We start from the raw sequence: 56,103 nt of genomic DNA, 5'->3' as shown, positions 1-56,103 counted from the left end.
AGAGTACGGCCGCCACGGACATTCCAATTTCCTTCATCTACGCCGCCATGCCTGTGGGCTTTGTGCTCATGCTGGTACACCTGCTCCTGATTGCACGCCAGTACATTGTGGCCGGGGAGTATGTGCACTCGGAAGATATTGACAGCGAAGCTGCGGGCTCGCTGTAAGCAGCATCAGAGCAAGGAATCACAATGACTTTGACATTGATTATTGGCCTGGTGGTGCTGATGGTGCTGGGCTTTCCCATCGCGTTTGCGCTGGCGATCGCTTCGGCTATTGCGGTGTTTGTGGGGGGGCGCTATCCGCAGCTGGTCGTCTTCAAGGAAATGTTTACGGGCATCGACAGCTTTCCGCTGATGGCCGTGCCGTTCTTCATTTTTGCCGCTGAACTGATGTCTGGCGGTGCGCTCACGCAGGTGCTGCTGCGCTTTGCGGCGCAGTTTGTGGGCCATCTGCGCGGTGGTCTGGGCTATGCGAACGTGGGCTCGTCCGTGCTGTTTGCAGGTATCTCTGGCTCAGCCCTGGCCGATGCTGCAGGCCCCGGTGCCATGATGACCAAGATGATGGCCAAGGCTGGCTATGACCGTCCCTACGCGGCGGCGCTGTCGGCCAACTCGGCCATCATCGGCCCCATCATTCCACCTTCGATCACCATGATCATCTATGCGCTGCAAGATGAGAATGTCTCGGTGGGCGCGCTGTTTGTGGCGGGCTTTGTACCTGGCCTGCTGATTGCGGCAGCACTGTGTGTGGTCAACTGGTGGGTGTGCAAAAAACGCGGCTATCGCTCTACCGAGCCTCGTCCTTCGGGCAAGGAAATGCTGCTCAACACGCTCAAGGCCATTCCTGTGCTGCTGCTGGTGGCGCTGATCATCATCGGCATCCGCTTTGGCGTGTTCACACCGACAGAGGCTTCTGTGGTGGCCGTGGTCTATGCCTTTATCTGCGGCAAGTGGGTGTACCGCACACTGCGCTGGGATGCCATCCCTGGTATCACGGCGCGTTCGGCACTGCTGACGGCATCGGTGCTGCTGGTCATGGCGGCTTCTCAGCCTTTTGCCTGGATTCTGACCGTGGAGGGTGTGCCCCAATATCTGTCGGAGCTGATCATCAGCTGGGAACTGTCTCCCGTGTTGTTCCTGCTGGCAGTGAACGTGCTGCTGCTGATCTTTGGCATCTTCATGGAGCCCCTGCCTGGCATCATGATTCTGGTGCCCATCCTGGCGCCCATTGCCTATGCCCTAGGCATTGACCCCATTCAGTTCGCCATGGTCGTGGTGGTGAATCTGACGCTGGGCATGATCACTCCGCCTGTGGGGGGGCTGCTGTTTGTGACCTGTGTGGCAACCAAGACCACGCTGACGGAGCTGAACAAGGAGCTGCCGCCGTTCCTGATTGCGCAGCTGATCGTGCTGCTGCTGCTGACCTTTGTGCCGGCGCTGTCGGTGTGGTTGCCCCACTATGTAGGCTTCTAAGACTGGTTCGTACAGAAAAACAGGCATCGCAACGCGATGCCTGTTTTCGTATGGGCGCAGCAGAGGTTAGCCGCCCAGGTAGGCTTTGCGCACAGCATCGTTCTTGAGCAGGTTGGCGCCCGTGTCTTCGAGTACCAGCTTGCCGTTTTCCAGTACATAGCCGCGGTCTGCAATCTGCAGGGCGCGGTTGGCATTTTGCTCGACCAGAAACACGGTCACACCTTCGCTGCGTATGGTCTGGATGATGTCAAAAATCTGCGCAATGATGAGCGGCGCCAGCCCCAGCGTGGGTTCGTCCATCAGCAGCAGGCGCGGTTTGGACATCAGGGCGCGGCCAATCGCCAGCATCTGCTGCTCGCCGCCAGACATGGTGCCTGCGCGCTGGGTGGCGCGCTCCTTCAGGCGGGGAAACAGGTGAAACACGTGTTCCATGCCTGCGGCAATCTCGTCCTTGCTCAGGAAAAAGCCGCCCATCTGCAGGTTTTCAATCACTGTCAGATCCGGAAAGATGCGCCGCCCTTCCGGTGAGATGGCAATGCCACGCTGCATGATGTGGTGCGTGGGCAGGTTGGTGATGTCTTCGCCTTCAAAATGAATGGTGCCGCCCGTGGCGCGCGGATTGCCGCACACGGTCATGAGCAGCGAGGTTTTACCTGCACCGTTGGAGCCAATCAGGCTGACGATTTCGCCCTTGTTGACGTGCAGAGACACCTCATTGACGGCGCAGATGGAGCCATAGTGGGTGCTGATCTGTTCCAGCTCAAGCATGGGGGTAGGCTGCTGCGTCATCAGGACTCTCCCAGATAGGCCTTGATGACCCGTTCGTTGTTCTTGACTTCTTCCGGTGTGCCATGGGCAATGGGTTTGCCATATTCCATGACGGTGATGCGCTCAGACACCCCCATGACCAAACCCATATCGTGCTCGATCAGCAGGATGGCAACGCCATACTGGTCGCGCAGCTGGCGAATCAGCCCCTGCAGATCAATTTTTTCCTGAGGGTTCAGGCCTGCTGCGGGCTCATCGAGCATCAGCACCCTGGGCTCGGTGATCATGCAGCGTGCAATTTCCAGGCGCCGCTGGTGGCCATAGGCCAGATTGCCGGCTTCACGGTTGGCAAAGTCGCGCAGGCCCATGTAGTCCAGCCAGTGCATGCTGCGTTCAATGGCTTCGGCCTCCTGTCTGCGAAAGCTGGAGGTGTTGAACAATCCCGCGAGCACGGAGACCCGCGCTTTCTGGTGCTGGGCCACCATCAGGTTTTCCAGCACCGTCATGCGCTTGAACAGTCGCACGTTCTGGAAGGTACGTACCACCCCTTTGCACGCCACCTTGTGGCTGCCCAGACCGGCAATGCTCTCGCCCCGCAGCACAATGCTGCCGCCGGTAGGGGTGTAGAAACCGCTGATGCAGTTGAACACCGTGGTCTTGCCAGCACCGTTGGGGCCGATGATGCCGAGGATTTGTTTTTCATCGAGGTCAATACTGACGCCATCGACCGCGAGCAGGCCGCCAAAGCGCATGCTCAGGTCTTTGACGCTCAACAAATGGCTGCTATGCATGCTGTGATTTCTTTTTCAATAGGTGCATGGGACGGGCTCAGCTGCCTGCTTTTTGCGGCACTTCCACGTGGGGGCGTGTCACAGGGAATAGGCCCTGCGGACGCCAGACCATCATCAAAATCATGACCAGACCAAAGATCAGCATGCGGTATTCCGAAAACTCGCGCGCCAGCTCGGGCAGCACGGTAATCAGGATCGCAGCCACGATCACACCCAACTGAGAACCCATGCCGCCCAGCACCACGATGGCCAGAATCAGGGCCGACTCAATGAAGGTGAAGGACTCTGGGTTCACAATGCCCTGGCGTGCAGCAAAGAAGGCGCCGCCAAAGCCGGCAAACATGGCGCCCAGCGTGAAGGCTGAGAGCTTGATGCGCATGGGGCTCAGGCCCAGGGAACGGCAGGCGATTTCATCTTCGCGCAAGGCCTCCCAGGCACGGCCAATGGGCATGCGTATCAGGCGGTTGGACACCCACAGGGTGATGACCGCCAGCATCAGCGCCATCAGATACAGAAAGATGACCATGTGCACCGAGCTGAACTCCCAGCCCATGAGCTGGTGGAAAGTCGTGCCACCTTCTACCGTGGGATTGCGTGTCATCTCATAGCCAAAGACAGAGGGCTTGGGGATGCCGGAGATGCCATCTGGGCCGCCCGTCCAGTCGTTCAGGTTGATCAGCAGCAGACGAATGATTTCGCCAAAGCCCAGCGTCACAATGGCCAGATAGTCACCGCGCAGACGCAGTACGGGAAAGCCCAGCAAAAAGCCAAACAGCGCCGCAGCAGCCCCGGCCAGCGGCAGCGATTCCCAGAAGCTCCAGCCCGCCCAGTGAAAGAGCAGGGCGTAGGTGTAGGCACCTACGGCGTAAAAGCCCACAAAGCCCAGATCCAGCAGGCCTGCAAAGCCCACCACAATGTTCAGCCCCAGACCCAGCATGACGTAAATCATGGCCAGCGTGGCAATGTCGATGGCATTGCGACCTGCAAAAAAAGGCCAGCTGATGGCCAGCAGCAAGGCTGCAAAGATCAGTGCGTTATGCAGCTTGGCGGGCAGACTGGGGATGGAAGGCAGGCGTATGCCTTTGGCAGCACCTTTGAGTGCGGGCTTGCAGATTTGCACCACAAACACAATCAAGGTGGCCCAGAGCACGTAGTTCCAGTGCGGGTCCAGCCGCATTTGCCCGCCTACGCGCTGCAGCTGCAGACCAAAAATGGGGGTGACCAGCAAGGCGGTGACTACGGCGGCCATCAGGGCAGGGCCGAGGTTCAGGAGGAGCCGCTTCATCAGACTTTCTCCACTTCAGGTTTGCCCAGCAGACCTGTGGGGCGGAACAGCAGGATCAGCACCAGCAGGCTGAACGCCACAATGTCTTTGTACTCCGAGGAGATATAGGCAGCCGCCAGGGTTTCGGCAATGCCCAGGATGACGCCACCGAGCATGGCACCGGGAATGCTGCCAATGCCGCCGAGCACAGCCGCCGTGAAGGCCTTGATGCCCGCGATAAAGCCGATGAAGGGATTGAGCTTGCCTACGGCCAGCGCAATCAGCACACCGCCAACTGCGGCTAGCATGGCCCCCAGGATGAAGGTGAAAGAGATCACGCGGTTGGTGTTGATGCCCAGCAGGCTGGCCATGTGCATGTCCTGCGAGCAGGCGCGTGAGGCGCGGCCCATGCGTGAGTGCTTGATGTAGAGCGTCAGCAGCAGCATCAGCACCACCACCACGGCAATGATCAGTACGCGGGTGTAGGGCACAAAGACTTCAAAGCCTCCGGACATCTCTATCTGAAAAGCTCCTGGCAGCAGAGAGGGGACCGCCATGTCGCGAGCCCCCTGGCCCAGGGCGACCCAGTTCTGCAGGAAGATGGACATACCGATGGCGGAAATCAAAGCCACCAAGCGCGGGCTGTTGCGCACGGGCTTGTAGGCCACCTGTTCCACGGCAAAGCCATAGATGCCGGTGATGATCACAGCCACGATTAGCATCAGGCCAATGACCATCCAGATGGGAACCGTGCCCTGAATGCCGACGGCCGAGAGCGTGACCAGCCCGACATAGGCACCAATCATGTAGATGTCACCGTGCGCAAAATTGATCATGCCGATGATGCCGTAGACCATGGTGTAGCCAATGGCGATCAGGGCGTAAATGGCGCCCAGCGAGAGACCATTGAAGAGCTGCTGTATCAGCTGGGGAAGAAAATCGTTCATGTGCGCGAGGCCCTTGCAAGCGAAGCAGGCGTTGAACTGAAAAGCCCACAGGCCTGGCTGGAAGCTGCACACGCTGGTCTGGAGCCATGCGGCCAACCCCGCTGTTGCTACAGCCTGGGTTTCTGCCATATCTCTCAGAGTCCGGATAGGCACATGTGCAGTTTGGAAAAGCGCTGTGGGCTCAGACGGGCAATTACTTGGTCGCAGGGGTCTTGCTGCCGTCCTTGTGCCACTCGAAAACCTGGAAGTCGAAGGAGGTCAGGTCTCCTTGCTTATTCCATGAGACGGGGCCGATGACGGTGTCAATCTTGGCCTGGTGCAGGTAGTCAGCCACCTTCTTGGGGTCGTTGCCTACGGCCTTGATGCCATCAGCCAGTGCCTGCGCTGCGGCGTACGAGGTCAGCTGGAAAGCACCGGAGGGGTTGCGTTGCTTGTCCTGGAATGCCTTGACGATGGCTGCATTTTGCGGATTGCTGGAAAAGTCTGCGGGCAGCGTCACCAGCATGCCTTCCACCGCATTGCCTGCAATGGCGTTCACCTCGGGGTTGCCCACGCCTTCAGGGCCCATCATGCGCACTTTCAGGCCTTGTTCGGCAGCCTGGCGCAGCAGCAGCCCCATTTCAGGGTGGTAGCCACCGTAGTAGACAAAGTCCACGCCTGCGCTCTTGAGCTTGGTGATGATGGCCGAGTAGTCGCTGTCACCGGCATTGATACCTTCGAACAGCGCCACTTCTACATTGGCTTTTTTCAGCTCATCACGTACGGAAGAAGCGATGCCCTGGCCGTAGGACTGTTTGTCGTGCAGCACGGCCACCTTGCTGGGCTTGGCTGTTTCAATGATGAACTTGGCGGCCGATGGGCCTTGCTGGTCATCGCGGCCGATGGTGCGGAAGATGTAGTGGAAGTTCTTGCCTTCCGTCAGCGCCGGGGAGGTGGCAGAAGGGGTGATGACGACGACGCCTTCGTTGTCATAAATGGGGGCCGCAGCAATGGCCGCACCGGAGCACACGGGACCAATCATGTAGCCAATCTTGCTATTGACCACGCGGTTGGCCGCTACTGGACCCTGCTTGGGTTCGCAGGCATCATCAACAGTCACCACTTCAATGGTTTTGCCATTGATGCCGCCTGCGGCATTGATCTGCTCCACAGCAGTGAAAACGCCTTCCTTGACCATGTCACCATACTGGGTCAGTGGACCCGTAGCAGGGATGACCATGGCGAACTTGATGTTCTCTGCATGAGCCTGGATACCCGCAGTGGCCCCCAGCAGGCCCAAAGTGGCAACGACAGTTTTTAAACGGAGTGAAGCACGCATCATCGAATGTCCTCTCGTAAGTTGGAAACCAAGCATTTGCTGGAAAATGATCTGCAAATTGCATGCCTGTTACTGACGGGACAAGCTTATGAAGGCGCCCTCGAATGGTGCAATCGGGTTTCTATCTACCGGATGCTGCGTTGCAGAAAAAAATGAGCGGAAGCTGTGCATTCTCAAGCTGCATGCAGAAAAATTGTGTGCGCTCGCTCCTGCGCACAGGCTGTTCAAAATGGCGCAGGGCTTTCGATGTACAGCTTCTGCCCCGTAACGGGGTGTGGAAACTCCAGCACGGTGGCGTGCAGACACAGGCGATCGGACATCTGTGCAACAGGTGCTGGGGCATACAGTGCATCCCCCAGCATGGGGTGGCCGATGTGGCTCATGTGCACCCGCAGTTGATGGGAGCGGCCAGTGATGGGCTCCAGCCACAGCCTGGTACAGCCAGCAGGCACACCATCCTGACTGGGATGGCGCAGATAACGGGTCTGGCTGGGCTTGCCGATGCTGTGATCGACGATTTGCAGCGGACGGCGCTCCCAGTCACAGATCAGGGGCGCATCCACCATGCACCAATCCGGGGTGAGCACGGTGCCATGCACGATGGCGGTGTAGCGCTTATGGATGGTGCGTGCGGCAAAGGCATCGCCCAGCAGGCGCTGTACTTCCTTGTTGCGGGCAAAGATGAGCAGGCCAGAGGTGGCCATGTCCAGGCGGTGTACGACCAGCGCGTCCGGCCAGTGGAGCACAGCGCGGTGGATCAGGCAGTCTTGTTTGTCAGGGCCACGGCCGGGCACGGAGAGCAGACCTGCGGGTTTGTCCAGGACGAGCAAGTGCTCATCCTCATAGAGGCAAGAAGGGCGAATTGTCGTTAGCAAAGTTTTCAGGCACCAGGTCGGATGAGGCGGTCCACGGTTTCGCAAAGCTCGTCCACATCATTGGGCTTGTAGATCAGTGCGAGCGCACCGGCAGCAATGGCCTGCGCCTCAATTTCAGTTGTGATGTAGCCAGAAGCCAGTGCAACAGGCAGGTCGGAGCGAATGGTCTTGGTATCCCGCACCAGATCTACGCCGCAGTAGCCCGGCATGTTGTAGTCAGTGACGACCAGGTCGTACGCAAAAGGATCTTTGCGCAGGGCTTCTGTGGCTTCTCTGGGATCCAGAAAGCCAGTGACCTGATAGCCCCGGCGGCGCAGCAATCGCTGAACCAGCGACACGAGCGCCTGGTCATCATCCACATACATGACATGCTTGCGCAGGTCTGGCTCTGCGGCTGCCTGTATTGCTGGCACAGCGCATACCGACTGTTTGCTGGCATGCGCGCTGGTCGTGCGTTTGGATGTGCTGTCCTGGGCTGATACTGGAAAGTACAGCGTAAATGTGCTGCCCTGCCCCAGTCGGCTGTTGACATCAACGGCACCGCCATGGGTGCGCATGACACCGTGCACTACAGCAAGGCCCAGGCCCGTGCCCTGGCCCACGGGCTTGGTGGTGAAGAAGGGCTCAAAAATGCGCTGCAATGTTTCAGGTGCTATGCCCGGGCCGTTGTCTCGCACGGAGATGACGATGTAGTCGCCCAGTGGCAGACCAAGGCGGTCGCACAGGCGTTGCTCCGACAGGCTCAGGCTGGCTTGCAGCTGAATCAGTCCACGGTTTTCACCCAGTGCATGCACGGCATTGGTGGCCAGATTGAAGATGGCCTGTTCCACCTGGGTGGGGTCTGCCAGCATGCAAGGGAGGTCAGGTGTAGCGTCGACCTGCAGCTCAATCGCTGGAGGCAGGGTCACACGCAACAGCCGCTCTGTGTCTCGCATGACTTCGCTGGCATCTATAGGGTAGCGCTTGGGAGGTTCATTGCGGCTGAAGGTCAGGATCTGACGCACCAGATCACGGGCACGGCGGCCGGCCTTTTCAATTTCCAGCAGACTTTCCAGTGCCTGCGGGTTGTGGCCGCAATCGGCCTTGGCCAGCTCGACGTTACCGAGAATGGCACCAACGATGTTGTTGAAGTCGTGGGCAATGCCGCCAGCCATGGTGCCCAGCGCCTGCATCTTGTGGGATTCGCGCAGCTGCAGCTCTAGCTCGTTGCGCTGCGCCTCGGCACGCTTGTGGCTGGTCAGGTCGCGGGCAAAGACCGTGATGATCTCGCCATCAGGCAGACGGTCAAAGGACAGGCTCACTTCCACAGGCACACTGTTGCCTGTGGCAGTCAATGCAGACATTTCTCCGAGTGTGACCTGGGTGGTCAGCGGCGCCAGATCCAGCGCATGCATGGCCTCGGGAAGAAAGCGATCCAGTTTGCTGCCCAGGGCATCGGTAGCCGGGCAAAGGAACAAGGTGGCAGCTGACGGGTTGAACACCGTAATGCGGTGGTCCTGGTCTACACAGATGATGGCGTCCAGTGACGAGTTGATGACGGACTCAAGCCGGCGCTCACTGGCATGCAGCTGTTCATTGCGATGCAGCAGCTGCTGGCGCTCGGCCAGCAAAGGGCTCTGGTCCACCAGAGCGCACATGAACTGCACGATCGAAGGGCCATCGCGCTGCGGAATCTGGATGCAGGCGATGTGCAGATCGCCCTGAATCTGTTTGCCATTGCCTAAAGTGAAGATGACGGCATGCGCTTCACTGCTGCCCTCGAGCCGCGCTGCTTCAAAGGCCTGGGTGACGCGGCCTACATCTGTAGGGCAGACATAGGGCATGAAGGACACCAGCAGCCTGTCATGGCCCTCGGCCTGGAAGGCATTGTGTGCCATGGCATTGGCCTGGATGACCATGTCATGCTTATCGAGCACCAGCAGCGGCAAAGGTACGCTGGAGAACAGTGCTTCAAAACGCTCAGAGGCACTTTCTGCCACGGCCTGGCTGTAGTCCAGCACCTTGTTCTGGATTTCCAGCTCGTTCTGGTAATTGCGCAGCTCAGCAATCAGTGCAGCAACGGGATCGTCATCAGGCAGTCTGTCTGGGATGTCGAAGTCGGGCAGACCATCCAGTGACAGCCTCTCCAGGTCAGAGGTGTCGCCGGATTGCGAGGAGGGGTCTTCGCGATTGATGAGAAAGGAGAGGTCTGGGCGGCTCATAGGAAACAGCGCAAGGCCGGAGCAAGGGCGCAGTGTAAGCGCTTGACCTTCAAGGCCACAAAAGGGACTCGTAAGCTTGTGGGCTCAACTCAGGTAAGCATCGGGCATCGGGCAGGTACAAAGGAGGTTGCGGTCTCCATGCACATTGTCAATGCGTGCCACAGGGGGCCAGTATTTGTGGGCCAGCTGGCTTTGCGCAGCGGCCTCTGCGCGGCTGTAGGGGTGTAGCCAGTGCTCGCGCAGCAGCTGTGCGGCAGTGTGCGGGGCATTTTTCAGCGGATTGTCCTCACGCGGCCATGCACCGCTTTCAATGCGCCTGATTTCTTCACGGATGGCAATCATGGCGTCGATGAAACGGTCCAGCTCTTGCAGGGGTTCACTTTCTGTAGGCTCCACCATCAGGGTGCCCGGCACCGGGAAGGAGAGTGTGGGGGCATGGAAACCGTAGTCGATCAGGCGCTTGGCCACGTCTTCCGCTGTCACACCACTGCTGTCCTTGAGAGGGCGCAGGTCCAGAATGCATTCATGGGCGACCAGTCCATCGGGGCCGGTGTAGAGCGTGGGATAGTGTGCCTTCAGGCGGGTGCTGATGTAGTTGGCATTCAGAATGGCAGCCTCTGTGGCGTGGCGCAGGCCAGCTGCACCCATCATGCGGATGTACATCCAGCTGATGGGCAGCACGCTGGCATTGCCATAGGGGGCAGCCGATACCGCCCCCACCGCTGCGGGCCGTCCAGCCGTGGCATGGCCGGGCAGGAAGGGTGCCAGATCCTGCACCACGCAGACGGGGCCCACGCCCGGTCCGCCGCCGCCGTGTGGAATGCAAAACGTCTTGTGCAGATTGAGGTGGCTGACATCACCGCCAAAAGCGCCAGGGGCAGCAAGGCCGACCAGGGCGTTCATATTGGCACCATCTACATACACGCGACCACCGTGCTGGTGCACGACTTCGCACAGTGCACGAATGCTGTCTTCAAACACACCGTGCGTGCTTGGGTAGGTCACCATGATGCAGGCCAGTTCGTGGCTGTGCGCTTCGCACTTGGCCTGCAGGTCTGCCATGTCGATATTGCCATGGGCATCGCAGGCAACGACCACCACACGCATGCCGCACATCTGCGCGCTGGCAGGGTTGGTGCCATGGGCGCTGGCGGGTATCAGACAGACCGTACGCTGGCTGTCACCACGGGCTGCATGCCAGGCACGGATGGCGAGCAGGCCAGCATATTCGCCCTGTGAGCCCGCATTGGGCTGCAAACTCACGTCCGCATAGCCTGTGATGCTGCACAGCCACTGGCGCAATTGCTGGTCGAGCAGGGCATAGCCTTGCTGCTGGTCCGCAGGTGCAAAGGGGTGAATGTGCGCAAATTCCGGCCAGGTGATGGGAAGCATCTCGCTGGTGGCATTGAGCTTCATGGTGCAGGAGCCGAGCGGAATCATGCAGCGATCCAGCGCCAGGTCTTTGTCGGCCAGACTGCGGATGTAGCGCAGCATGGCTGTCTCGCTGCGGTAGCGGTGAAAGACCGGATGGTTCAGATAGGTGCTGCTGCGCTGCAAAGACGCAGGAATGCGCGCAGCGGTGTGGGTGTCAACAGCCGGTGCAGATGGGCTGCCGAAGAGGCGCAGCAGCAGCGCCACATCGGCGGCAGTGCTGGTCTCGTCCAGCGAAATGCCGAGTTCAGATTCAGAGACTTTTCGCAGGTTAACGCCCGTCAATACTGCGCGAGTAGCTATATTTAATGCATGACCGGGGACCGAAATGGTGATGGTGTCGAAGGCCGTGTCATGCACCAGGCGATGGCCCAGTGCCTCCAGCCCCAGTGCCAGAGCAGCGGTCAGACTGGCAATGCGCTGGGCCATGGCACGCAGGCCGTCCGGGCCATGGTAGACCGCGTACATGCTGGCGACCACGGCAGGCAGCACCTGGGCGGTGCAGATGTTGGAAGTGGCTTTTTCGCGGCGGATGTGCTGCTCACGGGTCTGCAGTGCCAGTCGCAAAGCAGGTGCACCTTCTGCATCCAGGCTGACGCCCACCAGCCGTCCGGGCAGTGAGCGCTTGTAGGTATCCTGACAGGCCATGAAGGCTGCATGCGGGCCTCCTGCGCCCATGGGCATGCCAAAGCGCTGGCTGCTGCCCACCACAATGTCTGCCCCCCATTCGCCGGGCGGTGTGAGCAGGGTCAGTGCCAGCAGATCGGCAGCCACTACCAGCAGGGCTTGCTGTGCATGGCACAAGCTGGCCGCTTCCTGCCAGTCATGGATGGCGCCTGTACTGCTGGGGTATTGCACCAGCGCCCCAAAGTGTGGCGTTTGCAGTGCGGTGAAAAATGCCTCATGGGTGTCTGGGACGCAGATCTGCCAGCCCATGGGGGCGGCGCGGGTGCGCAGCACTTCCAGCGTTTGAGGGTGAACGTCAGGATGCACCACGAACACGGTGCTCTGGCTGCGGGCGCTGCGCTGGGCCAGAGCCATGGCTTCGGCTGCGGCGGTGGCTTCGTCCAGCATGGACGCATTGGCAATGGGCATGGCAGTGAGGTCACACACCATGGTCTGAAAGTTCAGCAAGGCTTCCAGACGGCCTTGCGAAATTTCTGCCTGATACGGGGTGTAGGCCGTGTACCAGGCCGGATTCTCCAGAATGTTGCGCTGAATGACGCCTGGCGTGTGCGTGCCGTAATAGCCCTGGCCGATAAAGCTCTTGAGGATGCGGTTGCGACAGGCAATGGATTTGAGTTCCTGCAGCGCTTCGGCCTCAGTGGCAGCTGGCGGCAAGTCCATGGGGTGTTGCAGGGCGATGCTGGCGGGGACGACGGCCTGCATCAGCGCGTGGCGTGATGATTGGCCAATGACTTGAAGCATATGTGCTTCATCGGCTGCAGCTGGGCCGATGTGTCGTGCGGCAAAGTCGGTGTGCGTGTCCCATTGTGACAAGGGGGCTTGCAGTCGCTGATTCATCATCCAACCTCCATAAGCCAAATGCATTGGCAGCGCAGCAGGCAGTGCCGCAGGCTGCTATCCAAAACGCGAGAGAACCGGGGATGAAAAAACGCACCAGCCGGGGCAAGGTGCGTTTTGAAGGGTTTTAGCTGTTGGCTGCGAAGTCGCCGTAAGCAGTTTCGTCCATCAGACCATCCAGCTGGCTGGGGTCACTGAGTTTCACTTTGAAGAACCAACCGGTGTTCAGCGGGTCGGTATTGGCCAGTGCGGGGTCATTACGCAGTGCTTCGTTGACTTCCACAATCTCACCGGAAACAGGCATGTAGACGTCAGCAGCAGCCTTGACCGATTCGACCACACCTGCGACTTCGCCCTGGTTGAAGGTGGCGCCCACAGCGGGCAGATCCACAAAGACTACATCGCCCAGGGCATCCTGTGCATGCACGGTGATGCCAACCACTGCGGCCTCAGGATTGGCGGCGTTGATCCATTCGTGTTCTTTGGAAAATTTGATGCTCATGACGGCTCACTCCGGTATGCAATAACTATGAGTCCAGCACATGCACAGCGCATGTACGGAATGAATGACACTGTAGCGGTTTCTGCATGGGTCTACGGACGACGGGAAACATCTGCCATTGCGCAGGCCTAGCCTTTGCGGTAGCGCGGCGCTACAAAGGGCAGGGGAACCACTTCCATGGTTACGGGCTTGCCACGCACCATGGCATGGATGCGGGTGCCAAATGCGGTATAGGCCGGAGGCAGATAGCCCATGGCGACAGGGCGATCCAGGCTGGGTGCCATGGAGCCGCTGGTGACAACGCCAATTGCCTCACCATCAGGGATATGCAGGGCAGTACTGTCGCGCACAGGTACACGTTCCATGGCATGCAGGCCTACGCGGATCTTGTCGAGAGGGATGTCGCCTGCGAGTTGTGGCAGCACCACATCTGCGCCGATGAAGCCGCCTTCGCGCAATCCCCCCGTGCGGCGTGCTTTGGGAATGCTCCAGGCCAGACCTGCCTGCGAGGGTGTGGTGCTGCTGTCCATGTCTGCGCCATAGAGGCACAGCCCTGCTTCCAGCCGCAGCGTATTGCGCGCGCCCAGTCCGGCAGGCAGCACCTGTGGCTGTGCCAGCGCCCAGCGCGCAAAGGCTTCCATATGGAATGCCGGCAAAGCGATTTCAAACCCATCTTCGCCGGTATAGCCACTGCGCGTGAGGTAGCCCACAGCCCCCTGAAAGCGCAAGGGTGCGCCTTGCATGAAGCTGAGTGTGCTGGCGGCTGGATGGATGGCCTGCAGAACAGCAGCGGCCTGTGGTCCTTGCAGGGCCACCAGTGCCATGTCAGGCAGCATCTGAATATGGCAGGAATGGCCAATGTGCTTTTGCAGCCAGGCCAAGTCCTCATGCTTGCGGCTGGCGTTGACGATAAGCAGATAGTCATCACCACGGTTGATGAGCATCAGATCGTCCAGAATTCCGCCGTTTTCATTGAGCAGCAGGGCATAGCGCTGGCGATGGGGGGCAAGGCCGAGCACATCAATGGGCAGTACCTGCTCCAGCGCAGTGGCGGCTTGTGGGCCGCTGACGCTGATTTGCCCCATGTGCGAGACATCAAACAGACTGACCTGCTCGCGGGTATGGCGGTGCTCTGCTATCAGGCCCTGGGGATATTGCACAGGCATGTCGTAGCCTGCGAACTGCACCATGCGGGCTCCCAGCGCCAGGTGCAAAGCATGCAGGGGCGTGGTACGAACTTCGGCAGGGGAAGGGGAAACACTGCTCATAAGCTTGTCATCCTCTGTTCTGGTGTGTCGAGTCATTCTAGGCGGGCGATCGCTTCTCGCTGCTGAATGTTGTGTGAAAGCTATCCAGCCCCACGCTTGGCAGCCAAGGCCGCGCATCTATGATGCGTGTCTTTGTGTTCAGAGGCATGCGTGTGCATGCAGCTCTGGTTTGGATCCATTCACCATGCTCTCTCACTCATTGAAGTGGACGACCCTGATGGGCGTCCTAGGTGCAGCGTTGCTGACTTCTGGCTGCTCATATGTCAAAGGTTTCTATGGCGGTAAAGCGCAGACGCAGACCGCAACGACGGCGGCGACTGTGCTTTATGCGCCTGAACGTCACTATGCCGCAGACATCAGCGCCGCGCGTGCCTATGTGAGTGCGCAGCTGCCTGCTTCGCAGCGCATGGCTTTGCTGGATGTGCGCGATGCCACGGAATATCGCATGGGCCATCCGGAAGGGGCCTTCCATGTGCCTTATCCACGCATTTACCGTCAGTGCCAGCCTCACCCCAGTGGTGCAGAGCAAGCCCAGATCCGGTCGGACGATGGCAGCGAATGCCGCTATGGCGTGGTGCCGGGCAGTGAAGTGCGCATGAGTGCAGCGGATTTCTGGCAGGCCGTGGTGGATGTGCTGCCCTATAAGGATGCGCCTATTGCAGTGCTGTGCCGCAATGCCGCATGTGCCGCAGAGGCCGCCAACCTGCTGGCGCGGCCTGATCTGTCTGTAGACCCCAAGCTTGCAGGGCAGGGCTATCGGTCGGTCTATGTCATCAAGGAGGGCTTTGTGGGGGCGCCCATGGTGGCCACAGATGTGCAGACAGGACGTGTGCTGAGCACAGAGAAAAAAGCGCAGGCCTTCAAGCAGTCGAGCGGCAAAACCCAGTTGTATGCGCAGCCATCTGTGCCTGTAGACGCAGACAATGACGGAAAAATCACGCAGGCGGACTGGAGCGGCTGGCGCAATTTTCTGGGCTTGCCCTATGTCATGAGCCTGCAGCCCAGTTTGCTCAGTGAGGCTGCTCAGCCCTATTACGAAAAACCTTGAGGAAGCTGAACTGTGGCAAGTGTGTTGGTGAGCTGCAACAGATCACTTGCTTGCGCACCGTTCCTGCATCAACGCTACGTTCAGCAATGGATGCTGCAGGGCAGTGCCTTGTCAAAGCAGTGAGCAGGTGCTAACGAAATGTTGCTTTTGAGCAGCATTTCAGTCATTTCTGAAATGTCTGGGGTTGGCTTTTGACTTAGGGCAAACGGCGCTGTGCATCGCGGTGATGCAATGGCTGTACGGGGGCTGTCCCCGGGTTCACTAACTGAATACCCATTATGAAAAAGACTCTGCTGGCTGTAGCCGCTCTGTGTGCGTTGACTTCCGGTGCTGCAATGGCGCAGCAGCAAGATGGCAAGTGGCAAATCCGTGCACGTGCTGTGAATATCGATTTCCACAATGGTGGCGCTGCGCATGCTCAGGGTGTGAGCGTCAAGGACAAGACCATTCCTGAAGTCGATATCACTTACTTCTTCACACCTAATATCGCTGCAGAACTGATTCTGACCTACCCACAGAAGCTGGATGTGAAAGCGGGTGATGCCAAGATCGGTACGCTGAAGGCTTTGCCTCCTACGCTGACAGCCCAATATCACTTCACCAACTTTGGCGCTTTCAAGCCTTATGTGGGCGCTGGTATTAACTACACCCGTTTCTCTAGCCAAAAGGACACAGCAGGTATTGGCTGGAAAGTGAAAAACCACAGTTGGGGCGGTGCTCTGCAGGTTGGTTTCGACTATGCGCTGGATAAGAACTGGTCGCTCAACTTTGACGTGAAGAAGGTCTACATGGACACCAAGGTGACAGCTGGAAATGGTGCTGTTGACATGGGCAAACTCAAGCTGAACCCCGTACTGATCGGCGTTGGCGTTGGCTACCGCTTCTAAGCAGGCATCCTCCAAGGGCTTTCAAACCGCTGTGCTGTATGGCACAGCGGTTTTTTTGCCTGTGGAGAATAAAAAAACCGTCCACCAATGTGGACGGTTTTTGTGGATGCCGTGGCTGGTGATCAGACTTTATCCAGCGCCTGCTCCAGGTCAGCCAGCAAATCGTCGATGTGCTCAATGCCGATGGATAGGCGCACCATGCCTTCGGTGACGCCAGCCTTGGCCAGCTCTGCGGCGTCGAGCTGGCGGTGGGTGGTGGAGGCAGGGTGGGTGGCCAGCGATTTGGCATCGCCGATGTTGACCAGGCGTGTGAACAGCTGCAGTGCATCCAGGAAGCGGGCACCGGCAGCGCGCGCATCCTCGGCCTTGAGGCTGAAGGACAGAATGCCCGAAGCGCGGCCCTGAGACTGTTTTTGCACGATGGCATGGTCGGGATGGTCTTTCAGACCAGCGTAGCGCACCCATTCCACCTTGGGATGGCGTTGCAGGGTTTCAGCAATCTTCTGGGTGTTGTCGCAGATGCGGTCCATGCGCAGCGCCAGGGTTTCAATGCCTTGCAGAATCTGGAAGGCATTCTGGGGCGAGATGGCCGCACCCATATTGCGCAGCGGCACCACGCGGGCGCGGCCGATGTAGGCAGCTTCGCCCAGGGCTTCGGTATAGACCACGCCGTGGTAGCTGACGTCGGGTTCGTTCAGACGCTTGAAGCGCTCCTTGTGCGCTGCCCAGGGGAATTTGCCGCTGTCCACAATCGCGCCGCCGACGCTGGTGCCGTGGCCGCCCAGGTATTTGGTGAGCGAGTGCACGACGATGTCTGCACCAAATTCGATAGGGCGTAGCAGGTAGGGCGAGGGCACGGTGTTGTCCACAATCAGTGGCACACCGTGGGCGTGCGCCACATCGGCCAGCGCGCGGATGTCGGTCACATTGCCCAGCGGGTTGCCGATGGACTCAATAAACACCGCCTTGGTCTTGGCATCGATGAGCTTGCCAAAGCTGGCCGGATCGCGCGGATCGGCAAAGCGCACCTCAATGCCCTGCTGCGGGAACGTATGGGCAAACAGGTTGTAGGTGCCGCCGTAGAGCGTGCTGGCGGAGATGATGTTGTCGCCGGCCTCTGCAATGGTCTGGATGGCGTAGGTGGTGGCGGCCATGCCCGATGCCACGGCCAGCGCCGCAATACCGCCTTCCAGCGCTGCGACGCGCTTTTCCAGCACATCGGTCGTAGGGTTCATGATGCGGGTGTAGATATTGCCCTGCACTTTGAGGTCAAACAGATCCGCGCCGTGCTGGGCGCTGTCAAAGGCATAGGCCACCGTCTGGTAGATAGGAACGACGACGGCTTTGGTCGCGGGATCAGGGCTGTATCCAGCGTGCACGGCCAGTGTTTCGATGCGCATGTTTGTCTCCTGCTGTGGTTGATAGCGTCGCAATAATTGTGAAAAAGAAAGCGGACGCTGCCAACCAAGCAAAAGCTATGTGCTTATGCCTGCTTGATGTAGTGCAAAACTGATAGCTTTTTAGGCAGTATCAGTCTGTGCTGGAAACGTGTTGCATGCTTTGTTGCTTGGGCGATGGCTGCATGGCTGAAGTTGCCGCTGTGCCTGGAGCATGGCGGGGGCGTCTGGGGCGGCTTGGGGCAGGGGCAGCCTGTGTGCTTTCCCAGGCGGGCAAAGCGGCATAGACCATGGCGGGGGCATGCGCGTCATTGGCGGCGTAGCGAATCTGTGCCGGGCTGAGCTGGCGCAGCGCCCAGTTGCTGGTTGATTGCTTTTTCGACTTGTGAAAGCTCTGGCCCAGCACCAAGGCCACGGCTGCACGCACGCCGGTGGATGCACCATAGCCATAGCGCTTGAAGACACGGTCCAGGTCGAGCACATTCACCAAGGGAACGCTCAGCCGATGCGGCAGGGTGGATTTGTCATTGTCCAGGCCAAAGCCCACTTTGATGATGTCTGGATGCGCCATGACTGCTTGCGCCAGCGCCAGGGCTTCAGCGTGATGCAGCTGAAGAATCCATGCCGCCTCAGGCGTTGCCAGCTGCACGATGTGGGGGCCGGTGTCGACCTGCCCGGGCCGGAAAAGGGGCTTGCTTTCGGTATCAAACCCCAGTGCCTGCTGTGCCAGCAGTACGGCGCGGGCCTCGGCGAATGCCTGGGGTGTCTGTGGAATATGAATGGCGCTGTCGGGCAGTGCGTTGTAGGGAGGAAGCAGCTGGCTTTCTTCTTTGGAGGGGGGCTTGATGCGGGGCATGGTGCAGGAGTGTGCCTGAACTGTTGCCCTCAGGGCGGCGCAGCGCAAAGTACCAAGAGGGGCGCCGGTGGCAGGCATGACCATGCCCCAGACAGGGGCAGTGCGATCCTCTTTATAGTGCGCCAGCAATTTCGCCAACAGGGAGGGCCAGCTTGTCCATCATGGGTGACGCCTGACCCTCGCAACGATGTGGCGCCGTGTGGCGCGTGCTTAACACCATGGATTTCCGTAAAGCTTGGAAGCCTGCGGTCGCTCCGGCGACGCGCCAGGACGTGTGGCGTGTCGGTCTGGGCGGCATGCTGGGGCTGGCGCTGGCGTCGTTGCTGGTCTGGGGGTGCCAGCAGCTGGGGATACCAGCCGGGCTGAACCTGTTCGCACCGCTGGGTGCCAGTGCCGTGCTGCTGTTTGCCGTGCACACGAGCCCGCTGGCACAGCCCTGGTCCTGCGTGGTGGGCAACACTGTGGCCGGATTGTGGACCTGGCTGGTGGTCAGTTGTGTGCCGCTGGACTGGGCGCCGGCGCTGGCTGTGGGCGGCGCCATCATGGTGATGCAGCTCACCCGCTCGCTGCACCCGCCCGGAGGCGCCGTGGCGCTGCTGTGGGCACTCGATGCGCAGCACGGCACCGTCCATGGCTGGACCTATGCCCTCTGGCCGATTGGTGTGCTGACGCTGTGCCTGGTACTGGTGGCCATCGTGTACCACCGTGTCTGTGGCAAGCGCTATCCACTGCAGCCCGTGGCGATGTCCACGGCGGGCATGCAGCAGCTGCCGACCAAGGCGCTGTCCGAAGCTGACCTGCAGGCGCTGCTGTCGCGCTTTGACCAGAGCAACAACCTGACGGCGCAGGAGCTGCAGCAGCTGGTGCTGGCTGCGGAGGAGCAGGCCATCGCACGGCGCTTTGGCAGCGTGCATTGCGGGCAGCTGATGACCACGGCCATGTGGACGTGCTCGCCCCTGGAGTCGTTGGACAGCCTGGCGGCGAAGTTTCAGCAGCATCCCATCAAAAGCCTGCCCGTCGTGGGCGTGCAGGGCGAGCTGCTTGGCGTGGTGGCGCGCAGTGCGCTGCTCGACTGGCTGTGGCAGCAGCGCGGGAACGTGGCGCAACGCCGCCAGCAGCGTGTCTGGCGCCTGTGGGGCAAGAAACCCGCACAGCCCACGGCCTGTGCCGCGGATCTGATGGCCGATGCACCACTGTGCGTGCAGGACAGCACCCCCGTGTCGCAGCTGCTGGCCGTGCTGGCCGAGCATGCCGTGCCCTTTGTTGCGGTGCTGCGCCAAGGGAGGCTGGTGGGGCTGATCACGCGCACGGACATCATGCGGCTGTTGCTGCACTAGCGAGAGCACCTTCCCTTCCTACAATGGCGCCTGCTTGTGCGAGCCCAACCGGGCTCGCCTTCCGGGACACCTTGTATGCGCTTGCTCGTTTCGATTTCTGACTTCTTCCGTGACAACTACCCGTCCTCAGAACGACTGGGGATGCCGGTTGCGCGCTGGCGGCAGAGCATTTACCGCACGGTGTTTGAGACGAACACCGAGATGGGCAAGCGCTTTGAGCGCAGGTTGACGCTGGCTATCATCCTGAGCCTGTGCGTGGTGATTGCGCACAGCATTCCCTCGGTGGTCAGCCACCGTCCGCTGTACTACCTGCTGCGTGCGCTGGAGTGGGTGTTTACGCTGGGCTTTACGGCAGAGTATGTGCTGCGGCTGATTTCAGTGCGCCATCCCTTGCGCTATGCACTGAGCTTTTATGGGCTGGTAGACCTGCTGGCCATTGTGCCCACCTATCTGAGCATCTTTTTCCCCGACGCGCACCTGCTGGTGGCGGTGCGGGCGTTGCGGCTGGTGCGCACCTTTCACGTCTTCCCGATTTTTCGCAGCTTTCTCAACGAGTACCTGATGCTTGGACAGGCGCTGCGGGCCAGTGCGCGCAAGATTTTTGTGTTTCTGAGTGTGGTGGCGCTGATCGTCTATGTCATGGGCACGCTCATGTACTTGCTGGAAGGCCCGGAGCACGGCTTTACCAGCGTGCCCATCGGCATTTACTGGGCGATTTCGACCGTGACCACCGTGGGCTATGGGGACGTAACCCCTGCCACTCCGCTGGGGCGTATCTTCGGCTCCACCATGATGCTGCTGGGCTGGGGTGTGCTGGCTGTACCAACGGGTATTGTGGGGGCGGAACTGTCACGCAATGTGGGCACCAAGGCCGCGCTCAAAGGCGTGTCATGCGATACCTGCGGGCTGGAGCGCCATGAGGAAGATGCGCGCTACTGCCGCCGCTGTGGCACGCGGCTGGTCTTGCCGGGGACGCAGCGTGTCAAACCGCAGGCGCCTGCAGCAGAGCACAGCAGCCAGGTCCAGTGAGGGTGGCGCCCCTTGAGGGAACGAATGTGGCCTTGTGTTGCACGTAGCAAGTGGCGTTCATGGCAAGATCAGCGCTTTGTTGGATCCATCGGCGAGGTAAAACACATGAAGCAGCGGTTGTGGCAGGCAATGGGAGCAGTGGCAGCGGTGCTGGCACTGGCAGGGTGCGCCAGCGCAGACAAAAAAGGCGGCACGGAGGCCGTGGTACAGGTCAATGTGGATAACGCCCGGCGTGTGACAGACATTGGCTTTGCCCCGCAGGCAGTGGAGTGTGGCCTGGTGGCGCATTGCCCCACGCTGGGCGTGCAGTGGAGCAGTGAAACGCCCAATCGTGCCATCTTGCTGGTTGGTACACGCGGTGGCAAGGCCAAGGTGGAGTCGCTGGAGTTCAATGCCCGTCCCCATGCGCCGCTGCGCGTGCGCTCTCTGGCCAAGCAGGGCTCAGATCTGCCCGGTGTGACAGCCTTTGTGGTGCCCATGGACACCATCGAGCGCGTGGCCTTTGGCAAGGATGCATGGGTGCGCCTGTATACCGATGACGGCGTGATTGAGGAGCTGATGCACAACGGTGAGCGCAGCAGCCGCGCTTCTGATGCTTTCAAGCGTCTGGTCTACGAAGCCTACAAGGGCACAGACAAGGAAGCGCCACAAGGCCTGTTGCAGATGTTCGGTGGCGACAAGCCCTACACCCCGAACTACGATAAATAAGTAGCGCCTTGCGCTGATCTACAAAGGATTTGCAAGTGTTTTATCTTGCAAATCCTTGTTGTTTCAGCGCTAGCAGCTTTTCTTTTGAGAGCGGCAGCGTACGCTACCAGGAGGCTGCGGCATGGTTTAGCGCTGCTTTGCACGCGGCAAGGACTGAAATCAGGCATCATTGCGGGTTTACGCCTAGCTTGCCGACGTTATAACCAAAGCATCTTATTGCTTAAATATTGATTCTTTGGGGTTTGATATTTCGGCGCGTTACATTCCAACATCTTCTATATCTAGAGCACGTCGCCAGTTTTGCGCGCTACGTGCGGTAGCGAATCACATGATCGAGATTCGGGATCTGTCCCTGACTTACCAAGGCCCCAAGGGGCCGGTCGAAGCGCTCAAGCACATCAACCTGCGTGTTGAAAAGGGCGAAATCTTCGGCATTATTGGTCGCTCCGGTGCGGGCAAAAGCTCGCTGGTGCGCTGCATCAACTTGCTCAATCGCCCCACATCCGGCCAGATGATGGTGGATGGCAACGACCTGATGCAGCTCAGCGATGCACAGCTGCGCGCTGCCCGCCATCAAATTGGCATGGTGTTCCAGCACTTCAATCTGCTGTCTTCGCGCACCGTCTATGACAACGCCGCGCTGCCGCTGGAGCTGGCCGGCATGTCCAAGGCCGAAATCAAAAAGCGCATTGACCCGCTGCTGGAGCTGGTGGGCCTGTCGCATCTGGCCGATCGCTACCCCGCGCAGATCTCTGGCGGCCAGAAGCAGCGTGTGGGCATTGCCCGTGCACTGGCTTCCAACCCCAAGGTGCTGCTCAGTGACGAGGCCACTTCGGCGCTGGACCCTGAAACCACCCGTTCCATTCTGGATTTGCTGCGCAAGGTCAACCGCGAGCTGGGCGTGACCGTGGTCTTGATTACGCACCAGATGCAGGTGATCAAGCAGATTGCGGACCGTGTGGCCGTGATCGACGCTGGTGAAATTGCAGAAATGGGCCCGGTGATCGATGTGTTCACCAAGCCCCAGAAGGACATCACCAAGAGCCTGATCGACGAAATCGTGCCCCAGGAACTGCCCGAGAGCGTGGGCAACCGTGTGCGCGCACTGGCTGCCAAGCTGCCTGCGGGGCAGACGGGCAAGCTGCTGCGCCTGTCGTACGCGGGTGAAAGTGCCTATGAGCCTATCCTGTCGCACCTGATTCGTGAGCTGGGGCTGGATCTGTCCATCCTGCACGGTCAGATTGACGAGATTCAGGAGCAGACCTTTGGCTCACTGGCGGTCTATGCCAGCGGCGAAGCCGCCAAGATTGAAGCAGCTATCACGCACCTGCAGCAGGCTGGCGTGATCGTGCAAGTGGTGGAAGTAAAGGCTTAAGCGATGTTTGAGAATTTTTCTGAAATGATGATTCAGCTGTTCATCGACTCCTTCTGGGAGACGGTGATCATGGTGGGCGTCTCTGGCGTAATTGGTGCGCTGATCGGCATTCCCATGGGTGTGTTCCTGCGTCTGACGGACAAGGGCGGCGTGCTGGAAAACGCACCGCTGAACAATTCCGTGGGCTGGGTGGTCAATGCCGTGCGCTCCACGCCTTTCATCATCTTGCTGGTGGCCATTATTCCGCTCACGCGATTTATTACAGGCTCCTCCATCGGCACCTGGGCGGCTGTGGTGCCTCTGACCATTGCGGCTGCGCCCTTTATTGCGCGTCTGGTGGAAACCTCGCTGCGTGAAGTGGACAACGGCCTGATCGAAGCTGCCCAGTCCATGGGCGCGACGACCAGCCAGATCGTGTGGAAGGTGCTGCTGCCCGAAGCCATGCCCGGCATCATTGCTGGCCTGACCATCAGCCTGGTGAGCCTGACGGGTTACTCGGCCATGGCAGGTGCCATCGGTGGCGGTGGCCTGGGGGACCTGGGCATCCGCTACGGCTACCAGCGTTTCCTGCCCGACATCATGCTCGCCGTGGTGATCATTCTGATCTTCTTTGTGCAGGCTATTCAAAGTCTGGGTGACTGGGTCGTCCGCCGCATTAGCCACAAATAAATCCGAGGTGCTGCAGCGCAGGCATATCCCTGCCTGCAGGTACCGCGCAACTGAAAATGCCGTTCACTGCAATTGAGTGAGCGGCATTTTTTTATGCGTGCTATTTGTGCAGAGGCGAGGAGCATGCCACTGCGTGGAGCCGTGTCTGACGGGGTAGGTTGAACGCTGTGTTGTGCTGCGTTCTGTAGCGATTGCTGCTGTACGCGAGTGCACGTGGAGAGCAGCAGAGTGCGGAACCACCCAATCGCGCTGGCCGGAGGTTACTGCAACAAAAAACGCCTGTACACAAGTAGCGCGTACAGGCGTTGGCGATTCAAGCTGCTGTGTGCACGTACTGGCGTGCTACACAGCAGGGAAGACAAGCTCAGTCTTCGTCGTGTTCGTTGTGCTGGTATTGAGGCGCAGGCTTTTTGAAGCCCTTGGTCATCCATGCCAGATACACAATGCCAACGGCAGCCCAGGCAATGCCGGCCTTGAGCGATGTGTCTTCCACTTCCAGCCACAGCGCGCCAATGGAGATAAAGCCTAGCAGAGGAACGATGAAGTAGTTCAGGATGTCCTTGGCATTCTTCAGACGGCCATCACGGAAGCCGTAGCTGCAGATCACGGACAGGTTCACAAAGCTGAACGCAGTCAGTGCGCCGAAGGAAATCAGTGCCACCACGAACTCCAGGCTCAGGAAACCAGCGGTCAGACCGATCACGCCAGCCAGCCAGATGTTGTAGGCAGGGGTGAAGTTCTTGGGGCTGATATAGCCAAAGAACTTCTTGGGCAGCACGCCGTCACGGCCCATCACATACATCAGGCGCGAAACACCTGCGTGTGCAGAGATGCCCGAAGCCATCACGGTGATGATGGCAAAGCTCAGCACCACAGACTGGAAGAAGGCGCCGCCCACCAGCAGCAGAATTTCAGGCTGGGTTTCATCGACCAGCTCGAAGTACTGCTCGGGATTGCCCGGGAAGTACAGCTGCATGAAGTAGGTGGAGATGATGAAGATGATGCCGGAGATCAGTGCGGTCAGGAAAATCGCACGAGGCAGGGTCTTTTTCGTGTCCTTGGTCTCTTCAGCCAGCGAGCTCAGCGAGTCAAAGCCGGTGAACGAGAAGCACAAGATGGTGGCGCCTGTGATCAAGGCAGCGATTTCTGTATTAGCGCTCCAGAAGGGAGAGAGGCTCCACAGGCCATCGGCAGCACTTTGTTCGGCAATCTTGCCCAGTGCGTTTTCACCCGCCAGCAGCTTGCTGTAGATGATCCAGGTGAAGATGCCAATGATCAGTACCTGCAGCAGCACGATCAGGCTGTTGAAGTTCGCCACAAAGCGTACGCCACGCAGGTTGATGCCAACCATCAGCAGCGACAGCGCGACAATCCAGACCCAGTGGTTGACGTCAGGGAACAGCGCTGTGAGGTAGATGTTCGCCAGCAGGATGTTGACCATGGGGGACAACAGATAGTCCAGCAGCGAGGACCAGCCCACCATAAACCCGGCGTTGGGGTGGATGGACTTTTGCACATAGGTGTAAGCGGAGCCCGATGACGGGTGCTTGCGAATCATGTGGCCGTAGCTGATCGATGTCAGCAGCACGGCGATCAATGCAATCAGATAAGACGTAGGTACGTGCTGCACACTGTCTCTGGAGACCATGCCGAACGTATCTAACAGCGTCATGGGCTGGATATAGGCCAGGCCGATGATGATGACTTGCCAGAGGACAAGTGTCTTTTGGAGCTTTGCTACTCCGTGAGTGTCACGATGGGTGGTCAATTTCTCTACCTCTTGGGGGGTATCAGGGGATGAAGATTTCTGGTGGTTTGGCCTTGGGGCGATCGGGCAGCTGCGTCAGGTACAGCGCTTGATTGGTAAAAATGTGTTTACTGTCGTCAGGCATAAATCTGGCCTTCGAGGGCCTGTTTTCTGATGGAATGCAATTGCGTGCGAACACAAGGCTGCGCACGCGCACCAATTGCGTTCTACGACGTAAAAGACCCCGCTACACATGCATGTGCATAGCGGGGCCTGAAAGTCGTTGTCGCACGTGCCTGCAAGTCCCGGTGGAGAGCCCTTGCGCTGGCGCGCGCGATTGGGGCGGGATTCTACACACCTGCTCCCTGCCTTGCAGGACAAATGTGCAGGCAGCTGAAACTGGCTAGGGCTATGCCGGGAATCTGCAAAGTTTGCACACACTGATGCAGCATGTGGCAGCTTGACGGGCAGGCAACGCAGGCGTGCGAAAAAAAGCCCACGGTACTCACCGTGGGCATCAAGCCACATCTACGAACCGGATGAGGCAGTGCGGGATGCACTGCCTGTGCATGCACACGAAGTGATCAGTGGAACTGTTCTTCTTCGGTGGAGCCAGCGAGCGCCTTCACGGAGGAAGTGCCGCCCTGGATGACCGTGGTCACTTCGTCGAAGTAACCAGCGCCCACTTCCTGCTGGTGCGACACGAAGGTATAGCCTTGCTCGCGGGCAGCGAATTCGGGCTCCTGCACCATTTCCACGTAGTGCTTCATGCCTTCGCCGCGAGCATATGCATGGGCGAACTTGAAGGTGTTGAACCAGTTGACGTGAATGCCCGCCAGGGTGATGAACTGGAACTTGTAGCCCAGCGCGGACAGTTCTTCCTGGAACTTGGCAATGGTCTTGTCGTCCAGATTCTTCTTCCAGTTGAAGGAGGGCGAGCAGTTGTAGCTCAGCAGCTTGCCGGGGCAGGCAGCGTGCACGGCCTGGGCGAACTCACGGGCAAAGCCCAGGTCAGGTGTGCCGGTTTCGCACCACACCAGGTCAGCGTAGGGGGCGTAGGCTACGCCACGGCTGATGGCCTGCTCCAGACCGTTCTTGACTCGGTAGAAACCCTCCTGGGTACGCTCGCCAGTCAGGAATGGCTTGTCATTGGCATCGTGGTCCGAAGTGATCAGGTTGGCCGCTTCTGCATCGGTACGGGCCAGCACGATGGTGGACACACCCATCACGTCCGCTGCAAAGCGGGCCGCGATCAGCTTTTCGATGGCTTCCTGGGTAGGCACCAGCACCTTGCCGCCCATGTGGCCACACTTCTTCACGGCTGCCAGCTGGTCTTCAAAGTGCACGCCCGAAGCGCCTGCGGCGATCATGTTCTTCATCAGCTCGAAAGCATTGAGCACGCCGCCGAAACCGGCTTCTGCGTCAGCCACGATGGGCAGGAAGTAGTCGATGAACTCCGCATCACCAGGGTTGATGCCACGGCTCCACTGGATTTCATCAGCACGCTTGAAGGTGTTGTTGATGCGGCGCACCATGGTAGGCACCGAGTCGTAGGCGTACAGCGACTGGTCGGGGTACATGGTCTCGGAGGTGTTGCCATCTGCAGCGACTTGCCAGCCCGACAGGTACACGGCTTCCAGACCTGCCTTTGCCTGCTGCATGGCCTGGCCTGCAGTGATGGCACCGAAGGCGTTCACATAGCCCTTCTTGGCAGTGCCATTGATTTTTTCCCACAGCTTTTCAGCACCGCGCTTGGCCAGGGTGTACTCAGGCTGCAGGCTGCCACGCAGACGGACCACATCGGCGGCAAAGTAGCCGCGCTTTACGCCCTTCCAGCGAGGGTTCTGGGCCCAGTCTTTTTCCAGGGCGGCGATCTGCTGTTCACGGCTCAGTTGGTGGTTCAGGGATTCAGGCATTTCAGTCTCCAATCAAAGGCAAGCAAAAGTGAAAAACTTGTCTGCACGTTTTGTGTGCGGCTTGGAGATAAATTTAAGTCTTATAGAAGACTTGAGCAATATCTTATGTCTTATACAAGACTAAATATTTTTCATTTAAAAATCAATGCCTTACGAGTAAATTTCTCAATGTGAATTGAGATGCTTCAGTCTGAAATGAATTGTCAGGCGGTGGCGTGACGTGTTTTTCACTTGGTGAAAAGTGCTTTATATGCAATGAAAAATCCGTGTCTGCTCGTTCATAAACAGATGCGCTGACACGAAAAGCGCATAAAAAAGCCCCGGGCGGTAGCGCCATGGGGCTTGTCTGCAGGGACAAGATGGTCTTATGCCTGATGGATGGCGGTGCTTGAGAGCACGATGCCGTCTTCATCGGCGTAGAGCCAGTCGCCGGGTGCAACGCGCGCACCGGCAATGTCCAGCACCACGTTCTGCTGGCCTTGGCCGCGTTTTTCGGTGGGCATGGGCATCAGGCCCAGTGCTGCAATGCCAACCTTGGCTTCGCGCAGTTCGGCGGCATCGCGCACGCAGCCGTGCACCACAATGCCTGCCCAGCCATTGCGCTCGGCGGCAGCTGCCAGATTGCCGCCCACCAGCGCCCTGCGCATAGAGCCGCCGCCGTCCACCACCAGCACCCGGCCCTGGCCGGGGGTGTCCAGCAGCTGTTTGACCAGGCTGTTGTCTTCAAAGCATTTCACCGTCACGACACTGCCTGCAAATTGCGGCAGACCACCAAAGTGTCCGAACAGTGGGGGCAGTACGCGAAAGGCTCCGCTGTCGTCGTGTTTGTGCGCATCGCACAGATCGCAGGTCTGGAAAACAATGCTCATTGGTACTCCTTCATGCATGTTGTGATGGGCTGCTTGGCGCGGCATGCTCGCACTGAAATTCGCGTTTTGCCAAGGAATCTGACAGTTTTTTAAGCTTTCGGGGGTTCCTCGCAACAAATGGAAGAAAAAAAATGGTTCTACCGCTTGGAAAGGCATTTTTTTCCCATTAGCATTTGGCAGAGCCAGAGTTAGCGCGCCGCGTGGCGTAGAACTCTTATGCTCTCTGGCATAACTTCACCCAATAAGGAAAGCAAACATGGCAACTGCAAAGAAGGCAACTGCTGCAGCCGCAGCACCCGCGAAAAAGCGCACTCCTAATGCAGCCTTCATGAAGCCCCTCACACCTAGCGCCGCTCTGGCTGCTGTGGTGGGTTCGGAACCCCTGCCTCGCACAGAAATCATCAGCAAGCTGTGGGTTTACATCAAAGCGAACAATCTGCAGGATGCTGCCAACAAGCGCATGATCAATGCGGACGCCAAGCTCAAGGAAGTGTTTGGCAAGCCCCAAGTGTCCATGTTTGAAATGGCTGGCCTGATCGGCAAGCACGTCAAGTAATTCACGGATGCTTCACATCAAGCCGGCCTTAGCGCCGGCTTTTTTGTTTGCAGGACAATCTGGCCTTTGCACATTGGGTGATCTTCTCGGGCATGCCTCAGTACATTCTTTTTCACAAGCCCTATGGCGTTCTTTCCCAGTTCACGCCGGAGGATGGCGCACGCTCGCTGGCAGAGTTTGATCTGCCCAAGGGGGTGTACCCTGCCGGACGTCTGGACAAGGACTCTGAAGGCCTGCTGCTGCTTACTGACGATGGCCCGCTGATTGAGCAGCTGCTCAACCCGCGCAACCAGAAACCCAAGACCTACTGGGCATTGGTCGAGCGCGTGCCTGATGAGGCGGCCCTGCAGTGCATGCGCGAGGGTCTGCGCATTGAGGACTACACCACCTTGCCGTGTGAAGTGCAGCTGCTGGAACCACAGCCCGAGGTGCCCCCGCGCGACCCGCCCGTGCGCGTGCGCAAGAGCGTGCAGGACGTGTGGCTGGAGATCACCGTGGTGGAGGGCAAGAACCGCCAGGTGCGCAAGATGACGGCGGCCATTGGCCATCCCACCTTGCGGCTGATACGCCGCAGCATTGCAAATTTGCAGCTGGACGATCTGCAGCCCGGCTGCTGGAAGTCGATTGCACGCGAGGACATTGCCTGGGGCGCGGCCAGTTCTGCAGGCACCACCCGCTCCGGTGTGCCTGTGCGCTATGGGCGCTCGGTAGCTGGAGAACCACGCAACAGCAAAGTGACTGCACCACGCCGCCCCGGGGCATGGTTCAACAAGAAGTCGTAAACCGTTGATCTCAAAAAGAAGAGCTGCCAGCGCTGATAAATAAAGGATTTCGAAATCATTTGATCTTGAAACCCTTATCAATCAAGCGCTGGCAGCTCTTTTTTATGGAGCGTGCAGCGAAGAGGCGGCGGCGTTTAGTTCGTCATCAGGCCGATGCCACGCTGCTGGTGCTGAAGGTCGGGCCTGTGGTGCCGGGCACCCAGCCGGGATAGGTTTCCATGATTTCGGCAAACAGGGCAGAGTCAATCCAGCGCTGCAGCCAGTCCTGCAGGTGCGGCCAGGGCTGCTCGGCCCACTGTGCTTCGTCAATGCGTGCGAACTGGCGCACAAAGGGGCGAAGTGCCATGTCGGCCAGGCTGGGGTTCATGCCAAACAGAAAGCCGGTGGCAGCCAGCTGCTCATTCAGCGCGCTCAGCCATGTGCTGGCGTCTTGCTGGGCCTGTGTCACTGCTTCTGCGCTGTAGCGCTCAGGGTATTTGCAGCGGTCCAGCGCCTGCTTGAAGAAGTCGTCATTGCGTGCAATCAGCGCCAGCATGTCTTGCAGTGTGCCCTGGGTGGGGGTGAGCCAGCCATCGGGGTCATGCGCCTGCAGCGCGTGCAGCATGATGTCCAGACTCTGCTCAATCACCTTGCCGTCCTGCAGCACCAGCACGGGAACCGTGCCCTTGGGGGATGCGGCCAGCAGCGCCTGCGGCTTGTTGCGCAGATTGATTTCGCGCAGTTCGCAGGCCAGGCCAGCATGGGCCAGCGCAAGGCGCGCGCGCATGGCATAGGGGCAGCGGCGGAAGGAATACAGAATGGGCAAAGCAGAGGCGTTCATGCAGTGGCGAGAAAAGTAAGAAGATTGTGCGCGGCAGCTGCGCCGCACATCAGCCTTGGAAATGTACGCGTTTCGCCGCAGGCCGGTGGTGTGGCCGGGCAAGTCGCACCTGGCTTTGTTACTTTGCGCAGCAGACCGGTTGACCGTCACACAGTCAGGCGATGCGCCCGAGGGCCTTGTGAAATGCAGGACAATGGCGCGCTGAGATGAATGGGGCGTTGTCAGCCCCGCAAACATGGAAAAATTATGACTGAAGCTACAGCACGCCCAGAACTGCCAGATCACCTGTCGATTGACCCCAGCAGCAAGTTTTTTGTCCGTGAAGTGTTTGAGCACGACATCGGCATCCGCTTCAATGGCAAGGAACGCAATGATGTGGAGGAATACTGCATCAGCGAAGGCTGGGTCAAGGTGCCCGCTGGCAAGACGCTGGACCGAAAGGGCCGTCCTCTGCTGATCAAGCTCAAGGGCCAGGTCGAAGCTTTCTACCGCTAAGACGCACGCCAAGCACGCGCTGCGCAAAGACAACGCCTTTCCAGGATTTTTGCAGTCCTGGAAAGGCGTTTTTTATGGGCGAGTCTGTGAAGCTTTCAGTGGAAGACGCCGACGGCCTCAACCAGTCGCTGCGTCTGGCTCTCCAGGCTCTGCGAAGCGGCCGCGCTTTGTTCTACCAGCGCTGCGTTTTGCTGGGTGATGGCATCCATCTGGCCGATGGACTGGCTGGCTTCCAGAATGCCGTCGCGCTGTTCACGCGTGGCGGCGCTGATTTCGGTGATCAGGGAGGAGACCTGCTGCACCTGCTGCACGATGGCTTCGATTTCTGTCTGGGTGTGGTTGACCAGTGCGGTGCCGTTTTGCACCTTGTCTACGCAGTTGTTGATCAGGTCCTTGATTTCCTTGGCGGCGGTGGCACTGCGCTGCGCCAGTGAGCGCACTTCCGAGGCCACCACGGCAAAGCCACGGCCCTGCTCACCAGCGCGAGCAGCTTCCACGGCCGCATTGAGCGCGAGGATGTTGGTCTGGAAGGCGATGGAGTCGATGGTGCCAATGATGTCGTTCATGCGGTTGGCACTGGTGGAAATTTCGCTCATCACGTCAGACACCTTGTGCATGGCCTGACCGCCCTGGCTAGCAGAAGACGAGGTCTGCTGCGCCAGGTTCGATGCCTGTACGGCGGTGTTGGCATTGTTTTCCACGGTGCTGGTCATTTGCTCCATGAAAGAGGCTGTCTGCTGCACGTTGGAAGCAGAGCGTTCCGTGCGTTCGCTCAGGTCCAGATTGCCCTTGGCGATTTCTTCCACGGCCGAGCGCACGCTCAGCACCTGCTGGCTTACATCATCAATCAGCCAGCGGAACATCAGGCCCAGCTGGCTGACGGCGCGCATGGTGATGCCGATTTCATCGACGCGGTCAATGGGCATGGCATCACGGTTGTTGCCGGTGGCGACGTCCAGTGCTTGCTTGCGCAGTTGTTCAATGGGGCGTGCAAACTGCGACTCCAGCATGCCGCAGCCCACAAGGAACAACAGTGTGAGCAGACCCACCACGCTCAGTCCCGTGGTGCCTGTACCCACCAGTGCCAGGCTGCCTGCGCAGGCAATCAGCCACAGCGACAGCATGTTCAGACGCATGCGGGTGCGCAGGCCCATGAGCTTGCCAGCAGACAGAATCTTGCCCAGCCCGGTGCGAATCAGCACGCCCTTGTACAGGCGCACGCCCTTGGCCTGGCCGGCGCGCATGGCTGCGTACAGCTTGCTGACGGCATGAATTTCGTCCGACGAGGCCTTGGTGCGCACGGACATATAGCCCATGGTCTGGCCGTTGCGGATGATGGGTACGGCATTGGCACGCACCCAGTAGTAGTCACCGTTCTGACGGCGGTTTTTGACCAGGGCACTCCAGGGTTCACCGGACTTGAGTGTGGCCCACATGTCGGCGAATGCCTCTTTGGGCATGTCCGGGTGGCGCACGATGTTGTGCGGCTGGCTGCGCAGATCATCAATGCTGTAGCCACTGGCTTCCACAAAGGCAGCATTGGCATAGCTGATGTAGCTATTGGGGTCGGTGGTAGACATCAGCGTGGCGTTGTCGCTGAGCAGGTGCTCGTGACTGGTCACCGGCTGGTTGTTGCGCATGCTGTTCTTACTCGTGGTTGTGGGGCGAAACCGCACGGCAAGCAGTGTCGTGGCGGTGCTGTCGGGCCAGTCCTCCGCATCAGGAGACTGACAACGCCTGTGAGGATATGTATCTGTGATTGCCAATCGTGTCAGCAAGAAGCGCATTTGATGCGCTGAGCTGAAGTATATCTGCACTGCAGCGCATGGCCGCGATGGCCATGCGATCAGATGTCTGTGCGCTTGCTGTAGCGGCGCACCTGGGCCAGCAGCTCGTTGGGCGAGTAGGGCTTGGTGAGAAAGGCCTGTGCGCCCAGGCTGATGGCCTTCTGGCTCACGGGGCCAGCGGTGTGTGCCGTGAGCATCAGCACGGGCAGCTGGACGAAGCGCTCGTCATTGCGCACGCGGCGCAGCAGCTCCATGCCGTCCATATTGGGCATTTCCACGTCGGCAATCAGCAGTGTGGGGCGTTCGCCGTCTTCCAGCAGCTGCAGGGCTTCCAGGCCATCGGTGGCTGTCACCATGCGGTAGCCGTGGGTCTGCAGCAGGTGCTGGGCCAGGCGGCGCACACTCATGGAGTCATCGGCCAGCAGCACCAGTGGGCGCACGGGTTCCTGGGTATCAAGCGTGGTGGCTTCTTCGGATTGGGTCAGCAGGCGCGCTTCATGTGCCATGAGCACGGGGGAGGGCTCGTAGACCTGCAGCACATGGCCTGATGGCATGGTGGCCGTGCCCATGAGGCCGGGCACAGGCACTTCCAGATGGGCCGGGGGCTGCAGCACAACTTCCTGCATGCCCAGCACTTCATCCACCACCAGGCCCCAGCGCGCCGTGTCGCCACGCACGATGAGCAGGTGGCGCTGGCCATCCAGCGGTGATTCCAGACTTCTGGCGGATTGCTGCCAGACCGCACCGGCCCAGTACACGGGCACAGGGGCGCTGCCTTGATCTTGCAGCATGCCGTGGGCCAGTGCCTGATCGGCCGCAGCTACGGGAATGCGACGCACGGCTTCCACGCTGCGTGCAGGGATGGTGACGCGCCAGCTGCCTGCGCGCAGGGCCAGCACCTGCTCGACCTGGGGCGGGGCTGGCAGGCTGATGTCCATGCGGCAGCCCTTGCCGGGGGTGCTGGTGATGTGCAGCGTGCCGCCTAACTCACGCACGATGTCGGCCACGGCATCCATGCCAATGCCGCGGCCTGCCACTTCGGTCAGGCTGCTGGCGGTGCTCAGACCGGGCTGCAGAATCAGCGCGGCGGCGCGGGCATGGTCTACCGGCTCGTCGGCGCTGATCAGCCCCATCTGGACGGCCTTTTCGCGAATCGCTTCGGGGTTGAGCCCTGTGCCATCGTCAAACAGGCTGAGCACCTGCTGCAGCCCGGCCGTGTGCAGGCGGATGAGGATCTTGCCGGTTTCCGCCTTCTTGGCGGTCTGGCGCTGTGCAGGCGCTTCAATGCCATGAGCCACGCTGTTGCGCAGCAAGTGCTCAAGGGCTGGCGTGAGCGCCTCCTGCACGCTGCGCTCCATGACCGTATCAGCACCCTGCCAGTACAGCTGCACGGATTTGCCGCAGTCTTGCGCGGCCTGCTGCACGCAGGCGGTGAGGCGATCCTGAATGTGCGTCAGAGGCAGCAGGCGTGTGTACAGCAGGGTGTGCTGCAAGGCGCGCAGATGGCTGGCCTGGCTGGACAGGGCCTGCTGGGCATCGCCCATGCTTTGCTGCAGCTGCTGCTGGGCGGTGCCCAGGTCGTCGGTGCAGTCGTTCAGGGCATGAACCAGATCGTGCAGCTCTTCATGCCATTCGTAGGGCAGATCCACATCGCCATGCAGCATCAGGGTGTCGGCCCAGGCCGCACAGTCCTGAATCTGGGCGCGCAGTTTCTGCAGCCCGCTGGCAATTTCCTGCAAAGACATCTGGCTGGCTGTCAGCGCCTGCTGGCTGTTGTCCTGGCTGTGCCACAGGGCCTGGGCATGGCGTGCCACCACGTCCAGCGGTTGCTGCTGCAGGTGGCTGAGCTGGCGCTCGGGGTAGCGCTCGTTCATTTCCTGTTGCAGAGCCACAAAGGCAATGCGCAGGGCTTCAATGGGGGCGGGCAGGCTGGCAGGGCCACGGGGGCCTTCTTCCAGCGGTGCATCCAGTGCCAAGCCTTCCAGTGCATGCACCTGGCTGGCCCAGGCCATGGCACCGGCCAGGCGGGCGCTGCCCTTGAGGGTGTGCAGGCTGCGCAGCACGATCTGGCGGGCGGCCTGCTCCTGCGGCTGCTTGATCCAGTGCTTGAGCGCGCTTTGCAGCTTGGGCCACAGGGCGAGCATTTCTTCTTCAAACACGGAGAAATGCATGGCGTCAAGCACAGGTGCTGCCGCCACGGGCACAGGTTCGCTAGCAGTGGCAGTGTCCGCTGCCAGTGGTGGTTCGCTGACAGGTTCCGCTGTGGGAGCTGTGGGTGCTGGAGGAGCTTCTGTTGCTTCAGTTTCCAGCGCTTCTGGTGCTTGCTCTACAGGCTCTGGAGCAGGATTGGACGGGCTGTTGAGCGTGATCGCCGGTTCGGGCAGCTGTGCGTAAAGCTGGTACAGCGCCTCAATGACCTGAGGGTGGGCGCGGCGCATAAAGCCCGCCGCAAACTGGTGCAGCAGGCGGCGGATTTCTTCGGCCGCGTACTGGCAGGTCTTGCGCTGCGCCATGGGTGCATCTGCCGCCATGCGCTGCATGCAGCGCTGCAGCTGGTGGGCCAGCGTGGCAATTTCTGCGCAGCCTGCCGCCCAGGCCAGGCGTGAGAGCTCGCTGGCGTGGGTCGCTGTTTCGCCGGGCAGGTGGTGGGGCGCGGTTTCCTGCGAAAGCCACTGGGCCAGCTGGGCTTCGATCTGCTGCGACAGGTTTTCGGCCTGCTGCAAAAACTCGGCATCCGGCTCCTGCTGTGCCTGCGTGGCCAGGCCGCTGACCAAGGTCTGTGCAGGCTGAATTTCTGGTGCGGCTTCGAAGGCAGGCAGCGCAGGTGCGGATGGAGGTGCCGGTGGTGTCTCCAGCACAAAGCCTGGAGCAGCTTCAGGGGCAGGCGTGGGCGCATCTGCCTCATCCCACTCATCTACTGGGTGGCACTGCTGGTAGATGGTCTGCAGCAGTGGCGGCAGGCTTTGCTGGCGCTGCTGGGCGGCATCGGTCGCCTGGGCGCAGAAAAACAGCAGATCGCGCACCAGCACATCGGGCGGCAGCTGCGTGCCCTTGGCAAAGCTGGCATAGAAGGCCAGCAGGCGTGAGGCCATGCGCTTGGCATAGATGTCAATGTCCAGCAGGCCGTATTCCACGGCTTCCAGCCAGGCAGCGGCGAGTTGCCAGCTGGTGGCGTCCTGCGCATGGGCGGACAGGCCCAGACACAGTTGCTGCAGCGTGCTGCAAAAAGCCGGGTTGCCGGTTTGCAGCAGGGCCAGCACATGCTGGTCCAGCTGGGTGCGCAGCTCGGCACTGGGCGTGATGGGGGCCGTGTCTGCAGGCGCTGGCAGGCGGGGGATCGGCCAGGGCTGCTCCCACAGGTCTGCAGGGTGGGCCGTGTCTTTGCCGCTGAGCTTGATCAGCGCGCGGTAGCTGGCAAACAGCTCCTGCGCAGAAGGCTGCGCCTGCTGGCTGATGGCATGCACATGGCTGAGGGCATCGCGTGCAGCCAGCTGCAGCAGCTCGCCGGTCTTTTCCGCAGGGGGCTGCGCTCCCATGGCATAGGACTGCAGTGGCGCATCCATGGCCTGCATGAGCTGCAGCAGCGCGTGCAGATCCAGCACTTGCACGGCATGCAGCAATTGCTGCAGCAGCTGGCGTGCCTGCAGGGCGTGGACCACGCTGGTGGGCGGCATTCTCTGTGCCAGCTCCTGCAGCATGGCAGCAAGCGAGGGCAGCAGAAGCTGTCGGGGGGCTGGTGGTGCAGAGTCTGCAGACGGCTGCGCGGTCTCAGTCATGGGATTGGAGGGCGGGCTCAAGGGAAGCGGGCGCTAAGGGCAAGCGTCAAGAAGTCGGGCTGGGCTTATTCCACAAACCGGCCATTTTCCTTGCGGCGCTGGCGCACGCCCTTGCGTACAAACAGCAGTGCGCCGTCCAGCTCCAGCAAGGGCTGGGCCAGGTCGCCCTGTACATGGGCCTGCAGGCGTGCGGGTAGCTCGTCAAGCAAGGCCTGCACCAGCTGCACTTTGGGAGACTCTGGGTCGGGCTGTGCATGCACATAGTCCTGCAGATAGGTGCGCAGGCCCTGCTCCAGCTCGCTCAGCGTGGTGGGCGCGCCCAGGTACTCGGGTTTGGTGGTGGTGCCCTCAATGCCGTAGAGGTAGCAGCCAATGTAGTCACGGAAGGTTTCGCCCACGTTTGGGCCTTTGGTGAGTTTGCGCAACAGATCAGTCAGCCACATGGCGGCAGGCCTTCAGGTAAAAGCAGGCGCAAAAATAAGAGCGGCTAGCGCCTGCAAATCAAGGGTTTGAGGTGCAAATGTACCGCAAAGCAAGCATTAGCTTGCGCTAGCTGCTTGCTTTTCTGAAGCATGCACGTGGCTTAGCGGCAGAAGTCTTCGATCAGCTGTGCCACCGCGAGCGGCTGGTCATGGTGCAGCATATGACCCGCATCTTCCACGCGTGCAATGCGGCAGTCGGGTACGGCTTGCAGGCGCTGATGGTACTCGGCCAGATCGTACTGGTCTTTCCACCACAGGCTCATGCTGTCGTCGCTGGCTTCCACGGCCAGCACGGGGGCGGTAATTGCCGCGTAATGCGCCAGCACTTCGTCCACGCGAAACAGCTGGGGGGTGACCACCTTGTGCGCCGCATCCCCCAGAATGGCCCAGCGCCCCTGCGCATCGGGCGCCGACCATTCGCCTGCCAGCCACATGGCCTTGTCTTCACTCAGGCGGCGGTTGGTCTTGCGCAGGCGGGCGGCCACGGCTTCGCGGCTGTCATAGGTCTTGAGGGTGATCTCTGCCTGGTGCAGCTGCTTGAGTTCATCCAGCCACCGGCCCATGCGCCGGGGTGCCTGGCTAGGCTGGGTGGCAGGCAGGCCAAAGCCTTCCAGGTTGACGAGGCGTCGAATGCGTGCCGGGCGGGAGCCTGCATAGAGCATGGCGACATTGCCGCCCATGCTGTGGCCGACCAGATCTACGGGCTGGCCCTCAGGCGCGTAGTGGTCGAGCAGGGCATCCAGATCGCCCAGATAGTCCGCAAAGTGGTAGTGATCACAGGGCGCAGGCGGCATGCTGTGGCCAAAGCCGCGCCAGTCGGGGGCAATGATGTGGCGGCCCGTATAGAAGGCCTCGGAGAGGGCATCGACGACAAATTGGTAGGAGGCGCTCACATCCATCCAGCCATGCACCAGCACCAGCGGCAGCACACCGGGCTGCGGCTGGCCCCAGGTGCGGACGCGGTAACGCATATGGCGAATGGTGAGGTCGTGGGAGGCGCTGGGTCGCTGAACTTGGTACATGGCTGCGCATTATTGGACAGGCACTGGTCGTGCATGAGACAGCGGTAACTACGTATGCGCAGGCCCTTGTTTTTTCCATCTGGCATGCGCTAGGATGAATGAAGTCATTCAAATCGAATTTAATTTGAATTTTTCCATTCATTCGTGCAAACCCTGACCATGAGCCTGCTCAACCGTCTGCGCCAGTCCGCACTGGAAGCCACACCTGCGATCCGCAAGGTCGGGCTGTGGATGGCGGCTCACCCGCTGCATGCCATTTCGCTGACGGCCGATGAAATTGCCGATCAGGCGCGTGCCTCGCAATCGGCGGTGAACCGTTTTGCCACGCACGCAGGCTTTGCGGGCTTTGTGGAGCTGCGTGCGGCACTGGCTGCCGAGCTGCAGGACGCGCAGGAGCCCATTGCCAAGCTGCGCCAGCAGGCCGAGGTGCAGTCCAGCCATCCGCTGGCCAGTGCCCAGTCAGGGCTGTTGCAGGCCGCAGGCGAGCTGGACTTGCAGGTGCTGGAGCAATGTGCGCAGCGCCTGCTGCAAGCGCGCCATGTCTACACCATTGGTCTGGGCATGAGCCACTACTTTGCAGGCTTTGCGGCGAGCGCTTTCATGCCCTATGTGCAGGATGCGACCCACCTGTCCGAAGGCGGTGGTACCGAGCAGATCCTGCGCCGCATGTCGCGCCTGGGCAAGGGTGATGTGGTGCTGGCCATCACCGTGCCGCGCTACTCCATGGACATCGTCACGCTGGCCCGTTTTGCGCGTGAGTGCGGTGCCACCGTGGTGGCGCTGACCGACGCGGCTTCGTCCCCCCTCGTGGGTGCTGCGGACAAGGTGCTGCTGGCACCTGCCAGACATAGCGTGCTGTCGCACAGCTATGTCTCGGTGCAGGCCGTGATTGAAGCGCTGCTCGAGCGTGTGGTGCGCCTGAACCCCCAGGCCGCGGCCATCACCACCAAACTGATTGACACCGTGCTGCCGCACCTGCAGGTGCGGGTGCCCGGCCGAGACTGAACCCCGTTTTTTCCTCCCCTGCAACGCCAACTTCTCCAAAGGAATACATGATGAAACTGGCACAAAAAATCTTGACTGGCTCCATCGTTGCCATGGCACTGGGTGCTGTCACCCCTGCCATGGCGGGCAAGGTGCTCGACGGCGTGAAGCAGCGCGACCAGCTGGTCTGCGGCGTGCACACCGGCCGCGCAGGCTTTGCGCAGGCTGACGGCAATGGCAAGTGGAGTGGACTGGACGTGGACTTCTGCCGCGCTGTGGCAGCTGCCGTGCTCGGTGATGCGAACAAGGTGAAGTTTGTGCCTACATCCGGCCAGACCCGTATCACTGCGTTGCAAAGCGGCGAGATTGATGTGCTGGCGCGCAACACCACCTTCAACTTCACGCGTGACACCAGCCTGGGCCTGATCTGGACCGGCATCAACTTCTACGACGGTCAGGCCTTCATCGTGAAGAAGCGTCCCAACCTCAAGAGCGCCAAGCAGCTGGACAAGGCCACCGTGTGTATTGACGCCGGCACCAGCACCGAGCGCAACCTGCAGGACTTTGCACGCAACAACAAGATCAGCTTCAAGACCGTGGTGTTTGACAACGCCGAAGGCTCCAAGCAGGCCTTTGCCTCGGGCCGCTGCCAGGCTTACACCGGTGACTACACCGCACTGGCCATCCTGCGTGCCACCGACCTGCCCAACCCCGATGACTACGAGCTGCTGCCTGAAATCATCAGCAAGGAGCCCGTCGGCCCTGCCGTGCGCCGTGGCGATGAAGAGTGGTTCACCATCGTGCGCTGGACGCTGCAGGCCATGCAGGGTGCCGAAGAACTGGGCCTGACCCAGGAAAACATCGACGCCAAGGCCAAGAGCGATGACGTGGCCATCAAGCGCTTTACCGGCAATGGTGACGACATTGGCAAGTCGCTGGGTCTGGACAAGAAGTGGGCTTACCGCATCGTCAAGCAGGTGGGCAACTACGGCGAGAGCTTTGCCCGCAACCTGGGTGAGCAAAGTCCGCTGAAGCTCGACCGTGGCATGAACCGCCTCTATACCGAAGGCGGTCTGGTGTACCCACTGCCGCTGCAGTGATGAGAGTGTGATGGCATGACAGGCGGATTCGCGATATGACAGAGCACAACAAGGCGATGGACAAACCACCGCGCAAACCCATACCGCTGGCGGCGTGGCTGATACAGGCGGCCGTGCTGCTGGTGCTGCTGGCACTGTTTGGCTGGCTGGTGCACAACGCGCAGGTCAACCTGCGTGAGCGCAACATGGCTGCGGGCTTTGATTTCCTGTTCAGCGATTCCGCCGGTTTTGCCATCGGCGAAGGCTGGGTGCCGTTCGGTGAGGACGACACCTACTTCCAGGCCATGCTCGCCGGCGCAGCCAACACCTTGCGTGTGGCCGTGCCTGCGCTGCTGTTTGCCACCATGCTGGGTCTGGGGCTGGGCATTGCCTCGCTGGCACAGAATCCGCTGGTCAAGACGCTCTCGCGCTGGTTGGTGGACCTGGTGCGCAACATCCCGCTGCTGGTGCAGGTGCTGCTGATCTACATCATGATGACCGAATGGTTGCCGGATACGGACGATGCACTGCACGCAGCCGGTTTTTACCTGAGCAAGGGCGGCCTGATCCTGCCCTGGGGCGAGGTGGAAGAAACCCCGTTTGGCGTGCACGGCACCCATGTGCTGAGCACCGAATGGATGAGCCTGGTGCTGGCGCTGACGCTGTATGCCGGTGCCTACTGCTCGGAGATCGTGCGCGCGGGCATTCAGTCCGTGCCGCGTGGCCAGAGCGAGGCCGGTCATGCACTGAGCCTGACGCGCTGGCAGACCCTGCGTCTGGTCCTGATTCCACAGGGCCTGCGTGTGGCGATTCCTCCCTATACCAGCCTGATGCTCAGCACCATCAAGAACTCTTCGCTGGGTGTGGCCATTGGCTATCCGGACATTGTCTCCGTGGCCAATACCAGCATGAACCAGACCGGCCGCGCCATTGAGTGCATCGCTGTGATTGCTTCCGTTTATCTGATCATCAACCTGATCACCGCCTTCATCATGGCGCAGGTCAACCGCCGCGTGGCGATCAAGGAGCGTTGAAATGGCGCAGATGCTGCAACCTCCTGTCCCTGCGTCCTGGCGCGAACGCTGGCTCAAGGCCATGTTCGCTTCGGCTGGCACCTCGTTCACCACTGCCGTGGTGCTGGTGCTGCTGGCCGTGGTGCTCTACAAGGCTTTTATCTGGGGCGTGTGGGATGCCACCACCGCCGTGAATGCCGATGTCTGCCGTGATTCCTCCGGTGCCTGCTGGGGCGCCGTGATCTACAACCACCGCATCATTTTGCTGGGCCGCTACCCCGTGGGTGAGGGCTGGCGCCCCGTGCTCGGCATGCTCTTGCTGCTGGGCTCCGTGGGCCTGGCTGCAACGCCGCGCTTCTTTGGCTCCAAAGGCGTGTGGATGGTCACGGGCGCGCTGGTGCTGTTCGTGGCGCTGCTTGCCGGTGGCTGGGCCGGGCTGACGCCTGTGGACTCCGACCTCTGGGGCGGTCTGCCGCTGACGCTGCTGCTCAGCGTGTTTGCCGTGATTACCTCCGTGCCACTGGCCATTGCGCTGGCACTGGGCCGCCGCTCGCAGCTGCCCATCGTGCGCTGGGTCTGCACCGGCTATATCGAGCTGGTGCGCGGCGTGCCTCTGATTACCGTGCTGTTCTTTGGCGCCTTCGTGCTGCCGCTGCTGCTGCCGGCTGCATGGCGCGGCGACGCCATGGTGCGCGTGGCGCTGTGTCTGACGGGTTTTTCTGCCGCCTATCTGGCGGAGGTGTATCGCGGCGGTCTGCAGGCCATTGCCAAGGGGCAGGCCGAAGCGGCCCACGCGCTGAGCCTGTCGCGCTGGCAGACGCTCAAGCTCGTGATCCTGCCGCAGGCCGGGCGCCTGACGATTCCACCGGCCACCAGCCACTTCATCGGTGTGCTCAAGGACACCTCGCTGGTGGCCATCGTGAACATCTACGACCTCACCGGCAGCCTGAAGATGGCGCTCACCAACCCTGAATGGCGCCCTTACTTTGTGGAGGCCTACATCGTGGTGTCGGCCATTTATCTGGTTCTGGGCCTGTCCATCGTGCGCTATGGACGTTTTCTGGAACAACGCTACGCATTGGATAAGCGATGAACACTCCCATTTTGCAAATCGAAGGCGTCCACAAGTGGTATGGCAATTTCCATGCCCTGACGGACTGCTCGCTGACCGTGGCCAAGGGCGAAAAGATTGTGATCTGCGGTCCCTCGGGCTCCGGCAAATCCACGCTGATTCGCTGCGTCAATGAAATCGAAACCATTGACGGCGGCCGCATCCTGTTCAAAGGCCAGCCCATGGACCAGAGCGCCGCTGCCGCCAAGGCACGCCGCCACATTGGCATGGTGTTCCAGCAGTTCAACCTGTTTCCGCACCTGAGCGTGCTGGAAAACCTGATGCTGGCGCCCATGCATGTGCTGGGCGTGAGCCGCAAGGAGGCCGAAGCCACCGCCATGGTGCAGCTCGAACGTGTGCGCATTGCCGCACAGGCGCACAAGTACCCGGGCCAGATGTCTGGCGGCCAGCAGCAGCGCGTGGCGATTGCGCGTGCGCTGTGCATGAGCCCTGAGCTGATGCTGTTTGACGAGCCCACTTCGGCGCTCGACCCAGAAATGGTCAATGAAGTGCTGGAAGTGATGGTGGAGCTGGCCGGGCAGGGCATGACCATGCTGTGCGTGACGCACGAAATGGGCTTTGCCCAGCAGGTGGCCGACCGCGTGGTATTCATGGATGGCGGCCAGATTCTGGAAGTGCAGCCGCCCGAGCAGTTCTTCCACAACCCCCAGAGCGAGCGCAGCCGCGCTTTCCTGGGCAAGATTTTGAGGCACGCCGCATGAGCACCGTACCTTTTGTGATTGCCGTGCACGGTGGTGCTGGCACGATTTCCCCTGAACAGGCCAACGAAGCGCCCTACCACGAAGGCCTGCAGGCCGCACTGCGTGCAGGCGCTGCGGTGCTGGAGGCTGGTGGCTCCGCGCTGGATGCCGTGCAGGCAGCCGTGCAGTCGCTCGAAGACTGTCCGCTCTTCAACGCAGGCTGTGGTGCGGTCTATACGGCCGATGAAACGCATGAAATGGATGCCTCCGTCATGGATGGCAGCAACCTCAAGGCCGGAGCCGTGGCCGGCGTGCATGGCGTGCGCAACCCCGTGGCGCTGGCGCGTGCCGTGATGGACCACACCAACCACGTACTGCTGGTGGGGGAGGGTGCGGTGCGCCTGGCGCAGGAGCAGGGTGTGCCCATGGCCGACGCCGCCTACTTCCATTCCGAGGAGCGCCTGGCCCAGCTGCAGCGCGTGCGTGCGCAAGGTGCAGGTGTGATGGCGCTGGACCATTCCGCCAAGACCCTGACCGAAAAGCCAACCCCCATCCGTGAAGATGGCAAGCATGGCACCGTGGGTGCGGTCGCGCTGGACCAGCATGGCAATGTGGCGGCGGCGGTGTCCACCGGCGGGTTGACCAACAAGCGCCCCGGCCGCGTGGGTGATTCGCCCATTGTCGGTGCCGGTATCTACGCCAACAACGCGACCTGTGCGATTGCCTGCACGGGCACGGGCGAGCACTTCCTGCGCGCCTGCGTGGGGCACGACATTCACGCGCGCATGGCCTACAAGGGCGAGAGTCTGGAGCAAGCCGGTGAAGCCGTGGTGCATGGGCTGCTCAAGGATATTGGCGGCTCGGGCGGTCTGGTCTCGGTGGACGCCAAGGGCCATGTGCACATGCCGTTCAACTCCGTGGGCATGTACCGTGGTGTGATGCGTCAGGGTGAAGCGCCGCAGAGCTTTATCTTCCGCTGAAGCTGCCATGCAGCAAATACACAAGGGGCGCGCATGGCGCCCTTTGTTTTTATGGGCTGGTCGCGCCGTAAACTCATAGCCCATCAAAAGGAGTCTTTTGCATGGAAACAAGACCGCTTGGCCAAAGCACGCTGCAAGTCACCCCCATCTGCCTGGGCACGATGACCTTTGGCGAACAAGTCAGTGAAGCAGACGCTTTCTCCATCATGGACCGCGCGCTGGAGCGCGGCGTGACCTTCTGGGATACGGCCGAGATGTACGCCGTGCCTGCGCGCCAGGCAACCTATGGCGCAACGGAGGCCATCATTGGCCGCTGGCTGGCCGCACGTCCCGGCGCGCGCGACAAGATCGTGCTGGCGAGCAAGGTAGCAGGCCCTTCGCGCGGCATGCCATGGATTCGTGAAGGCAAGGGCATGACAGCCGCAGACATCATGGCTTCCTGCGAAGGCAGCCTGCGCCGGTTGGGTGTCGATGTGATTGATCTGTACCAGATCCACTGGCCTGAGCGCCATGTGCCTGCCTTTGGCACGCTGTACTACGACCCGGCCAAGGAAGTTGCGCAGACGCCCATTCAGGCGCAGCTGGAAACGCTGGCCAAGTTGGTGGAGCAGGGCAAGATTCGGCACATTGGTCTGTCGAACGAGACGCCTTACGGCGTGCATGAATTCGTACGGCTGGCCGAGCAATATGGCCTGCCGCGTGTGGCCAGCGTGCAAAACCCGTACTGCCTGATTAACCGCAGCTGGGAAAACGCCATGGATGAAACCTGTCACCGCCTGGATGTCGGCTTGCTGGCCTACTCCCCGCTGGGTGTGGGTTTGCTGACGGGTAAATATGACCAAAGCGGCATCACAGGCCCTGACGCCCCCAAGGGCACGCGCCTGTCCTACCCCTCGGTGCAAAAGCAGCGTTGGGGTCGTCCTGAGGCACTGGAGGCCGCGCGCCGCTACAACCAGCTGGCACGTGAGCATGGCCTCACGCCCACGCAGATGGCCCTGGCCTTCTGCTACCGCAGCTGGCGTGTGGCCAGCACCATCATTGGCGTGACCAGCCTGTCCCATCTGGATGAGGCTGTGGATGCATGGAATGTGCAGCTGCCCGGCGAATTGATGGAACAATTTGACGCCCTGCGTTGGCAATACCGCGACCCAGGGCAGTAAGACAACGTTGATAGCGTCATGGCAAAAAAAGACAAAGCGCATGTGAGTGAAACACCGGCCACCCAGATGCTCAAGGCCCACAAGGTGGCGTTCACTGAACACCCTTATGAGTATGTAGAGCATGGCGGCACGGCCGAATCTGCCCGGCAGCTGGGCCTGGATGAACACTGTGTGATCAAGACCCTGGTCATGCAGGACCAGGATGCCAAGCCGCTGATCGTGCTCATGCATGGCGACTGCACGGTTTCTACCAAGAACCTGGCGCGCCAGATCGGTGCCAAGAGCGTGGAGCCCTGCAAGCCCGAGGTGGCCAACCGCCACAGCGGCTATCTGGTGGGTGGCACCTCACCCTTTGGTACGCGCAAGCAGATGCCGGTGTACATCGAGCAGAGCATTCTGGATCTGCCACGCATTGCCATCAATGGCGGGCGGCGGGGCTTTCTGGTGCAGCTGGATCCTCGGGTTTGTGTGGAGTTGCTCAGCGCCAAGCCGGTACAGTGCGCGCTGGCACAATAGGGCCCCTTGGCAGCCATGGGCTGCCAGCATGACCAGATATAACAAGCGCCTGCCGTCTGGCAGGCAAGGATTGAAGCCTTGAATTCCGTACTTCCTGTAATTGCCGCTGTTGCGGCTTATTTGATTGGCTCGCTGTCTTTTGCAGTCATTGTCAGCTCTCTCATGGGGCTGAACGACCCGCGTACCTATGGCAGCGGCAACCCCGGCGCTACCAATGTGCTGCGCTCGGGCAGCAAGGCTGCCGCAGCTTTGACGCTGTTGCTCGATGCGTTCAAGGGCCTGGTGCCTGTGCTGCTGGTCAAATACTTTGGCCCGGACTTTGGCCTGCATGAGGGCACGCTGGCGCTGGTGGCCATTGCCGCTTTCCTGGGGCATCTGTTCCCTGTGTTCTTCAAGTTCAAGGGCGGTAAGGGCGTGGCCACAGCCCTTGGTGTGCTGCTGGGTATCAGCGGCTGGCTGGGTCTGTTTGTGCTGCTGACCTGGTTGTTTGTGGTTTTCACCACGCGTTACTCGTCGCTGTCGGCACTGATTGCTGCTGTCCTCGCTCCTGCCTACTACATCATGTTCGGGGGCAGTCTGTGGGTGTATGAAAAGCCGCTGCTGGCAGCCGTGGTTGCCATGTCTGCGCTGCTGCTGTGGCGCCATGCGGGCAATATCAGTCGCCTGCTCAAGGGGCAAGAAAGCAAGATTGGCAGCAAGAAAGACAAGGCTGCTGCCCAGCCTGCAGCCAAGCAGAAGAACAAGCGCTAAGCGGAAACGAACGCACAGCAAAAAGCCCACAGTGATGTGGGCTTTTTGCTTTTGAAAATATAGCTTCTGGCGCTTTCTGGATAAGCCTTGGAGGCACTTTTTATGCTTAAAAAAAGAGCGCGCCTACATGGAGCCGGGGCGTGGCTCGACCATGGTCTTGACGCGGTGGGCCAGCTGGGCAATGGCCAGGGACGCTGAGCAGCCAGGTGAGGCCTGAACCAGCAGCTGTCTGCGCATGACGGCTTCACGCACCGTCTTGTCAGCAGGAATGTCGCCCATGTGGATCAGGCGCATGGGTAGGCCAGAATCTGAATTGACAAAGCGGTTGAGCACCTGCTGCAGCTGGCCGGTGATGGCGCGACCATCACCGGGGCGGATCGCCTGGTTGATGATCAGGCGCATGTTCTGGCGCTTTTGCTGGGTACTCAGCACCTTGATGGTGGCATAGGCATCTGTCAGCGAGGTGGGCTCAGGCGTTGCGACGATCAGCACTTCATGGGCCAGTGAAACCGAGAACAGCACCACATCCGAAATGCCTGCGCCCGTGTCGAGCAGCACGATGTCATAGCTGGGGGTCAAGGTTTCGAGTACATGAATCAGCTGGTTGCGCACTTCAGGCGTCAGGCGTGAATACTCCACCATGCCCGAGCCTGCAAGCAGCACATGAAAGCCGCCAGGGGCCGTGACGACAGCTTCCTGCAGCGCAGCCTTGCCGGTAAAGACGTCATGCAGCGTGACCTTGGGATAGAGGTTGAGCACCACATCCAGATTGGCCAGCCCAAGGTCTGCATCCAGCACCAGAACGCGCAGACCATGGCGTGTGAGTGCTGCAGCCAGATTGGCTGAGACAAAAGTCTTACCCACACCGCCTTTCCCGCTGGTCACGGCAATGATGTGCGCACCAGAGCGAGAGCCTGCGCGTGGACTGGGCGTTGTCGCAGTCATGGAGGTGGGGGTCGCAGGGGACAGCACGTCGTTCATTTCAATGCATGCCTTCAGTAAACACCATCAGTTTGATCCACGGGAGCGGTCAGCACTTCATGCCAGTCTTCACTACTGCTCTCAGTTGTTAAAGCGGGGATGAGGAGCAAATTTTTTTCTTCTGCAGTCACAGTACTGTCTGGTTGTTGTTCGATCTCAATCCGGTTGCGCCCTCTGTCTTTGGCCAGGTAGAGCTGCTGGTCGGCGCGCTCAATCCATAGCTGTCGTGTGCTGCGGATCCACTGCAGGGCATAGGCACCACCAATGCTGACAGTGACCTGGATGTCTCGCCCGGGCGCAATGCGGATGCGCAGGTTGTCTACGGCGCGCCGTATGCGCTCTGCCACGTTCTGCCCGTATGCAGTTTGGCATGCGGGTAGCACGATGGCAAATTCTTCACCACCGTAACGTGCCAGGGTGTCCATGGGGCGTATGCATTGCGCCAGAGCTTGCGCAACCTGCTGCAGCACCAGATCGCCCACGTTGTGCCCATGCTGGTCATTGACCCGCTTGAAGTGGTCAATATCCACCATCAGCAGCAAAGCGATATCGCCTGACCGGGCAACCCGGTCCAGTTCACGGTCCAGAATGGAATCAAAGTGGCGGCGGTTGGCGGTGCCTGTGAGCGGATCACGCAGGGAAAGGTCGCACAAGCCATCAATAATGGCCTGCAGGTGAGCGACGAGGTCAGTCTGGGCTGCTGGCAGGGCGGCAGTCTCTCGCTCACCCAGCAAGGTAAAAGCACCGTCCAGACGGAGCTTTTGCAAAAGGGGTGATGAAGAAATAGGTTTGCCAGTCACAAACAAGATCCAGCACAAAAAACATCACGAAGTGTAGCAGTCTGCGCAGGGCAGGCAATGCTTTCCAGCTTATTTGCTGGTTTGGCAAGACCGCATGTTCAGGACTGCCTGCGAATTGGTGCGCGAGAGCAAGAGGTCTGGCCCCGGCACGAGTGCGCCTGCTTGCTCCAGTATGGCCTGAACGGGTAGCTTCAAACCACCGATATGCAGGCAAATTCCAAGCTTATGCAGGCTTCGGCGCAGGCGCAGAAAGCTCTCCACGCCTGTGACGTCAATACGGTTGATGGGCTGTGCATCCAGATACACCATGCGAATGTCACTGCGCTGCTGCAGCACATCGTTGATATAGCGCTCCAGCGCATTGGCCGAGGCGAAGTCCCATTCCGCATCCATGCGCAGCGCCAGCACGTGGGGGGCAATGGGCGGCAGGTTCCAGATGGTGCGCGAGCGCAGGCTGCCGTCGGCATGCTCGCCAATTTCCAGAATGCGCGGGTGCAGGCGCTGGTACAGGAAGTAGCACAGGCTCAGCAGCACGCCTGTGAGCACGCCCCAATACAGACTGGGCGCGGTAGCCAGCGTGAGCGCAAAGGTGGTCAGTGCAATGCTGCCTTCCACGCGCGAGATGCGAAACAGTGCACGCAAGGTGCGTGGCTGGATGAGGTTGATGACGGCAGACACCACCACGGCCGCCAGCGCTGCCTGCGGTACGTGGTAGAGCACAGGGGTGAACCACAGCACACAGACCAGCACCAGACCAATCGCAAAGACGGTGGCCCAGCCCGACTTGGCGCCGGAGTGCAGCGTGACGGCAGAGCGGGAAAACGAAGCGCTGATGGCAAAGCTGCCACTCAGCCCGGCTGCGACCTTGGCCATGCCCTGGGCGATCAGGTCCTGGTTTTCATTCCAGCGTGTGCCCTGTTTGCGGTGCTCGACCTGGGCGCTGGAGGCTACTTCCAGAAAGCTCACCAGACTGACCATCAGCACAGGCAGCAAAAGCTGAGTGGCATCGTTCCAGGCGAGCATCTGAGGCAAAGACAGGCTGGGCAGTCCTGCAGGCAGGTGGCCTACGATGTTGCCGTCGTGTTCCGCATACCCTGTGGCAGCGCTGATGATGCCGCACAGCGCAATGACGATAACGGCCGCAGGCAGCTTGGGTGCCAGGCGCTTGAGTATCAGCAGCAGGCCCAGCCCCCCGGCGCCAAAGCACAGCGCCAAAGGATCAAAGTGGTGCAGGCTGGGGGCGCGCATCAGGGCGCTCCAGGAGCTGCGCAGGCCCAGCAGGTCGGGTAGCTGAGACAGCAAAATCAAAATACCTGCAGCCTGGGTAAAGCCATTGAGCACGGGGGAGGTCACCAGGTTCACCAGCCACCCTGCACGGATGGCGCCCATCAGCCACTGCATGGCGCCTGCCATGATGGCCAGCCATGCCGCCAGCGTGACCCATTGGGCGCTGCCGGGCTCGGCCATGCCGGCCAGAGAGGCGCCAATGAGCAGGCTGGTCAGCGCGGTCGGGCCTACACCCAGCAAAGGCGAAGCACCCCACAGTACTGCGATGAGGGAGGGGAGCAGGGCTGCATAGATGCCTGTGACCAAAGGCATGCCAGCCAGCGCTGCATAGGCCACGCCTTGTGGCAGCAGCATCAGGGCAATCGTGATGCCAGCCAGCAATTCATTGCGTGCCAGTGAAGGTGTGAGCCTGGGCCAGGCCAGAAAGGGAAGCCACCGTGTCAATTGCATAGTGGGTCAATTGTCGTTGCGCTGCAGTGGGTGCTATCCCAACATCAGGGACAGGCCGGTGTCGCAGCTGAGCAGGGTCGAAAAAACAGCCCCCGAAAACAGACAAGGCTCCCAGTGAGAGCCTTGTGAAGGAGCTTAGTCCTTGCCTTCCTGTTTGGAGATGCAGACGGCTGCGGTAAAGATCACGTCAGTCGATGAGTTCAGCGCGGTTTCTGCCGAGTCCTGCAGCACACCGATGATGAAGCCAATGGCCACTACCTGCATGGCCACATCGTTGGAGATGCCAAACAGCGAACAGGCCAGAGGAATCAGCAGCAGGGAGCCGCCAGCCACGCCGGAAGCACCGCAGGCGCAGACAGCTGCGACCACGCACAGCAAGATGGCAGTGGAAATGTCCACCACAATGCCCAGGGTGTGGGCAGCGGCCAGTGTCAGCACGCTGATGGTGATGGCCGCACCTGCCATGTTGATGGTGGCACCCAGCGGAATGGCAACGCTGTAGGTGTTTTCGTCCAGGTTCAGGCGCTTGGCAATCGCCATGTTCACCGGAATATTGGCGGCTGAGCTGCGGGTAAAGAAGGCCGTCACACCGCTTTCACGCAGGCACATCAGCACCAGTGGGTAGGGGTTGCGGCGAATCTTCCACCAGACGATGAGCGGGTTGACGACCAGGGCCACGACCAGCATGGATCCCAGCAGCACCAGCAGCAGCTGTACATAACCCATCAGCGCTTCAACGCCGGTGGCTGCGACGGTGGACGCCACCAGACCAAAAATGCCCAGAGGTGCGAGGCGGATCACGCCCTGAATAATCAGGGTGATGCCATTGGACAGGTCAGCAACTGCTCTGCGTGTGGTTTCAGCGCCATGGCGCAGGGCAATGCCAATGGCAATGGCCCACACCAGAATGCCGACGTAGTTGGCGTGCATGAGGGCGCTGACGGGGTTGTCCACGGCGTTTTTGAGCACCTGCATCAGCACTTCAGTAATGCCGCCAGGTGCGGCCATGCCCGTGGCTGCGTCAGTGAGTGTCAGCGTGGTGGGGAACAGCATGCTGGCCATGACACCAATGATGGCGGCGGTCAGCGTGCCAATGGCATACAGCCACAGAATAGGGCGCAGGTGGGAGGTCTGGCCAGGGCTGCGATTGCTGATGGCGGCAATCACCAGGACAAACACCAAAATAGGAGCAACTGCTTTCAGGGCAGAAATAAACAGTGTTCCGAGTAATTCAACCTTTAAGGCAGCTTCTGGCCAGGCAAATGCCAGCGCAGCACCTAAAACGAGTCCAATGAGGATTTGAGTCACAACGCTAGTCCGTTGTGACCAGCTCAGCACGGGTTGGAAAATCATGAAGAAAGTTGCGCCGTTTGATTTGAAGAGAAGTGGCGAGTTTAGAGGTTAATGCTTACTCTTTCAGAGGATATAACGCATAACTGTGCACTATGAAGTGATGCTTGCAGCCGCATATTTGTCCAAGCGCAAGCAAGGTATCTGCTGCTGCGCCGTGATGCATGTAGCGCAGGAAGGATAATCGGCAGCCTATGTCGTCCCCCAAAGTTCTATTCGGCTTTCATGCCGTCGGTGTGCGTCTGAAGACAGCGCCCCAATCCATTATCGAAATCTATTACGAAGCAACGCGCCGCGACGCGCGTATGCGTCAGTTCCTGGAAAAGGCGCGTGAGGCCGGTGCACGTCTGATCGAAGCCGATGCCATGCGTATTGCAAAGCTCGCCGGCAGCCACGGTCACCAGGGTGTGGCCGCCCGTGTAGAAGAAGTCAAAGACAGCCGCACGCTGGATGAACTGCTGGACGATCTGGAAGAGTCTGGCGTCAAGAATCCGCTGCTGCTGGTGCTGGACGGCGTGACCGATCCACACAATCTCGGCGCCTGCCTGCGTGTGGCTGACGGCGCGGGCGTGCATGCTGTGATTGCACCCAAGGACCATGCTTCGGGCATCAATGCGACGGTCGCCAAGGTCGCCAGCGGTGCGGCGGAGACCGTGCCTTACTTCATGGTGACCAATCTGGCGCGCACGCTGAACCAGCTCAAGGAGCGCAATATCTGGATCATTGGCACCAGCGGTGATGCAGAAAAGCACCTGTACCAGGTAGACCTGAAAGGCCCCGTGGCACTGGTGCTCGGTGCTGAGGGTGATGGCATGCGCCAGCTCACGCGCAAGACCTGCGATGAGCTGATCAGCATCCCCATGCAGGGCGCGGTCGAGAGCCTGAACGTCTCGGTGGCCAGCGGTGTGTGCCTGTACGAAGCGGTACGCCAGCGTCAGTCATCCTAAAACAATAGCTGTCAGCGCCCGCCATGTCTGCCTTGGAGACCAAAAATACTGAAAATTTCCAGCAGGTCCGCCAGTGGCTGCAGCATGCGCAGCATGTGGCGGTGCTGACCGGGGCAGGCGTGAGCGCTGAATCCGGTGTGCCCACATTTCGTGATGCGCATACCGGCTACTGGGCGCAGTTTGATCCGCAGGAAATGGCATCGGAGCCGGGTTTTCGCGCGCACCCGCAGCGCGTGTGGCAGTGGTACAGCTACCGGCGTTCGCTGGTGCAGGCTGTGCAGCCCAACGCAGCGCATGTGGCGCTGGCCGCTTACGCCAATGCCTATCCGGGCAAGCTTCAGCTGATCACACAGAACGTAGACGGGCTGCACCAGCGTGCAGGCAGTCATGAGGTGATCTGCCTGCATGGTGATCTGATGCGCAATCAGTGGCTCAGCACCTGCTGCCCGCACTGTGATCTGGAGCAGGCATTGCAAGAAGGGGCAGAGCCTCCATGCTGTGCCGTGTGCAGCAATCTTGTGCGTCCTGGTGTGGTCTGGTTTGGAGAGCATCTGCCAGCAGAAGCCCTGGCACAGGCAGAGGCTGCGGCCAATACCTGTGAGGTGATGCTGGTGGTTGGTACGTCCGGCGTGGTGTACCCCGCAGCGGGGCTGGTATTTCAGGCCTATGAGCGCGGTGCACGCATCGTCATGGTGAACACGGAAGTCACAGAGCTGGACATGCTGGCGCATGCCTTGCTGCGTGGGTCTGCTGCACAACTGCTGCCGCAGCTGCTGCGCTAAAGCTGACGCACGCCGCTGGGAAGCTTAGTGCTTTTGCTGCGCCAGCCATTGCTCAAAAGCAGGGCGTAGATGGCTGGGCAGTGCCACCAAGTCCTGCTCGAGCACGCGTGCCATCTCCTGCAGTGTAGACAGGCGTGGGTCCAGTCCATTGCTTTCCAGGCGTTGAACCGTCATGCGGGACAGGCCTGCCTGCTGTGCCAGTTCTGCCTGTGTCATCTTGCGCGCTTTGCGCACAGCAGTCAGTGCCAGCACCAGAGGGTGGTCGGGCTTGGAGGTGTCTTCAGAATCTAGCGCTTGCATGGGGGCCGTGCTCATCAATGCCGTATCTGCTGTGCTGCCGGGCTCAGGCAAACACATTCAGACGGGTTCCCAGATTGCCATAGCGTGCCAGTTCAGGCTGGAGCAGTGCGGACTCACTGGCGCTGGGGCTGGCAGCGGTTTTGCCGGGGTTGTGTTGTTGTGGCGCGCGGTGCTTGAGGTCCTGCATGGTCACGGTGTCCGCCATGCGGTTCTGTGCCCACGCATTCGTGGCATTGCGCAGGGCAGTGTGGTAACGAATGTCCATGAGAGAGTTCCTGTCGAGATACAGGAACTCTAATGTTTTGACGAGTGCGGCAGTCCTGTGAAAAAAACGTGATTCACCGTCTTAATCGGAGTTTGCGCTGTCAGGCCAGTGCTCCAGCCATGCGATGCGGCCTTGCCCGCCTTCATTGATGCGAGCGATCAGCTCTGCACTCAGGCTTTGCGGAATGCTCCACTGCAAATGCACCATCGATTGGTGTGCAACGTTGCGCAGCGTAGCGCCTGCCAGTTCCAGTTCACGGCGCAGCCAGCCTTCCATGGCATAGGGCAGGCTGCACTGCAGTACTTCCATGCGCTGCAGTGGTACTTTTTCCGCCTTGAGCAGTGCCTGTGCGACTGCATCGGTATAGGCACGCACCAGCCCGCCAGCACCCAGCTTGACCCCGCCAAAATAGCGCACCACGGTGGCCAGTACGCCTTCCAGCTCCTGGTGGCGCAGTACTTCCAGCATGGGGCGGCCTGCCGTGCCACTGGGCTCGCCATCATCCACTGCGGCCGACTGTCCGCCTGCCAGCAGGGCCCAGCAGACGTGGGCGGCACTCGGATGTTCCTGCCACAGACTGTCTACATAGGCTTGCGCAGATGCGCGGTCAGCCATGGGCTGCACGCAGCAGATAAAGCGGCTTTTCTTGATGATGAGTTCGTGATGCGTTGCTTGAGCGAGAGTCTGAGCCATAGGGGCGAGAGCTTACGGCATCTGCTGAGCCCTTGCGCTGAAAGCGATGCAGTGCAAAGCGGGACAGAAGCTTGAAGCCATGTCCTACGGTAGGTGCTGCTCAGGCACCCTACAGTCACAGGGCAAGGAGAATAGCCATGTCCATTCCAGAAGATGCCTTTGCCCCTCTCCAGCATCACACCTTCGGGCGATCACATACTGTGCCGCCTCCGCTGCCAGAGTCCATCCTGCAAAAGGCCGGTGCAACCGGTGTTGCGGAGCCTGTATCTGTCATGCATGCTGGTCGCGCGGCAGACGCCTTTTCCCTGGATCTGGATCAGCTGGTGCGAGGCGTCGGCGAATGGTGATACGGCGCTGACAACTCAGTGCATGCGCAGTGTCACTGCGCGCATTTATGCTTCAGGTGTTTCGGGTGTGAAGATGTCCCAGCATGCAATGAACAGTGCAGCAATGGCAGGGCCAATCACAAACCCTGTCAGGCCAAACAGGGACATGCCGCCAAGCGTGGAAATCAGAACAATGTAGTCGGGAATCTTGGTGTCCTTGCCGACCAGAATTGGGCGCAGCACGTTGTCCACCAGGCCAATCACCAAGATGCCGTAAGCCGTAAGAATCAGTCCATGGGTGACGGCGCCTGTGCTCAGAAAGTAAATGGCCACAGGCCCCCAGATCAGGCTGGCGCCAACGGCAGGCAGCAGCGACAGAAAGGCCATGACCACGCCCCATAGCACAGGGCCTTGAATACCCAGAATCCAGAAAATCAATCCGCCCAGTGCACCTTGGGCAATGGCTACAGCCACATTGCCTTTGACGGTGGCGCGAATGACGGTCGCAAACTTGTTTGCAAGATTGCGCTTGTGCACAGGATTCATGGGAATCGCATCACGCAGCCGGGTAACCAGTGTTTGCCCATCACGCAGCAGGAAATAGAGCAAATACAGCATGACACCAAAGCTCACGATAAAGCCCAGGGTGTTCTGTCCCAGCTGTACGACCTGCCCCGCCAGCAGCTTGCCCGCCTCGGCGGCAACGCTGGAGAGTTTGTCCTGAATGGCTTGTGCAGATGCCAGATTGATGCGCTCCAGAAAGCCGACCAGCCAGCTTGGCATGGCAGCATTGATTTGCTGGAAGTAGGCGCCAAAGTTGATTTGGCCTTCTGCAATACGGTTGTAAATCAGTATGGTTTCGTTAGCGACCGAAAAACCAATCAGTATCAGCGGAAGAATGACCCCTAGCAGACACAGCAGCAAGGTGATGAAGGTCGCCAGATTGTGATGCTGTGGCATGCGCTGCTGCAGACGCCGCTTCAGGGGGTAAAACAAGATGGCCAGCACCACAGCCCAGAACACAGCGCCCATGAAAGGCCACAGGATGGCAGCAAAACCAATGCTGACGGCTGTCAGCAGCAGTAAGAAGGCTTTGTTGATGGGGGGCATGCTTTGCATGGCAGGTGTGTTGGCAGCAAATAAAGCATCTGATGTTAGCGACTTGTTTGTGAATTCTTATTTTTGAAATGAAGAAGCCTGAAACTTTACATATTGATTTGGTTGGAAGCTTTCCTGTGCTCTCAATTTTGTTGCGCTGCAGAATGGAAATTTCTGCACTCTTACATAAGACCTTCATGCTGGTTTGCGGTTTAAGTGGCACAATGGCACTAGCAACATTAGGCCCTTCCCAGCCACAGTCGCATCCGCCAATCGGTACAGCCGTGTCGCGGAAGGTTTACTAACCAACTAAAGCTTCCTTCAGGGGAGCAGAGGTCAGCGGAATATGAGCGATCAGCCCACTGTCTACAAAGCCTACCAAGGCAACACCTATCTCTTCGGTGGTAACGCACCTTACGTCGAAGAGATGTACGAAAGCTATCTGGAGAACCCAGGCAGCGTTCCAGACTCTTGGCGTGAGTACTTTGATGCCCTGCAGCACGTGCCTGCAGTAGATGGCAGCAACGCCAAAGACATCCCCCACCTGCCCGTCATCAATGCGTTTGCCGAGCGTGCCAAGCAAGGCCACACCACCGTCGTGGTGGCCA

53 protein-coding genes (2 of these 53 only partly in view) are annotated in these 56,103 nt (G+C 60.0%); 25 read left to right on the top strand and 28 right to left on the bottom strand.

Annotated features, from left to right (window positions below):
* On the top strand, positions 1-167 hold the 3' portion of the coding sequence (locus tag B5M06_RS16100) for a TRAP transporter small permease (RefSeq protein WP_054067207.1). 349 nt of this gene lie to the left of the window's left edge; only the last 167 of its 516 coding nucleotides appear in the window; the start codon falls outside the window, past its left edge; it ends in the stop codon at positions 165-167.
* Between the two features lie 24 nt (positions 168-191).
* The gene (locus B5M06_RS16095) at positions 192-1,475 is read left to right on the top strand and encodes a TRAP transporter large permease (protein ID WP_054067208.1); all 1,284 of its coding nucleotides are present in this window, start codon (positions 192-194) and stop codon (positions 1,473-1,475) included.
* Positions 1,476-1,541: 66 nt separating this feature from the next.
* Here B5M06_RS16095 and B5M06_RS16090 read toward each other — a convergent pair whose 3' ends face one another.
* The 10 genes from B5M06_RS16090 to gcvT form a co-directional block, all read right to left on the bottom strand.
* Entirely contained in the window at positions 1,542-2,243 is a 702-nt protein-coding gene (locus tag B5M06_RS16090) for an ABC transporter ATP-binding protein (RefSeq protein ID WP_054067291.1), read from the bottom strand.
* Between the two features lie 20 nt (positions 2,244-2,263).
* Positions 2,264-3,034, bottom strand: coding sequence for a high-affinity branched-chain amino acid ABC transporter ATP-binding protein LivG (livG, locus tag B5M06_RS16085; protein WP_054067209.1), 771 nt, complete (start codon positions 3,032-3,034; stop codon positions 2,264-2,266).
* 37 nt (positions 3,035-3,071) lie between these two features.
* Positions 3,072-4,319 (bottom strand): high-affinity branched-chain amino acid ABC transporter permease LivM, encoded by a 1,248-nt coding sequence (locus tag B5M06_RS16080; protein ID WP_054067210.1) that lies wholly within the window; start codon positions 4,317-4,319, stop codon positions 3,072-3,074.
* Positions 4,319-5,245: a high-affinity branched-chain amino acid ABC transporter permease LivH gene (livH, locus tag B5M06_RS16075; RefSeq protein WP_054067292.1), complete on the bottom strand. Its 927-nt coding sequence runs from the start codon at positions 5,243-5,245 to the stop codon at positions 4,319-4,321. The genes B5M06_RS16080 and livH overlap by 1 nt, the downstream gene beginning before the upstream one ends.
* A gap of 193 nt (positions 5,246-5,438) precedes the next feature.
* A complete protein-coding gene (locus B5M06_RS16070; protein ID WP_054067293.1) occupies positions 5,439-6,563 on the bottom strand; it encodes a branched-chain amino acid ABC transporter substrate-binding protein in 1,125 nt (374 codons plus the stop codon).
* A gap of 224 nt (positions 6,564-6,787) precedes the next feature.
* A complete protein-coding gene (locus B5M06_RS16065; protein ID WP_240183960.1) occupies positions 6,788-7,393 on the bottom strand; it encodes an RluA family pseudouridine synthase in 606 nt (201 codons plus the stop codon).
* 50 nt (positions 7,394-7,443) lie between these two features.
* Entirely contained in the window at positions 7,444-9,639 is a 2,196-nt protein-coding gene (locus tag B5M06_RS16060) for a PAS domain-containing hybrid sensor histidine kinase/response regulator (protein ID WP_054067211.1), read from the bottom strand.
* Positions 9,640-9,723: 84 nt separating this feature from the next.
* The gene (gcvP, locus tag B5M06_RS16055) at positions 9,724-12,594 is read right to left on the bottom strand and encodes an aminomethyl-transferring glycine dehydrogenase (protein ID WP_054067295.1); all 2,871 of its coding nucleotides are present in this window, start codon (positions 12,592-12,594) and stop codon (positions 9,724-9,726) included.
* Positions 12,595-12,721: 127 nt separating this feature from the next.
* Positions 12,722-13,096: a glycine cleavage system protein GcvH gene (gcvH, locus tag B5M06_RS16050; RefSeq protein WP_054067212.1), complete on the bottom strand. Its 375-nt coding sequence runs from the start codon at positions 13,094-13,096 to the stop codon at positions 12,722-12,724.
* 128 nt (positions 13,097-13,224) lie between these two features.
* The gene (gene gcvT / locus B5M06_RS16045) at positions 13,225-14,364 is read right to left on the bottom strand and encodes a glycine cleavage system aminomethyltransferase GcvT (protein ID WP_054067213.1); all 1,140 of its coding nucleotides are present in this window, start codon (positions 14,362-14,364) and stop codon (positions 13,225-13,227) included.
* A gap of 184 nt (positions 14,365-14,548) precedes the next feature.
* Between gcvT and B5M06_RS16040 the strand changes: the two genes are divergently transcribed.
* A complete protein-coding gene (locus tag B5M06_RS16040) occupies positions 14,549-15,412 on the top strand; it encodes a rhodanese-like domain-containing protein (RefSeq protein ID WP_080025312.1) in 864 nt (287 codons plus the stop codon).
* A 278-nt stretch (positions 15,413-15,690) separates the two neighbouring features.
* Positions 15,691-16,299 (top strand): OmpW/AlkL family protein, encoded by a 609-nt coding sequence (locus B5M06_RS16035; RefSeq protein WP_054067215.1) that lies wholly within the window; start codon positions 15,691-15,693, stop codon positions 16,297-16,299.
* Between the two features lie 122 nt (positions 16,300-16,421).
* Here the strand turns inward: B5M06_RS16035 and B5M06_RS16030 are convergent, their stop codons facing one another.
* Positions 16,422-17,699 carry an O-acetylhomoserine aminocarboxypropyltransferase/cysteine synthase family protein gene (locus tag B5M06_RS16030; protein WP_054067216.1) on the bottom strand — a complete coding sequence of 426 codons (1,278 nt, stop codon included), beginning with the start codon at positions 17,697-17,699 and terminating at the stop codon, positions 16,422-16,424.
* 130 nt (positions 17,700-17,829) lie between these two features.
* Positions 17,830-18,552: a 3'-5' exonuclease gene (locus tag B5M06_RS16025; protein WP_054067217.1), complete on the bottom strand. Its 723-nt coding sequence runs from the start codon at positions 18,550-18,552 to the stop codon at positions 17,830-17,832.
* A gap of 218 nt (positions 18,553-18,770) precedes the next feature.
* Here B5M06_RS16025 and B5M06_RS16020 point away from each other — a divergent pair, with 218 nt between their 5' ends.
* The 5 genes from B5M06_RS16020 (at position 18,771) to B5M06_RS16000 (ending at position 23,670) form a co-directional block, all read left to right on the top strand.
* Complete coding sequence (locus tag B5M06_RS16020) at positions 18,771-19,889, top strand: HPP family protein (RefSeq protein ID WP_077344634.1); 1,119 nt, start codon at positions 18,771-18,773, stop codon at positions 19,887-19,889.
* Positions 19,890-19,964: 75 nt separating this feature from the next.
* A complete protein-coding gene (locus tag B5M06_RS16015) occupies positions 19,965-20,918 on the top strand; it encodes an ion transporter (RefSeq protein ID WP_077393469.1) in 954 nt (317 codons plus the stop codon).
* Positions 20,919-21,023: 105 nt separating this feature from the next.
* On the top strand, positions 21,024-21,626 hold the full coding sequence (locus tag B5M06_RS16010; protein ID WP_054067220.1) for a hypothetical protein: 603 nt from the start codon (positions 21,024-21,026) through the stop codon (positions 21,624-21,626).
* A 328-nt stretch (positions 21,627-21,954) separates the two neighbouring features.
* Entirely contained in the window at positions 21,955-23,001 is a 1,047-nt protein-coding gene (locus tag B5M06_RS16005; RefSeq protein ID WP_054067221.1) for a methionine ABC transporter ATP-binding protein, read from the top strand.
* 3 nt (positions 23,002-23,004) lie between these two features.
* Entirely contained in the window at positions 23,005-23,670 is a 666-nt protein-coding gene (locus tag B5M06_RS16000; protein WP_054067222.1) for a methionine ABC transporter permease, read from the top strand.
* Positions 23,671-24,034: 364 nt separating this feature from the next.
* Here B5M06_RS16000 and B5M06_RS15995 read toward each other — a convergent pair whose 3' ends face one another.
* From B5M06_RS15995 to rraA, 3 genes are all read right to left on the bottom strand, one after another.
* On the bottom strand, positions 24,035-25,438 hold the full coding sequence (locus B5M06_RS15995; RefSeq protein ID WP_054067223.1) for an APC family permease: 1,404 nt from the start codon (positions 25,436-25,438) through the stop codon (positions 24,035-24,037).
* A gap of 563 nt (positions 25,439-26,001) precedes the next feature.
* Positions 26,002-27,333 (bottom strand): isocitrate lyase, encoded by a 1,332-nt coding sequence (gene aceA / locus B5M06_RS15990; protein WP_054067224.1) that lies wholly within the window; start codon positions 27,331-27,333, stop codon positions 26,002-26,004.
* A 365-nt stretch (positions 27,334-27,698) separates the two neighbouring features.
* Complete coding sequence (rraA, locus tag B5M06_RS15985; protein ID WP_054067225.1) at positions 27,699-28,202, bottom strand: ribonuclease E activity regulator RraA; 504 nt, start codon at positions 28,200-28,202, stop codon at positions 27,699-27,701.
* Positions 28,203-28,458: 256 nt separating this feature from the next.
* Here rraA and B5M06_RS15980 point away from each other — a divergent pair, with 256 nt between their 5' ends.
* Together B5M06_RS15980 and B5M06_RS15975 are read left to right on the top strand one after the other, a co-directional pair.
* Entirely contained in the window at positions 28,459-28,758 is a 300-nt protein-coding gene (locus B5M06_RS15980; RefSeq protein ID WP_054067226.1) for an SWIB/MDM2 domain-containing protein, read from the top strand.
* Positions 28,759-28,805: 47 nt separating this feature from the next.
* Positions 28,806-29,540 carry a pseudouridine synthase gene (locus B5M06_RS15975; RefSeq protein ID WP_240183959.1) on the top strand — a complete coding sequence of 245 codons (735 nt, stop codon included), beginning with the start codon at positions 28,806-28,808 and terminating at the stop codon, positions 29,538-29,540.
* Between the two features lie 145 nt (positions 29,541-29,685).
* Here B5M06_RS15975 and B5M06_RS15970 read toward each other — a convergent pair whose 3' ends face one another.
* Positions 29,686-30,360, bottom strand: coding sequence for a glutathione S-transferase (locus B5M06_RS15970; protein ID WP_054067227.1), 675 nt, complete (start codon positions 30,358-30,360; stop codon positions 29,686-29,688).
* 246 nt (positions 30,361-30,606) lie between these two features.
* Between B5M06_RS15970 and B5M06_RS15965 the strand changes: the two genes are divergently transcribed.
* Positions 30,607-30,855, top strand: coding sequence for a DUF3297 family protein (locus tag B5M06_RS15965; protein ID WP_054067228.1), 249 nt, complete (start codon positions 30,607-30,609; stop codon positions 30,853-30,855).
* A gap of 95 nt (positions 30,856-30,950) precedes the next feature.
* On the opposite strand, the gene B5M06_RS15960 is transcribed toward B5M06_RS15965, so the two are convergent.
* The 4 genes from B5M06_RS15960 to B5M06_RS15945 all read right to left on the bottom strand — a co-directional run bounded on the left by B5M06_RS15960 (position 30,951) and on the right by B5M06_RS15945 (position 37,922).
* The gene (locus B5M06_RS15960; protein ID WP_054067229.1) at positions 30,951-32,495 is read right to left on the bottom strand and encodes a methyl-accepting chemotaxis protein; all 1,545 of its coding nucleotides are present in this window, start codon (positions 32,493-32,495) and stop codon (positions 30,951-30,953) included.
* Positions 32,496-32,701: 206 nt separating this feature from the next.
* On the bottom strand, positions 32,702-36,418 hold the full coding sequence (locus tag B5M06_RS15955) for a hybrid sensor histidine kinase/response regulator (protein ID WP_054067230.1): 3,717 nt from the start codon (positions 36,416-36,418) through the stop codon (positions 32,702-32,704).
* A gap of 65 nt (positions 36,419-36,483) precedes the next feature.
* Complete coding sequence (locus B5M06_RS15950; protein WP_054067231.1) at positions 36,484-36,861, bottom strand: hypothetical protein; 378 nt, start codon at positions 36,859-36,861, stop codon at positions 36,484-36,486.
* 140 nt (positions 36,862-37,001) lie between these two features.
* Positions 37,002-37,922 (bottom strand): alpha/beta fold hydrolase, encoded by a 921-nt coding sequence (locus B5M06_RS15945; RefSeq protein WP_054067232.1) that lies wholly within the window; start codon positions 37,920-37,922, stop codon positions 37,002-37,004.
* 144 nt (positions 37,923-38,066) lie between these two features.
* On the opposite strand from B5M06_RS15945, the gene B5M06_RS15940 reads away from it, so the two are divergent.
* From B5M06_RS15940 to plsY, 9 genes are all read left to right on the top strand, one after another.
* Positions 38,067-38,927 carry a MurR/RpiR family transcriptional regulator gene (locus tag B5M06_RS15940; RefSeq protein WP_130932710.1) on the top strand — a complete coding sequence of 287 codons (861 nt, stop codon included), beginning with the start codon at positions 38,067-38,069 and terminating at the stop codon, positions 38,925-38,927.
* Positions 38,928-38,977: 50 nt separating this feature from the next.
* Positions 38,978-40,006 carry an amino acid ABC transporter substrate-binding protein gene (locus B5M06_RS15935; RefSeq protein ID WP_205245381.1) on the top strand — a complete coding sequence of 343 codons (1,029 nt, stop codon included), beginning with the start codon at positions 38,978-38,980 and terminating at the stop codon, positions 40,004-40,006.
* Positions 40,007-40,041: 35 nt separating this feature from the next.
* Complete coding sequence (locus B5M06_RS15930) at positions 40,042-41,019, top strand: ABC transporter permease subunit (protein ID WP_054067235.1); 978 nt, start codon at positions 40,042-40,044, stop codon at positions 41,017-41,019.
* Position 41,020: 1 nt separating this feature from the next.
* Positions 41,021-42,091: an amino acid ABC transporter permease gene (locus B5M06_RS15925; protein ID WP_054067236.1), complete on the top strand. Its 1,071-nt coding sequence runs from the start codon at positions 41,021-41,023 to the stop codon at positions 42,089-42,091.
* A complete protein-coding gene (locus B5M06_RS15920; protein WP_054067237.1) occupies positions 42,088-42,831 on the top strand; it encodes an amino acid ABC transporter ATP-binding protein in 744 nt (247 codons plus the stop codon). The genes B5M06_RS15925 and B5M06_RS15920 overlap by 4 nt, the downstream gene beginning before the upstream one ends.
* Complete coding sequence (locus B5M06_RS15915; RefSeq protein WP_054067238.1) at positions 42,828-43,790, top strand: isoaspartyl peptidase/L-asparaginase family protein; 963 nt, start codon at positions 42,828-42,830, stop codon at positions 43,788-43,790. Before B5M06_RS15920 ends, B5M06_RS15915 begins: the two co-directional genes overlap by 4 nt.
* Positions 43,791-43,891: 101 nt before the next feature.
* On the top strand, positions 43,892-44,950 hold the full coding sequence (locus tag B5M06_RS15910; RefSeq protein WP_054067239.1) for an aldo/keto reductase: 1,059 nt from the start codon (positions 43,892-43,894) through the stop codon (positions 44,948-44,950).
* An 18-nt stretch (positions 44,951-44,968) separates the two neighbouring features.
* Entirely contained in the window at positions 44,969-45,466 is a 498-nt protein-coding gene (gene ybaK / locus B5M06_RS15905; protein WP_054067240.1) for a Cys-tRNA(Pro) deacylase, read from the top strand.
* 78 nt (positions 45,467-45,544) lie between these two features.
* Positions 45,545-46,216, top strand: coding sequence for a glycerol-3-phosphate 1-O-acyltransferase PlsY (gene plsY / locus B5M06_RS15900; RefSeq protein WP_054067241.1), 672 nt, complete (start codon positions 45,545-45,547; stop codon positions 46,214-46,216).
* A gap of 123 nt (positions 46,217-46,339) precedes the next feature.
* On the opposite strand, the gene B5M06_RS15895 is transcribed toward plsY, so the two are convergent.
* From B5M06_RS15895 to sstT, 4 genes are all read right to left on the bottom strand, one after another.
* A complete protein-coding gene (locus tag B5M06_RS15895; protein ID WP_054067242.1) occupies positions 46,340-47,197 on the bottom strand; it encodes a MinD/ParA family protein in 858 nt (285 codons plus the stop codon).
* Between the two features lie 14 nt (positions 47,198-47,211).
* Positions 47,212-47,964, bottom strand: a complete 753-nt coding sequence (locus B5M06_RS15890) for a GGDEF domain-containing protein (RefSeq protein WP_077344626.1) — start codon at positions 47,962-47,964, stop codon at positions 47,212-47,214.
* Between the two features lie 102 nt (positions 47,965-48,066).
* On the bottom strand, positions 48,067-49,734 hold the full coding sequence (locus B5M06_RS15885) for a SulP family inorganic anion transporter (RefSeq protein ID WP_054067243.1): 1,668 nt from the start codon (positions 49,732-49,734) through the stop codon (positions 48,067-48,069).
* Positions 49,735-49,869: 135 nt separating this feature from the next.
* Positions 49,870-51,087, bottom strand: coding sequence for a serine/threonine transporter SstT (sstT, locus tag B5M06_RS15880; protein ID WP_054067244.1), 1,218 nt, complete (start codon positions 51,085-51,087; stop codon positions 49,870-49,872).
* A gap of 191 nt (positions 51,088-51,278) precedes the next feature.
* Here sstT and rlmB point away from each other — a divergent pair, with 191 nt between their 5' ends.
* A complete protein-coding gene (gene rlmB, locus B5M06_RS15875) occupies positions 51,279-52,031 on the top strand; it encodes a 23S rRNA (guanosine(2251)-2'-O)-methyltransferase RlmB (protein ID WP_054067245.1) in 753 nt (250 codons plus the stop codon).
* Between the two features lie 23 nt (positions 52,032-52,054).
* Positions 52,055-52,813, top strand: a complete 759-nt coding sequence (locus B5M06_RS15870) for an SIR2 family NAD-dependent protein deacylase (protein WP_054067246.1) — start codon at positions 52,055-52,057, stop codon at positions 52,811-52,813.
* Positions 52,814-52,837: 24 nt separating this feature from the next.
* On the opposite strand, the gene B5M06_RS15865 is transcribed toward B5M06_RS15870, so the two are convergent.
* The 3 genes from B5M06_RS15865 to B5M06_RS15855 form a co-directional block, all read right to left on the bottom strand.
* Entirely contained in the window at positions 52,838-53,113 is a 276-nt protein-coding gene (locus B5M06_RS15865; protein WP_077344660.1) for a helix-turn-helix domain-containing protein, read from the bottom strand.
* A gap of 43 nt (positions 53,114-53,156) precedes the next feature.
* On the bottom strand, positions 53,157-53,378 hold the full coding sequence (locus B5M06_RS15860) for a hypothetical protein (RefSeq protein ID WP_054067247.1): 222 nt from the start codon (positions 53,376-53,378) through the stop codon (positions 53,157-53,159).
* 81 nt (positions 53,379-53,459) lie between these two features.
* Complete coding sequence (locus tag B5M06_RS15855) at positions 53,460-54,071, bottom strand: IMPACT family protein (protein WP_054067248.1); 612 nt, start codon at positions 54,069-54,071, stop codon at positions 53,460-53,462.
* Positions 54,072-54,208: 137 nt separating this feature from the next.
* Between B5M06_RS15855 and B5M06_RS15850 the strand changes: the two genes are divergently transcribed.
* Positions 54,209-54,418 carry a hypothetical protein gene (locus B5M06_RS15850; protein ID WP_054067249.1) on the top strand — a complete coding sequence of 70 codons (210 nt, stop codon included), beginning with the start codon at positions 54,209-54,211 and terminating at the stop codon, positions 54,416-54,418.
* A gap of 45 nt (positions 54,419-54,463) precedes the next feature.
* Here B5M06_RS15850 and B5M06_RS15845 read toward each other — a convergent pair whose 3' ends face one another.
* Positions 54,464-55,516: an AI-2E family transporter gene (locus tag B5M06_RS15845; protein ID WP_054067250.1), complete on the bottom strand. Its 1,053-nt coding sequence runs from the start codon at positions 55,514-55,516 to the stop codon at positions 54,464-54,466.
* A gap of 325 nt (positions 55,517-55,841) precedes the next feature.
* Here B5M06_RS15845 and B5M06_RS15840 point away from each other — a divergent pair, with 325 nt between their 5' ends.
* A protein-coding gene (locus tag B5M06_RS15840; protein WP_054067251.1) for a 2-oxoglutarate dehydrogenase E1 component crosses the window boundary here: on the top strand, positions 55,842-56,103 show its start. 2,618 nt of this gene lie beyond the right edge of the window; the window shows 262 of its 2,880 coding nt (coding positions 1-262); it begins with the start codon at positions 55,842-55,844; its stop codon lies beyond the right edge, outside the window.

The organism is Comamonas kerstersii, assembly GCF_002056725.1.
In the GTDB taxonomy this organism is placed as follows: Bacteria; Pseudomonadota; Gammaproteobacteria; order Burkholderiales; family Burkholderiaceae_C; genus Comamonas; species Comamonas kerstersii.
The sequence above is the reverse complement of the archived record's forward strand: the minus strand, read 5'-3'. Positions and strand labels throughout refer to the sequence as shown.

Excerpts from the sequence above, each read along its gene's own strand:
- aceA (WP_054067224.1), bottom strand. The coding sequence starts at position 27,333 with ATGCCTGAATCCCTGAACCACCAACTGAGCCGTGAACAGCAGATCGCC.
- B5M06_RS15865 (WP_077344660.1), bottom strand. The coding sequence starts at position 53,113 with ATGCAAGCGCTAGATTCTGAAGACACCTCCAAGCCCGACCACCCTCTG.
- B5M06_RS15960 (WP_054067229.1), bottom strand. The coding sequence starts at position 32,495 with ATGCGCAACAACCAGCCGGTGACCAGTCACGAGCACCTGCTCAGCGAC.
- rraA (WP_054067225.1), bottom strand. The coding sequence starts at position 28,202 with ATGAGCATTGTTTTCCAGACCTGCGATCTGTGCGATGCGCACAAACAC.
- B5M06_RS15850 (WP_054067249.1), top strand. The coding sequence starts at position 54,209 with ATGTCCATTCCAGAAGATGCCTTTGCCCCTCTCCAGCATCACACCTTC.
- B5M06_RS16040 (WP_080025312.1), top strand. The coding sequence starts at position 14,549 with ATGCTCTCTCACTCATTGAAGTGGACGACCCTGATGGGCGTCCTAGGT.
- B5M06_RS15870 (WP_054067246.1), top strand. The coding sequence starts at position 52,055 with ATGTCTGCCTTGGAGACCAAAAATACTGAAAATTTCCAGCAGGTCCGC.
- B5M06_RS15970 (WP_054067227.1), bottom strand. The coding sequence starts at position 30,360 with ATGAACGCCTCTGCTTTGCCCATTCTGTATTCCTTCCGCCGCTGCCCC.
- livH (WP_054067292.1), bottom strand. The coding sequence starts at position 5,245 with ATGAACGATTTTCTTCCCCAGCTGATACAGCAGCTCTTCAATGGTCTC.
- B5M06_RS16090 (WP_054067291.1), bottom strand. The coding sequence starts at position 2,243 with ATGCTTGAGCTGGAACAGATCAGCACCCACTATGGCTCCATCTGCGCC.
- B5M06_RS16035 (WP_054067215.1), top strand. The coding sequence starts at position 15,691 with ATGAAAAAGACTCTGCTGGCTGTAGCCGCTCTGTGTGCGTTGACTTCC.
- B5M06_RS15965 (WP_054067228.1), top strand. The coding sequence starts at position 30,607 with ATGACTGAAGCTACAGCACGCCCAGAACTGCCAGATCACCTGTCGATT.
- B5M06_RS15860 (WP_054067247.1), bottom strand. The coding sequence starts at position 53,378 with ATGGACATTCGTTACCACACTGCCCTGCGCAATGCCACGAATGCGTGG.
- B5M06_RS15980 (WP_054067226.1), top strand. The coding sequence starts at position 28,459 with ATGGCAACTGCAAAGAAGGCAACTGCTGCAGCCGCAGCACCCGCGAAA.
- B5M06_RS15955 (WP_054067230.1), bottom strand. The coding sequence starts at position 36,418 with ATGACTGAGACCGCGCAGCCGTCTGCAGACTCTGCACCACCAGCCCCC.
- B5M06_RS16000 (WP_054067222.1), top strand. The coding sequence starts at position 23,005 with ATGTTTGAGAATTTTTCTGAAATGATGATTCAGCTGTTCATCGACTCC.
- B5M06_RS15915 (WP_054067238.1), top strand. The coding sequence starts at position 42,828 with ATGAGCACCGTACCTTTTGTGATTGCCGTGCACGGTGGTGCTGGCACG.
- gcvP (WP_054067295.1), bottom strand. The coding sequence starts at position 12,594 with ATGAATCAGCGACTGCAAGCCCCCTTGTCACAATGGGACACGCACACC.
- B5M06_RS15930 (WP_054067235.1), top strand. The coding sequence starts at position 40,042 with ATGACAGAGCACAACAAGGCGATGGACAAACCACCGCGCAAACCCATA.
- rlmB (WP_054067245.1), top strand. The coding sequence starts at position 51,279 with ATGTCGTCCCCCAAAGTTCTATTCGGCTTTCATGCCGTCGGTGTGCGT.
- B5M06_RS15925 (WP_054067236.1), top strand. The coding sequence starts at position 41,021 with ATGGCGCAGATGCTGCAACCTCCTGTCCCTGCGTCCTGGCGCGAACGC.
- B5M06_RS16020 (WP_077344634.1), top strand. The coding sequence starts at position 18,771 with ATGGATTTCCGTAAAGCTTGGAAGCCTGCGGTCGCTCCGGCGACGCGC.
- B5M06_RS16010 (WP_054067220.1), top strand. The coding sequence starts at position 21,024 with ATGAAGCAGCGGTTGTGGCAGGCAATGGGAGCAGTGGCAGCGGTGCTG.
- B5M06_RS16025 (WP_054067217.1), bottom strand. The coding sequence starts at position 18,552 with ATGCCCCGCATCAAGCCCCCCTCCAAAGAAGAAAGCCAGCTGCTTCCT.
- livG (WP_054067209.1), bottom strand. The coding sequence starts at position 3,034 with ATGCATAGCAGCCATTTGTTGAGCGTCAAAGACCTGAGCATGCGCTTT.
- B5M06_RS15945 (WP_054067232.1), bottom strand. The coding sequence starts at position 37,922 with ATGTACCAAGTTCAGCGACCCAGCGCCTCCCACGACCTCACCATTCGC.
- B5M06_RS16070 (WP_054067293.1), bottom strand. The coding sequence starts at position 6,563 with ATGCGTGCTTCACTCCGTTTAAAAACTGTCGTTGCCACTTTGGGCCTG.
- B5M06_RS15845 (WP_054067250.1), bottom strand. The coding sequence starts at position 55,516 with ATGCAAAGCATGCCCCCCATCAACAAAGCCTTCTTACTGCTGCTGACA.
- ybaK (WP_054067240.1), top strand. The coding sequence starts at position 44,969 with ATGGCAAAAAAAGACAAAGCGCATGTGAGTGAAACACCGGCCACCCAG.
- B5M06_RS16005 (WP_054067221.1), top strand. The coding sequence starts at position 21,955 with ATGATCGAGATTCGGGATCTGTCCCTGACTTACCAAGGCCCCAAGGGG.
- gcvH (WP_054067212.1), bottom strand. The coding sequence starts at position 13,096 with ATGAGCATCAAATTTTCCAAAGAACACGAATGGATCAACGCCGCCAAT.
- B5M06_RS16015 (WP_077393469.1), top strand. The coding sequence starts at position 19,965 with ATGCGCTTGCTCGTTTCGATTTCTGACTTCTTCCGTGACAACTACCCG.
- B5M06_RS15895 (WP_054067242.1), bottom strand. The coding sequence starts at position 47,197 with ATGAACGACGTGCTGTCCCCTGCGACCCCCACCTCCATGACTGCGACA.
- sstT (WP_054067244.1), bottom strand. The coding sequence starts at position 51,087 with ATGATTTTCCAACCCGTGCTGAGCTGGTCACAACGGACTAGCGTTGTG.
- B5M06_RS15910 (WP_054067239.1), top strand. The coding sequence starts at position 43,892 with ATGGAAACAAGACCGCTTGGCCAAAGCACGCTGCAAGTCACCCCCATC.
- B5M06_RS16060 (WP_054067211.1), bottom strand. The coding sequence starts at position 9,639 with ATGAGCCGCCCAGACCTCTCCTTTCTCATCAATCGCGAAGACCCCTCC.
- B5M06_RS15950 (WP_054067231.1), bottom strand. The coding sequence starts at position 36,861 with ATGTGGCTGACTGATCTGTTGCGCAAACTCACCAAAGGCCCAAACGTG.
- B5M06_RS15885 (WP_054067243.1), bottom strand. The coding sequence starts at position 49,734 with ATGCAATTGACACGGTGGCTTCCCTTTCTGGCCTGGCCCAGGCTCACA.
- gcvT (WP_054067213.1), bottom strand. The coding sequence starts at position 14,364 with ATGAGCAGTGTTTCCCCTTCCCCTGCCGAAGTTCGTACCACGCCCCTG.
- B5M06_RS15935 (WP_205245381.1), top strand. The coding sequence starts at position 38,978 with ATGAAACTGGCACAAAAAATCTTGACTGGCTCCATCGTTGCCATGGCA.
- B5M06_RS15920 (WP_054067237.1), top strand. The coding sequence starts at position 42,088 with ATGAACACTCCCATTTTGCAAATCGAAGGCGTCCACAAGTGGTATGGC.
- B5M06_RS16030 (WP_054067216.1), bottom strand. The coding sequence starts at position 17,699 with ATGCGCATCGAAACACTGGCCGTGCACGCTGGATACAGCCCTGATCCC.
- B5M06_RS15855 (WP_054067248.1), bottom strand. The coding sequence starts at position 54,071 with ATGGCTCAGACTCTCGCTCAAGCAACGCATCACGAACTCATCATCAAG.
- B5M06_RS16080 (WP_054067210.1), bottom strand. The coding sequence starts at position 4,319 with ATGAAGCGGCTCCTCCTGAACCTCGGCCCTGCCCTGATGGCCGCCGTA.
- B5M06_RS16095 (WP_054067208.1), top strand. The coding sequence starts at position 192 with ATGACTTTGACATTGATTATTGGCCTGGTGGTGCTGATGGTGCTGGGC.